This is a genomic window from Mycobacterium sp. NPDC051804, assembly GCF_044452905.1.
In the GTDB taxonomy this organism is placed as follows: domain Bacteria; phylum Actinomycetota; class Actinomycetes; order Mycobacteriales; family Mycobacteriaceae; genus Mycobacterium.
Window position 1 is genome coordinate 280203 of sequence record NZ_JBITCD010000002.1, and the last position, 55110, is coordinate 335312.

A 55110-nucleotide genomic window follows, 5' to 3' on the forward strand; every position below is an offset into this window, starting at 1 on the left:
TGGAGAGCGGCCAGCTGTTCGGCCATGCTGTGGCACATCCGCCGGACTGAATCCTCGGGCTCGGAGGGCGCCTCCAACTCGTACACCGTCCCCGGCACTCGCTCCATGACGAAGAACGGCCGGCCCAGGACGTCGCCCGTATCTTCCAGCCACAGTGCGCGAGGCACCCGGACGGCGGAACCTTCCAGCGCACGCAACACGGTGAATTGCTTTGCCAGGTCATAGGGTTCGAGCAGTGCCGGAGACGGTGGCCGCAGCCGGATCACGACATCGCGCCTGTCTGCGCCCGACACGATCGTCAGCACCATCATCTCAGCGGAGTGTCCGAACTCCACGCGATCGAGCCCCTCGAGCCGCAGGTCGTCGATATCCGGAAGCTGCGTGCGCAGCCATTCGGTGAGCCGATCGACAACGTCGCTGCCGTAGGTCATTTCTTCCCCGCGGGCTCACGATTCACCGTGCGCCGGTCCTGCTTGAACTTCGCCATATCCATCGGACGCCAGTTCGGGTAGCGGGGGTACGCGTCTCCGCCCATGAGAATCTCGAAGATGCCCCACCCGGTGCGGCCGTCGAAGTCGAAGCGCATCAGCTGGTCGACCGCCATCGCCTTGTCCTCGTTCTCGACGAGTTCACCGTCTTCGTTGCTGTCCCAGAGGAAATGGATGAAGTACTCGCCGCCGCCGAGATCTTCGAAGTTGCACTTCGACATCGGCAGTCCGTAGTAGGCGTTCACGTGCTGGTGCGGCGTGTCGGCGGTGACGCGATACTGCTCGCCGTCCTCGTCGGTGAAGACCAACACGGCGCTCGCCGGCCGCTTGCGGTCGCGGTCGAACTCGACGTCGTGCTGGATCTTGACGAACCGCTTCGACAGGGTGCCGTCGTTGTGGGTGATGCCGCCGTCGACGTAGGTCACTGTGCCGTCGGCGGTTTCGAAGATCCAGGCCTCGATGGCACGATCATCGAACCCCGCGTCGAGCCAGAGCCAGAAGTCGATCTCGTCCGCCACCCGGACCCCGAAGGTCCGGTCGCGACCACCGTGAAAGCCGTCGACGGAAATGCGTTCACCCTCGACCTCCACCCAACCGGTCCACTTGCCCGGCTCCTTCATGTGGTACATGTCCGCGATGACCCGGCCGTCCTTGCCGGTTACCTTGAGCGGCAGCAGCTCCCACATCGGGGCGGTCGGTTCGTAGTACAGCTCCCATGCGATGCCGGAGTTGTTGGGTTCGACCTCCAGCTTCCACTTCTTCAGAGGCTCGACGCACGTCCACCGCATCGGTCCGGCACCCACGTCGGCGCGACCGCCACCGTCGACCGGGCGGCCGGCCAGTAGGTCGTAGTGGCGTCCATCGGCGAACGTCACCTTCACGTAGCCGAGCCCCGACTTGGTGTTGGGGTTGTTTCCATAACCGGACGCCAGCAGCAGATCGCCGTCGGGCGAGGCGGCGAAGAAGTAGCACCGGTCAGACCACGTGGAATCCGGGTGGTGCACCTCGTCGAACGGCCGAGGCAACTGGTGGGTGAAGGACTCGTCTGCGGCGGAATAACCCATTCCGAGAGCGTGACACTCTTGACGCAATCTGTAAAGCACCGGGCTCGCGCGGCTGATTTGACACCTATACGCTGGCTGTATGTTGTGCCGCGCAGCCCGGAGCCCACATGGGGCGTAAAGGCTGGGCGGGTGCGCCGCCCGCCGATGACCGAGAGGCCCGTAAACGGATCCTCGACGCGGCGCTCGCGAGCATCGAACGCCGCGGCCCGCAGCGCACCACGGTGTCCGACATCGCGACCGACCTCGGAGTCACCCGGCCCACCGTCTATCGCCACTTCGCCTCGACCGAGGAGTTGCTCGCGGCCGCGGCCGAGGTGGCCTTGGATGGCTGGACGGCAAGGATCGGTGAGCTCACCGCAGGCTTCGACGACGCGACGGATCTGCTCGTCGAAGCGGTCGCCTATCTGATCGAGCGCCTCCCCGAGGAGCCACTGTTGGCTCTGCTGTTGGAGACGGACCGGATGCGGCTGATCAGTCGTCAGATGGTGATGCCCGCGGCCATCAAGCGCTCGAGGGCCATGCTCGAGCACACCCACATCGATTGGGCAGCAATGGGTTTCAAGGGCGCACGGATGAACGATCTCGTGGAGTTCCTGCTGCGGATGATTCAGTCGATGGTCGTCGCGCCGACACCGCGCAGCGGTGCGAAGCTGCGCAGGTACCTACGACAGTGGATCGGCCCGATCGTCGGCTGATCGGACGACCGCGCGCGGCGCCTCGTCCACAGGCACGACCGCGGTCGTCGGATGCTCGGGCAGGTCGTCGGAGTGGAACCAGCGGAACGACAGCAGCCCTTCGGCGTGATCCTTCGTCGAGATCGCATTCGGATGGTCGAGAAGTTCACGGCTGATGACGATCGTCGTGGTTCCGTCCGCATTGGGAACGGCCGTACCGGAATTGATCCCCGCACGGCCGTATTCGACGTCCAGTGCCGCCATGTACTGATTCCACAGCGTGAGGTTCCAGAACCTGCATTTCGGCTGCCGGGTGGTGATGACAAGCGCCTCACCGGGCTGCAGAGAGAAGCCGCCGAGGCAATAGCAGGCGTCCTGCATCGAGTACCCGAACGTCGCTCCCCCTGCCCGATACGGCGGCGCCAGCGTGTTGGTCGTCAACGACTGACCGTCGGGCAAGGCCTCGGGCTGACGCTCGACGAGGATGAGCGGAATCAGCGCGTACATGTCCTGCGCGGAACGCAGCGTGGCCCGCAATGACTTCGCCACGGCCGCATCGGTCTTCGCCGGAACCACCGGTAGTCCGGCATGGTCGATGACCTCGACGGTCCAGTCGACGCGCCTGCCCGTTTCCGGATGTTCGTGGTAGTCGCGGGTGAGTATGCCGCGGGCGTCGTCGGACAACTCGATGAACGGTCCACTGTATCCGCTCGGACGCTGCGGACCGAGCACGCAGGAGAAGCGACCGTCGCCGTCGAGGCCCATGTCGGTGTCGTAGAGAAGTCCGACAGTCCGATTGGGCCAGGCGCCCGGATCGGGTTCGTTGTACACCGTGATCGAGTACATCGCACTGTCATTGGGTGAGCCGCTGACCCGGTATGTCCGGCGCGGATCGACGACGGCGTAGCTGTAGTAGCAGTCGGTGTTGTCCCCGCCCCAGCGCCGGTCGGGGCGGAACGGTGTGAGGAGATCGACGAAGCGAGGGGCGACGGTATCGGCGAAGAAGTTCATGTCGAGCGACAGCGCCAGCATGGTCGCCAGGTTCTGATAGCCCTCCGCCGTGGCCACCGCCCCGCGAACCGCCTTGGGGCCCTCCGAGAAGAGTTTGTCGAACTCCGAGAATGCCGAAAGCAATTCACGCCACGCGGCCGCACTCTCCGGAAAAGACATAGCCGGCATCATAGGTTGCGCTGAACTTACAGCACAACACTCCTTGTAAAATCTGTAACGCAGCGGTACCGTCCGGGCTGTGCCCGCCGCCGACGCCGTTCACATCACCGACCTCGCTCGCCCCACCTTCACGCCCGACGCCCAGGCGATCATCGACGGCATGGCCGCCATGGCCCAATACTGCCCGCTCACCGCGGACGCGCTGCACGAGCAGGCGTCCGCGCAAACGGGCCTGACCGACTTCGGCGAGCAGGACTACCGCGAGCGAATGTCGGTGCTGCTGCAGGCATTCGACGAGCTACCCGAGTTGACCGACTTCGGGCGGACCTATGCCTTCTCGCTGATGTTGACGTTCCTCAAAGGGCGGCTTCGAGTCATCGACCACCTGAACAGGAATCCCGGGATCTTCGACATCGACGTCGCGGCTCCGATGGTCATCGCGGGCCTGCCCCGCACCGGCACCACCCACCTGCACAGCCTGCTCGCCGCTGACCCCGCACTGCGGTCACTACCGTACTGGGAGGCTCAGGAACCGCTGCCCGCCCCCGGCGAGGAGGGCACGATCGAACCGCGCAGGCAGCGCACCGGCGACGCGCTCAACATCTCGAACACGCTCATGCCGTACTTCCAGTTGATGCACGAGATGACCATCGACCACATCCACGAGGACATCGGCCTGATGGTGCAGGACTTCGCGAGCGGCTTCTTCACGACGCTCACCCACCTGCCGCGATGGTCGGATTACCTTCGCGACAACGATCAGACGCCGGGGTACCAGTTCCTCCGCATGATGCTGCAGGTGCTCACCCACGAGGACGGCTACAGCAGGCGCTGGATCCTCAAGAGCCCGCAACACCTCGAGCAGTTCGTCCCGCTGCTCAACGTCTTTCCCGACGCCACGTTCATCATCACCCACCGTGACCCCGTCGACGTCTCCGTCTCGATGGCCACGATGATGACCTACACGATGCGGATGAGCGTCGACCAGGTCGACGTGCACACTGTCGCCGAATACTGGATCACCCGCATCGAAGAGATGCTGTCGGCGTGCATGCGCGACCACCATCTGCTGCCGCCCGACCGCACCATCGACGTCCGGTTCGACGAGTTCATGGCCGACGATCTGGCCATGGCGCAACGGGTTTGGGACACGGCCGGGTATAGGCCGAGCGACGAGTCGCGCAAGGCCGTTTCCGAATACATGGCCGGCCACGCCCGGGGCCGTCTTGGCAACGTCGAGTACCACCCCGAGGATCTCGGCCTCGACAAGGACGACCTCCGCCGGCGCTTCGCGCCCTACGTCGAACGTTTCGTGAGCTGATGCTCCGCTAGCTCGGTGAGAATCTCGTCGGTGTGTTGCCCGAGTTCAGGTGCCGGCGAGCGCGGTTCCCACGGGGTGCCGTGAAAGTCCGCGGGTGAGGCGACCATCGATATGCCACCCTCGCCGTCGGGCACGTTCACGATGCCGCCCGACGCGTAGAACTGCTCGTCACCCATCACGTCCTCGAGCGAGTTGATCGGCGACCAGAAGAAATCCGGTTCGCCGGCAAAGATCTCCGCCCACTCGTCGAGCGGTTTGGTCGCAAAGATCTCGTCGAGCTCGGCGATCAGCTCCCGTGAGTTGACGGCGCGGTTCAGTGGTGTGTCGTAGCGGGGATCGGTGAGCCAGTCGGTCCGACCGACGGCACGGCAGAGCGGCGGCCAGTGCCGGCCCGCTTGCAGACCCACGATCCAGAAGCGTCGTCCGTCACCGGCCGCATAGTTGTTCATGCACGGGTTGCCCATCGATTCACGCTGGCCGATCGCGATGGGATTGCCCGTCATCAGGAACGTGTTGAGGTCGAAGCTGACGGTGTAGGCGCCCTGCCGATACAGCGACGTGCTGACCATCTGCCCCTTGCCGGTGCGTCCGCGCGACACGAGCGCCGCGCACACCGCCGCGGCCAGGGTCATACCGGCACCATGGTCGCCCATTCCGCCGCGCTGAAACGGCGGGGTTTCACCGGGCCGCGTCAGCAGGTGCGCCAGGCCCGATCTGGCCCAGAAGGCGGCGACGTCGAACGCGGCACGGTCGGCATCGGGACCGCTCTCGCCGTAGCCCGTGATCAGTCCGTACACCAGCGCCGGGTTCGCCGCGGCCACGGCCTCGAAGTCCAGTCCGACCCGTGCCAGCGCGGCCGGCCTCACGTTGGTCAGGAAAACGTCGGCGCCGCTTAACAACTCACGCGCGTTCTTGCGTCCCTCGTCGGTTGTCACGTCGAGCACGATGCTGCGCTTTCCGCGGTTGTCCATCTCGAAGGGCGGACTCGAGCCGTCCTCGACGCCCAGCATCCGGCCGAACAGCCGTGCCGGATCGCCGTCCGGCGGCTCGATCTTGACGACATCGGCGCCCCAGTCCGCCAGAATTCCGCCGGCTGCGGGCCCCGCAACCCACACACCGAGTTCGACGACTCTGACGCCCGCCAACGGTCCGGCCATCGCATTCCTCTCCATTACAACTTTTCCTCGCACCTTTACAAATCACGTCAACTTTGTAAACTAACGAGGTGAATTCAGTCGCGCCGGTCGTCGGCCTCGCATCGCATCTCGGGCGCGGTGTACAACGTATCGTCACCGACGCCGCCATCGGTCGTGTTCGATCGCTCCCCCGCACGGTAGACGAGCTCAATGCGGCGTACCTGTCCCAATTGATGGGATGCACAGTGACGTCGGTGTCGGTGATCGGCGGCGACGCGGGCACGTCGTCCCGGGCCCGGCTTGAGCTAACCGGTGCAGATGTCCCCGAGTCGGTGTTCGTGAAGATGCCCGCCGAAACGGTCGCGACCCGCATGATGGGTGAGATAGGCGGCCTCGCCGCGACCGAGACGCGGTTCTATCGGGAGCTCTCATCCCAATTGAGCGGCGTGCCCAAGTCCTTCGGATCAGCCTTCGACCCCTTGACCGGCCGCTTCGTGCTGGTGCTCGAGGACCTCGCAGCCGACGATTGCGAGTTTCCTGACACGCTCAATCCGCTCAGCGTCGACCACGCCGCTCAGATCGTCGAACTCCTGGCCCGGCTGCACGGAACGTTCTGGGGCCGGATCCCCGATTGGCTGCACTCCGGCTCCACCGACCGCTCCACGCCGATGGTCGGAACGCTGCTCAAGACCTCGGCAAGGCGGATCGCCGAGCGTACCGACATCGCCGTCGAGCGGGGGCGCTTCATCGACGAGAACTACCGCGCAGTGGCGCGCCTCATCGACACGCCCCCGCACACGGTCATGCACGGTGATGCCCACCCGGGGAACGTCTACTTCCGTCAGGGCGCAGCAGGCCTACTGGACTGGCAGGCGGTCCGACGCGGGCATCCGAGCCGGGAACTGTCTTACACCCTGATCACCAGCTTGACCGCTGACGACCGGCGGGCCAACCAGCGCGACATCCTCGACGAATACCGCAAGGCGCTGGCCGCGGCCGGCGGACCGGACCTCGATCGCGAAGATCTGTGGGAGCGCTACCGGCAGGGTGCGCTGTACGCATATGTGGCCGCACTTGTCACCGCGGGGATGGGTGGCATGCAGGACGAAGGGATCGCGCTGAAGGGATTGAGGCGTGCGGTCGCGGCGCTCGAGGATCTCGACACGGTCGCCGTCCTCGAGAAGTCGCTTTGAGTGACGAACTAAAATCATCGAACCCCCGAACGATTGAGGCATAGAAAGTGAACGATCCACTGCTCGATGCACCCGGAACCGCCGAGGACACCTCGACCCGACATCGAATCCTCGTCGCGACCGCCGAAGTACTCGCCCGCAGTGGACAGACCAAGCTCAGCCTCTCCGAGGTCGCTCTCCAGGCTGGTGTCTCCCGGCCGACGTTGTATCGCTGGTTCGCCTCTAAACAAGAACTCCTCGATGCGTTCGGCGTCCACGAACGCGAGATGTTCGACAACGGGATAAGCAAGGCGACGGCTGGTCTGCGCGGTACCGAGAAACTCGACGCGGCGCTGCGGTTCATCGTCGAATATCAGCACTCCTACTCGGGTGTGCGGCTGGTCGACATCGAACCCGAGGTCGTGATCGGACAGCTGGGACGGATCCTTCCGATCATGCGGGCGCGGCTGGAGAAGCTGTTGACCGGGCCCAACGGAGCGGTCAAGGCGGCCACCGCAATTCGCGTCGCGATCTCGCACTACATCGTTCGCAGCGACGACGACGACCAGTTCCTGGCCCAGCTTCGGCACGCGGCGGGGATCAAACAGCCCGGCTGATTCGTCGCCGTCAACCGGGGGGTGACACTTCCCCTAAAGTTTGTAACGCTGAGCGCATGACCAGCGTGCAGGACGAAACAGGAGTACTGGCCGGCGACGAGCGGATGCTCATCGACGGCGAACTGCAACACACCAGCAGCGGCGCGACGTTCGACGTCATCCACCCTGCCAGCGAAGAGGTGGCCGGACAGGCGACCGACGGGACCGTGGCCGACATGGAACGTGCGGTCGGGGCGGCGCGACGGGCATTCGATGAGACCGACTGGTCGCGCGATCTGGACTTCCGCTATCACTGCCTGAACCAGCTGCACGAGGCGTTCGAACGCAACAAGGAACATCTGCGGCGGGTGTTGATCACCGAGGTCGGCTGTCCGGTGAAGGTGACCGGTTCTCAGATCGAGAGCCCGATCGAAGAGGTCAAGCACTGGGCCGAGCACGGCAAGAACTTCGAGTATCTCGCCGACAACGGCGTCCACGAGACCCCGATGGGGCCGGCGCGGCGCAAGATCCACTACGAACCCGTCGGGGTGGTCGGGGCGATCACTCCGTGGAACGTGCCGTTCTACCTCAACGTCGCCGAGACGGTGCCGGCGCTGATGGCCGGCAACACGGTCGTCCTCAAACCCGCGCAGCTGACACCGTGGTCGGGTAGCGAGTACGGCCGCATCGTGGCCGAGGAGACCGACATTCCCGCGGGGGTGTTCAACGTTGTGGTCTCCAATGCCAATGAGGTGGGCGCGGCGTTGTCCGCTGATCCGAGGGTGGACATGATCACGTTCACCGGGTCCACCGCGACCGGCCGGGCGATCCTGGCCGCGGGTGCGTCGACGGTCAAGAAGACGCTGCTCGAGCTCGGCGGTAAATCCGCCCATATCGTGCTCGACGACGCCGACTTCAACATGGCGCTGCCGATGGCTGCATTGATGGCGTGCGTGATGTCGGGTCAGAGTTGCATTCTTCCCAGCCGGGTCCTGTTGCCGCGCAGTCGTTATGACGAAGGCATCGAGATCATGAAGAACATGATGGAGAACTTCCCGGTCGGTGATCCGTGGGATCCGAACAACATGCAGGGCCCGCAGATCAGCGAGGGGCAGCGGCGGAAGGTGCTCGGGTTGATCAAGTCCGGTATCGACTCGGGCGCCCGGTTGGTTACCGGCGGCGGCATTCCCGAAAAGCTACCCAAGGGCTACTACGTGCAGCCGACGCTGCTGGCCGACGTCGACCCGGATTCGCAAGTGGCGCAGGAGGAGATCTTCGGGCCGGTGCTGTCGGTCATTCCGTACGAGGGCGACGCCGAGGCGATCGCGATCGCCAACAACTCGATCTACGGCCTCTCCGGTGAGGTCAGCGGCGGCGATCTCGACCGCGCGCTCGAGGTGGCCAAGCGGATGCGTACCGGCAATGTCACCATCAACGGCAAGAGCCACTTCGGTATTGGGAGTCCGTTCGGCGGCACCAAACAGAGTGGGTTGGGATACCGCAACGGTGAAGAGGGCTACAAGGAGTACCTGGAGGCGAAGACGATCGGCATGCCCGAATGAGCGATGGGGGCGAAATCGCCCGGTTGCTCTACCGATACGCGCGCGCCGTCGACACCAAGGACTGGGAGCTGTATCGCTCGGTGTTCACCGACGACGCCCACATCGACTACTCGTCGGCGGGCGCGATCGTGGGCAGTCGCGATGAGGTCGTCGACTGGTTCGCAGCGAATTTCGGCGTGATCCCATGGAGCATGCACTACATCACGAACATTGAAAGCGATATCACCGGCGATACCGCGACGGTGCGGGCGATGTTTTACAACCCCATGCAATTGCCGGGCGTGGCTGAGATGAGTTCATGCGGCGGGTACTACCACCACGAGCTCGTGCGGACGTCCGACGGCTGGCGCAGTAGGCAATTGCGCGAGGAGAACGTCTGGTTCGTCGGCGCGCCGGGCGATCCGCGACACTGACACTATCGCTGCGACACGCCGTCAACCACCGCAGACGTTTCAGTCTCGGCGCAGCTGCTCAGCCTTCGGCGGCCAATTGACCGCAGGCGGCAGCGATCTCACGTCCGCGGGTATCACGCACCGTGCAGGAGACGCCCCGCTCCCGCACCCGCCGGACAAATTCGCGCTCAGCGGCTTTGGGACTGGCGTCCCACTCACTGCCCGGCGTCGGGTTCAGGGGAATGAGGTTGACGTGCGCCAGCGGCCCCAGCGCACCCTGTAGCCGCTTACCCAAAAGGTCTGCCCGCCAAGGCTGGTCGTTCACGTCACGGATGAGCGCGTATTCGATCGACACCCGTCGGCCCGTCACATCCGCGTAATACCGTGCCGCGTCGAGCACTTCGGCGACTTTCCAGCGACTGTTCACCGGAACCAGGGTGTCGCGCAGCTCGTCGTCGGGCGCATGCAGCGACAGCGCCAGCGTCACGCCGAGGCGTTCGTCGGCCAGCTTGCGGATCGCCGGCGCCAGCCCGACCGTCGACACGGTGACCGAACGCGCCGAGATACCGAAACCGTCGGGCGGCGGCGCGGTGATGCGGCGCACCGCGGCGAGCACGCGGTTGTAGTTGGCCAACGGCTCGCCCATCCCCATGAACACGATGTTGGACAGTCGGCCGCCACGGGCGGCAGGCGCGATTCCCTCGCCGTCGCGGTCACGTAGTTCGACCGCCGCCGCACGCACCTGCTCCAGGATCTCCGCGGTCGACAGATTGCGCTGCAGCCCGCCCTGGCCCGTCGCGCAGAACGGGCATGCCATCCCGCAGCCGGCCTGCGACGAGATGCACACCGTATTGCGTTGCGGATAGCGCATCAGCACCGATTCGAAGGTCGAGCCGTCGACCGCGCGCCACAGCATCTTGCGCGTCTCGCCCTTGTCGCATTCGATCTCGCGCACAGCGTCGAGCAGCTTCGGGAACAGCGCGTCCCCGATCTGATCTCGCATTGCCGCGGGTAGGTCGGTCATCTGCTGCGGGTCGGCGGTCAGCCGCCCGTAGTAGTGATTGGCCAGCTGTTTGCCCCGGAATGCGGGCAGGCCCAGATCAGCGACCGCGGCGGTGCGCGCGTCGTCGTCGAGGTCAGCGAGGTGACGCGGCGGCATTGCGCGTCGCGGGGCGTCGAAAACGAGAGGTAGGGAGATGGCCATGAGCTGCCACCAGTATCTCATTGGTGACGGCCCGAAATTAATTCGCGAACTCAGACGTTGGCCGCAACTATGGGTCATATGCCCACCAGGACCATGCCGCTCGGCTCGGCGTCGGCTCTGACGTTCTTCTATGCGTTGGGCTATCCCGTTGGTGCGCTTGCTGTTTCGGTGATGTCGCCGATGGCTGTGCTGGTGTTCCGGTTTGGTTTGGCCGCGGCGATTCTCGCCACGTGGGCCAAGTTCGCGCGCGTGAATTGGCCCACAGGTCGGATGCTGGTCCATGTGCTGATCAGCGGCCTGCTTGCCCAAGGCTTGCTGTTCACCTGCCTTTATGTGGCGCTGATGCACGGTGCACCCGCCGTGCTCGGCGCCGTGATCATCTCAATGAACCCGGTGGTGACGGCGGTGCTAGCCACGATGTTCCTCGGCGAAGGCCTCACCAAGACGCGGGTCGTGGCGCTCGTGCTCGGGGTGGTCGCGGTGCTCGCGTCCTGCGCGGGACGGCTGATCGCGGTCGGCGGGGTCGATCCCGCTGTCCTGCTGATCGTCGTCTCGCTGTTCAGCGTCGCCGCTGGAGGCGTCTACCAGCAGAAATTCTGCTCCGACGTGGATTTCCGGGCGACAGCCGCGCTGCAGAACGCCGCCTGCATCCTGCCCGTCGTCGCCTTGGCCGCGGTGATGCCGTGGACGGTGACCGACCCGTGGAAGGCCGCGGGCGCCGTCGCGGCGGTGGTGCTGCTGAATGCGGTGCTGTCCATGACGCTGTACGTCCGCGGCATCAACGAGTACGGCGCGGCCGCGGTGGCGATGCTGTTCGCCGTCATCCCCGCGGTGGCGGGTCTGCTGTCGTGGGTGATGCTCGGCCAGCGCCCCGATGCCGGGATTGCCGTCGGACTTGTGGTCGGCGCGGTGGCCTGTTGGCTCAACGCCAGGAGTTCACGCCAGCAGCGTGAGGACGATCCAGCCCGCGACCGCCGAGGGCAACATCGCGTCGATCCTGTCCATGACTCCCCCGTGGCCGGGCAGTAGTTTGCCCATGTCCTTGATGCCGAGGTCGCGCTTGACCTGAGACTCGACCAGATCGCCGAGCACGCCGGTGATGACGAGCAGCAGACCAAGCGGAATCCCGACCCACCACGCTTTGTCGAGCAGGAAGACGACCGCCAGGACGGATCCGGCGATCCCGAATACCAGCGAGCCGCCCAGGCCCTCCCACGATTTCTTCGGGCTGATCGCGGGCGCCATCAGATGCTTGCCGAACAGCACGCCCGCCACGTAGCCGCCGATGTCGGCGAACACGACGGTCAGGATCACCACGAATGTCCTGATGCCGCCGTCTTCCTGGAATATCAGCAGCGCACTGAAACTCGCGAACAACGGCACCCACGTCGCCAGCAGGATCGTCGCCGACATGTCGCGCAGATAGTTTTCCGGCTGCTCATTGAGCCCGCGCCCGACGAGACGCCACACCATGCAGACCACGATCGTTCCGGCGTATGCACCCAGCAGCCCGGCCGGACCAAGCCATGTCAGCCAGATCATCGCCTGGCCACCCACCAACAGCGGGATCACCGGCAGCGAATAACCGGCCTCCCCCAGTCTGCGAATGACCTCGTGCATGCCGATCGGGATCGCCACCGCCAGCACCGGCAGCCACCCGATGGGCGCGAACAACAGGACGCCGATCGCGATCGCGCCGAGGCAAACTCCGACCCCGATGGCAGCGGGTAGGTTACGACCGGCCCGGGACTTCTTGGGCTCTTCGACCGGCGTATCTGTCACGGGAGTTGTGTGCTGATCGGTCACTAGACCTCCAGCAACTCGCCTTCTTTGTGCTTGACCAGCTCGTCGATCTGGTTCGTGTAGGTGTGGGTGACCTTGTCGAGGTCTTTCTCGGCGCGGCTCACCTCGTCCTCGCCTGCCTCACCGTCCTTCTTGATGCGGTGCAGCTCCTCCATGGCCTTACGACGGATGTTGCGCACCGAGACCCGGGCGTCCTCACCTTTGGCCTTTGCCTGCTTGACGAGGTCGCGACGACGCTCCTCGGTGAGCTGCGGGATGGAGACCCGGATGACGTTGCCGTCGTTCGACGGATTCACGCCGAGGTCCGAGTTGCGAATCGCATCCTCGATGTTGCGCAGCTGGTTGGCCTCGTACGGCTTGATCACGACGAGGCGCGGCTCGGGGACGTTGATGCTCGACAACTGCGTGATGGGCGTCGGTGAGCCGTAGTAGTCCATGTTGACGCGGGAAAACATGCCGGGATTGGCGCGTCCGGTCCGGATCGACGACAGGTCGTCGCGCGCCACCGCCACCGCCTTCTCCATCTTCTCTTCGGCGTCGAAGAGGGTTTCGTCGATCACGTTGCTCTCCTCATGACGTGCTCCTCGCGGAGCCCGTCCACTGTTTAGGTGGTGACCAGTGTTCCGATCTTCTCACCTGCGACGGCACGCGCGATATTGCCGTCGGTGAGCAGGTTGAACACCAGGATCGGCATGCCATTGTCCATGCACAGGCTAAATGCGGTCGCGTCGGCGACCGCCAGGCCACGATCGATGACCTCGCGGTGGCTGATCGCGGTAAGCAACTCGGCCTCGGGGTGCACCCGCGGGTCGGCGGTGTAGACCCCATCGACGGCTTTGGCCATCAACACCACCTCGGCCCCGATCTCCAGGGCGCGCTGCGCGGCTGTCGTATCCGTCGAGAAGTAGGGCAGCCCGATACCGGCGCCGAAGATGACCACGCGGCCCTTTTCCAGATGCCGTTGAGCGCGAAGCGGGATGTACGGCTCGGCGACCTGCCCCATGGTGATCGCGGTCTGCACGCGGGTCTGAATGCCCTGCTTTTCCAGGAAATCCTGCAGCGCAAGGCTGTTCATCACAGTGCCGAGCATGCCCATGTAGTCGCTGCGGGTTCGCTCCATGCCGCGCTGCTGCAACTGCGCACCGCGGAAGAAGTTGCCGCCGCCGATGACGACGGCAACCTGCACACCGCTGCGAACGACTTCGGCGATCTGCAGTGCCACCTGCTGGACCACGTCGGGGTCCAGACCCACTTGGCCTCCACCGAACATTTCGCCGCCGAGCTTGAGCAGGACGCGCCGGTACACCGGCCGCAGCGGCGTAGCGCCGGAGGAAACAGGATCGGCACCGTTGGGGCTGGCTGGCTCTGCCATCCGACTCCTTCGGGTCCTCGCTGAGATTCCCCTAATCCTGCCTCATGGCGGCTCCCAGACCCAGAAGCGGGGTCGCGCGTCGCGGTTAGCCCGGCAAATGTGCGGTCAGCAGGAAGGCGGGTACCGAACGGCGTCCCTTCGGCTCTTCTCGCACGTCGGTGACCGGAAAGAACTCCTCGAAGCCCTCCGGGAAGACGCCGTGAATACGCGCCGGCCGAATCTCGTCGATGGTCCAGTACTTCGACACGACGTCGCGCAGTTCACCCTCGGTGACAGGGTTGGCCGGACCGTCGGGCATGCCGGCCTTGTCGAACACGAGCACGAAGTACGACGCGCCGGGCGCCGCGGCCCGGACGATGGACCGCTGGTAGCCCTCGCGCAGCTCAACCGGCATCGAGTGGAACAACGTCGAGTCGACGATCGTGGAGAACCGGCCGTCGTAACCGCCGAAATCGCTGATGTCGGCGACCGCAAAGCTGGCGCTGGTCAGCCCCCGCGCGGCGGCCTCCGCAGTGGCCAGGTCGATGGCGGTGGGCGATTGATCCAGCCCGACGGTGGTGAACCCGCGTTCGGCGAGATACAGCGAGATGGCGGCCTCGCCACAGCCCGCGTCAAGCACCTCACCACGGAATTTGCCCTGCTCGATCAGCGCCGCGAGCTCAGGCTGCGGTTCTCCGATGCTCCACGGCGGCTTCACTCCGGCCATCTCGGGCGCCTCGCCCCGGTATGCGGATTCGAACATTTCATTCGTGGGTTGAGTCATGAATCCGGTATATCAATCTGGTTGATATGTGTCAAGATGCTTGATATGGAGGACATCCTTGAGGATCAGCCGCTGGGATATCTGCTGTCCCGGGTGGCGAACGCGCTGCGCGCGGAGGTCACCGCGGCCGTGCTGGATCCGATGGGACTCGCCTTCCCGCAATACATCTGCCTGCGGATCCTGTCGAAGTACCCAGACCGCACCAATGCGGATCTCGCCCGCTACACCGGCGTCACCCCGCAGGCCATGAACATGGTGCTGCGTCGTCTCGAGGACCGCGGTCTGGTCACCCGGCCGGCGAGTGTGTCATCGGGTCGGTCGCTGCCCGCCCGGCTGACACGCGAGGGCGAAGAGCTGCTCAAGCGAACCGATTCGGGAGTACGTTCCGCCGAGCGCAAGTTGATGGCGGGATTGACCGCCGAACAGCGCCACGAATTCAAACGCGTTCTCATAGCGCTCGGCACGGACGAGGTTCTGCGAGACTAGGCCGGATGAGGATCGTTCTCGCGCCGGATTCGTTCAAGGAGTCGATGAGCGCGACCGAAGCGGTCGCCGCGATGCGTGCGGGCATCCTCGAGGTGATACCCGATGCCGAGTGCGTCGGCGTTCCCATGGCCGACGGTGGCGAAGGAACGGTCGACGCCGTCGTCGACGCGTTGCACGGCGTGCACATCGAGGCGCAGGTGTACGGTCCGCTGGGCGCGACGATCAGCGCGCGTTACGGCTACATCCCGCTCCGCCAGCTGGCGGTCATCGAGATGGCAGCCGCCTCAGGCCTGGAGCTCATTCCGCCAGACCAGCGAGACGTGCTGCACGCCAGCACCTTCGGCGTCGGTCAGCTCATCACGTCCGCACTGGACCGGGGTGCCGAGGAGATCCTGATCGGACTGGGCGGATCGGCCACCAACGACGGCGGCACCGGCATGCTCACCGCGCTCGGCGCGTCATTCGTCGACGCCGAGGGCGCCGCGCTCGAACCTGGCGGCGCCGCGCTCAGTCGGCTCGATCGCATCGACCTGTCCGGTCTGGACCCGCGGCTGCGCGACGTCCGCATCCACGTTGCCACCGACGTCACCGCGCCACTGCTGGGCCCCACCGGCGCGTCCGCGGTGTTCGGACCTCAGAAGGGCGCCACACCCGCCGATGTCCAGGCTCTGGAATCGGCTCTGACACAACTGGCGACCGTCACGTCCGCAACGCTCGGTAAGGCCAGCCCGCAACGGCCCGGAAACGGCGCGGCCGGCGGTCTGGGTTTCGCGCTCGTCGAGTTCCTCGGCGCGGAAAGCAAACCCGGCGTCGACGAGGTCGCCGTGACCGTCGGCCTCGAAAAGGCCGTGCGTGGCGCCGATTGGGTGTTCACCGGGGAAGGCAGCGTGGACGCCCAAACCGTCATGGGTAAAACACCTTTCGGTGTGACGATGGTCGCGAAGCGGGCCGGTGCGCGGGTGGTCATCTTCGCGGGCCGAGTGGCGCCGGATGCCTCGGTACTACTGGAGCACGGGGTCGAACGACTCGTCGCGATCACCGCGGAGGGAACGCCCATCGAGCAGGCCCTGCGTGAGGGTGCCGAATCACTCACGCGCGCAACAGCAGAGGTCTGCCGTCAGATCAAGGGCTGAAGTCAGAGAGCGCGGCGGCCGATCCCGGCCATCATCAGCGGTGTGCTCAGCCGCAGATCCTCATTGAAGCGAGCGGATGCCGCCTCGGCCTGCTCGGCGGTGATCAAACCGGCGTCAACCACGCTTCCGCGCAGACTCTCGAAGGTCAGCCGGAAGAAATCGAAACCCGTTGAGCTGGAGTCGATGACGCGAACACGGCCCTCGCCGCACACCTCGGTGAGCCCGGCATCGGCGAGGTCGCTGACGACCTGGCCGCCGTAGTCGCGCTCGAAACCGGCCTGGGTCATGAAGTCCAGGAGCGATTCGGTGACCTGGGCGAATCCGCCGTCGCCGTCGTCGAACCGGAAGGCGCTCCAGTCGTAGTCCTCGATCACCATCCAGCCGCCGGGACGCAGTGTGCGCGCCAACCGGCCGAGGATCTCCACGCGATCGGTGAGATGTTCGAGGACCAGCCGCGAATGGACCAGATCGAATTCACCCTGGGGCAGTTCACCCTCGCGAATATCAATGCAGCGCACCGCAATCGAGTCACACGCCAGATGGTCGACGAACCGGGTGTCGATGTCGACGGCGGTGACGTGGGCGCCACGTCCGGCCATCCACTCGACAAGCGATCCCCCGCCGGCGCCGATCTCAAGGCACTTCCAGCCCGGGCCGATGCCGAGGCCGTCGATGAGCGCCTGGCTGCCTGGATCCCACAAAGCCTCCATGCCGGACAGCCGTTCACGCTCCTGAGCAAAGCCCTGGTCGAGGACGTAGTCGCGAGTCATGACTGGATTCTCGCCCATGGATGAGCCTCTTCGAGTTCATATGCCAACTCCAACAACAGTCGATCGGCCCCGGGTGCCGCGGAGAACATCATGCCGATCGGTACCCCTGAAGCGGTTTCGGTCAGCGGCAGCGAGATCGCCGGATCACCCGTCGCGTTCTGCAGCGGCGTGAAAGCGAGCCAGTCCGTGAGCCTTTCGATGATCTGCTCGTATCCCCCTCGGGCGTCGAAGTGCCCGATCGGTGGAGGCGGATCCGGCAGTGTGGGCGTCAGCACGACGTCGTAGCGGCTGAACATCTTGGCGGTCCGGCGGCGGACGGAGGACAGCCGGGCGATGGCAAGCGGAATCCGATGCAGATTGCGGCGGGCATAGCGTTCGAAGCCCAGGGTCTGGTTGTCGAGCTTGGTGCGGTCGAAGCTCTCGCCGAACATCCGGCGGCCGTCGTGCACCAGCGCGAACCCTAGCAGCGCGTAGTACAGCACGAAGTCGTCGGCGAAACTCTCCGAAACCGGCGGCACATCGACATGCTCGACGCGGTGGCCCAATTCCTCCAGCATCGCGGCTGTCTTCAGCGTCAGCTCGCGGACTTCGGGACTGGAGTCGCGGTACAGCGACCGGGTGATGACGGCAACGGTCAATCGCTTGGCGCCGGGTCCCGTGACGTCACCGATCGCGGGCAGCTTGGTGTTGCGCCAAACCCGTTCGGCCTCACGGTAGAAGGCTGCGGTGTCACGCACCGAGCGGGTCAGCACACCGTTGTGCACGACCTTCAACGGCATCTTGCTGACGTCTTTGTCCAACGGCAGTCGGCCGCGGGTGGGCTTGTGACCGACGAGGCCGGTGCACGACGCGGGAATGCGAATGGAACCGCCGCCGTCCATCGCGTGCGCGATGGGCACTGCGCCTGCCGCGACGAAAACCGCTGAGCCGGCCGATGATCCGCCTGAGGTCAGATCGAGATTCCACGGGTTCGGCACCGGTCCGATTCGCTCGTGCTCGGCGGCGGCGCAGAAGCCGAACTCCGACATCTGCGATTTGCCAAGCGGTATCAAACCGGTGGCCAGGTAGAGCTTCGCGAACTCGCCGTCCGCTGGCAGTGGCACCGGGTCCCACGCGTCGGTGCCCTGCATCGTCGGCATGCCGGCAACGGCGACGTTGTCCTTCAGGAACGACGGCACCCCGTCGAAGTAACCGCCATACGGACGCGTCGCCGTGGCACGAGACCGCGCCCGGCCGTACGCCTCATATGCCAGTCCGTTCAACGCTGGGTTGACCGCCTCGGTACGTGCGATCGCCGCGTCGACGAGTTCGGCCGCCGATACTGTGCCGGCTCGCAGCGCGTCAACGAGGCCGACAGCGTCAAGGTCGCCGAGGGCGTCGTCACCGAAGGCATGGATACGTTGCATGCAGCGACGGTACCAAGTCGTACCGCGCGCCGGTCCGGCCATGCAAAAGGCCCCCAGAAACCTGGGGGCCTTTGCGAGTGGTTCGGCGTTACGCCTGGCCGACCTCGAAGCGCACGAATCGCGTGACGGTCACGCCCGCCTCGTCGAGCAGAGCCTTCACGGTCTTCTTGTTGTCGGACACCGACGGCTGATCCAGCAGCACGACGTCCTTGTAGAAGCCAGTCACGCGACCCTCGACGATCTTGGGCAGCGCCTGCTCGGGCTTGCCCTCCTCCTTGGCCGTCTCCTCGGCGATGCGCCGCTCGTTGGCGACGATGTCCTCGGGCACGTCCTCGCGGGTGAGGTACTTCGCCTTCAGCGCGGCGATCTGCAGCGCCACGGCGTGCGCAGCACTCTTGTCGTCACCGGTGTACTCGACCAGCACACCCACACCGGGCGGCAGGTCGGCGGCCCGCTTGTGCAAGTACGTCTCGACGGTGCCGTCGAAGTAGGCGACGCGACGCAGTTCGAGCTTCTCGCCGATCTTCGCGGACAGATCCGCGACGAGCTGCTCGACCGTGGTGTCGCCCACCTTGGCAGCCTTCAGAGCGTCGACATCAGCGGCCTTGGCCGCCGCGGCGGCCGCGACGATCTGGTCGGCCGCGGCCTGGAACTCGGCGTTCTTGGCCACGAAGTCGGTCTCGGAGTTCAGCTCGATCAGCGCGCCGTCCTTCGCGGCCACCAGGCCCTCGGCGGTCGCGCGCTCAGCACGCTTGCCGACGTCCTTGGCGCCCTTGATGCGAAGCAGTTCAACGGCCTTGTCGAAGTCGCCCTCGGATTCGACGAGCGCATTCTTCGAGTCGAGCATGCCGGCACCGGTGAGGTCGCGAAGACGCTTCACATCGGCAGCGGTGTAGTTCGCCATATCAGCCTTTCCCTATGACTCTTGAGGGGTTTCAGTGGTGGGGGCGGCGTCGGCCCCACCGGCATCGGTGGACGCCGTAGCACCGGCGAGCAGCTCCTGCTCCCACTCGGCGAGCGGCTCGGCACCCTCGGCCTGGGCCTCTCCATCACCCTTGCCTGCGCCGGCACGGGCCTGCAGACCCTCGGCGACCGCGGAGGCGACCACCTTGGTCAACAGCGCGGCCGAGCGGATCGCGTCGTCGTTGCCTGGAATCGGGTAGTCGACGAGGTCGGGATCGCAGTTGGTGTCGAGGATCGCGATGATCGGGATGTTCAGCTTGCGAGCCTCCGCGACCGCGAGGTGCTCCTTGTTGGTGTCGACGACCCAGATCGCCGACGGCACCTTCTGCATGTCGCGGATACCGCCGAGGCTGCGCTCGAGCTTGTTCTTCTCGCGGGTCAGCATCAAGATTTCCTTCTTGGTGCGACCTTCGAAGCCACCGGTCTGCTCCATGGCCTCGAGTTCCTTGAGACGCTGCAGACGCTTGTGCACGGTGGAGAAGTTGGTGAGCATGCCGCCCAGCCAGCGCTGGTTCACGTAAGGCATGCCGACGCGGGTCGCCTCTTCGGCGATCGACTCCTGCGCCTGCTTCTTGGTGCCGACGAACATGATGCTGCCGCCATGGGCGACAGTCTCTTTGACGAACTCGTACGCCTTGTCGATGTACGTCAGCGTCTGCTGCAGATCGATGATGTAGATGCCGTTGCGGTCGGTGAAGATGAACCGCTTCATCTTGGGATTCCAGCGACGGGTCTGGTGCCCGAAGTGGGTGCCGCTGTCCAGCAGCTGTTTCATGGTCACTACGGCCATGGTTGTGCCTCACTCATATGTCGGTTGTCGCGCAGCGTCGGGTGACGCCGTGCCCTGGTGCCCGCTGGAGTGCCGAACCCGTTCGAGAACGGGACCGACGGCATCCGGATTGACCTTGGTGGAACCGGGTCATGTGCAGACACGCGAAGTCAGCCCGCGCAAGCGAGCTGCGGAGAAGAGTTTACACGCTGCCCAGGAGTGCTTTTTCCACACAGACGCGCTGGTCCACAGATTACGTTTCACGGCTGGATTGACGGCGGTCCGGTGCGCTGAGCTGGGCATATGCGATGGATCGCGCTGTTCGCGACGGCGATTGCCCTGGCCGCGCCGGCTTCGGCCGATGGTGAGCGGCTGGATTGGCCGCTGCGGCCGCGACCCGCTGTTGTGCGGATATTCGACGCCCCGTCACCGAACTGGCGACCGGGCCATCGCGGTGTCGATCTCACCGGAACCCCTGGTCAGCCCGTGTTCGCGGCGGCCAGCGGGACCGTGGTGTTCGCCGGTGAGCTCGCGGGCAGGCCAGTGGTGTCGATCGCCCACCCCGGCGGATTGCGGACCAGCTATGAGCCGGTCGTCGCATCGGTGCGGGCGGGCCGGCGCGTCGATGCGGGCACGTTGCTCGGCGAACTTCAGGCGGGCCATGCCGGGTGCGCAGCGGCCGCGTGCCTGCACTGGGGCGCGATGTGGGGTCCGGCCTCGCGAGCCGACTATGTGGATCCACTGGGCCTGTTGGTGAGCACGCCGATCCGCCTCAAGCCCGTCCGCTAGCGATTTCACGCGCGGGGGTGAGCCTGGTCGTGCACTGCACGCAGGCGCGCGACCGTGACGTGGGTGTACAGCTGCGTGGTGGCCAGCGTGGAATGGCCAAGCAGCTCCTGCACGACGCGCAGATCCGCACCGCCCTCGAGCAGGTGCGTCGCGGCGCTGTGCCTCAGCCCGTGCGGGCCGATATCAGGTGCGCCGTCGACCGCGGCCATCGTCTGGTGCACGACGGTGCGGGCCTGCCGCGGGTCGAGTCGTCGCCCCCGTGCCCCCAGAAGCAGTGCCGGACCGGAGTCAGCGGTGGCCAGTGCTGGGCGGCCGTCGGACAGCCACGCGGTCAGCGCCGCGACCGCGGGCGCACCGAACGGCACCGTGCGCTGCTTGTTGCCCTTGCCCAGCACGCGCAGCAGTCGCCGCGAGGTGTCGACGTCGTCGATGTCGAGTCCGCACAGCTCGCTGACCCGAATGCCGCTGGCGTACAACAGCTCGACGATCAGCCGGTCGCGCAGCGCAAGCGGATCTCCTTGTTGTGCACCGGATTTCGCCGCCGCCATCGCGTCCAGTGCCTGGTCCTGGCGGAGCACGGCCGGGAGCGTGCGGCGCGCCTTGGGCATCTGTAGACGCGCGGCGGGGTCGCTCGCGATCAATCCGCGGCGCACCGCCCACGCGGTGAACGTCTTGACCGCGGAGGTGCGCCGGGCCAGCGTCGTCCTGGCCGCACCCCCCGCCGCCAGCGACGCGAGCCACGACCGCAGAATTGGCAGCGTCAGGCCGGCGATTCCAGCATCGGGTGCACGTTCGGCGACGAAGTCGAACAGCGACCGCAGGTCACCGAGATACGCGCGGCGGGTGTGGTCGGAGCGAGCGCGCTCCAGCGCGAGGTATTCGTCGAACTCCTCGAGCACCGCATCCACGCCGTCAACCGTCGCAGACAACGACTCCGCGGCTCAGGTGACGCGCCGCAACGCGTCCGGAGTCAATTCCTTCAGCGAGCGGTAGCCGTCGACAGCCATCGTCAGGTCGGCTTCGGCCAGCAGGGATCGCAGCACGTGCACGATGCCGTCTTCCCCGCCGAGGGCGAGGCCGTATGTGTAGGGCCTGCCGATCGCGACGGCCGAGGCTCCCAGCGCGATCGCCTTGACGATGTCGACGCCACTGCGAATGCCCGAGTCGAACAACACGGGCATTCCGTCAGCGGCCTCGACCACGCCGGGCAGACAGTCGATGGCCGGGATCCCTCCGTTGGCCTGACGTCCACCGTGGTTGGAGCAGTAGATGGCGTCGACGCCACCGTCTTTCGCGCGCCGCACGTCGTCGGGATGACAGATGCCCTTGACCAGGATCGGCAACGTGGTCAGCGAGCGCAGCCACGGCAGATCGTCCCACATCAATGGATTCCCGAAGATCGAGATCCACTGCATGATCATCGCCTGCCTGTTCTCCTCTGGCGACTGCGCCAGGCTGTCGAGGAAGACCGGATCGCTGGTGTAGTTGGCCAGGCAGTGGCCACGCAGGAATGGGAAGTTCGACGTCGTGAGGTCGCGCGGCCGCCAGCCGGGAATCCAGGTGTCGAGTGTCACGACGATGCCCTTGAACCCCGCGGCCTCAGCGCGTCGCACGAAGCTGGCGGCGACGTCGCGGTCCTTCGGTGTGTAGAGCTGGAAAAATCCTGGCGTATCGCCCAATTCGGCGGCGACGGCCTCCATCGGATCGGCGGACATCGTCGACGCGATCATCGGAACCTTCGTCCGGGCAGCGGCGCGTGCGGTCGCGAGGTCACCATGTCCGTCCTGCGCGCAAAGGCCGATGACGCCGACGGGCGCGAGCATCGCCGGCGAGGGCAGGTTCAGCCCGAGGAAGTCCACCGACAGATCACGTTCGGCGGCGCCGACGAACATCCGCGGCATCAACCCCCAGTTCTCGAAGGCGGTGACGTTGACGCGCTGGGTCCGTTCGTCGCCAGCGCCGCCCGCGACATATGACCAAATCCCTGGCGGCATCGCCGCCTGCGCCTTCGCCTCTAGCTCCGCGAACGACATCGGGAGCGTCGGCAGAACGCCGGACAGGCCCTGCAGGTAGATCTCGAACTCGTAATCGCTGTACGCCATGCGGCTAGCGTGCCAGGCCCGCCGTTACGAGTTGGTCTGTTCGGCCTTGGCGAGTTCAGCCTTCCACTGCCGGAAGGTCTCTTCGGTACGCCCGCGGCGCCAGTACCCCGAGATCGACGAGGCCCATTTGGCGTCCACTCCCCGTTCCTTGCGGATGTAGGGCCGCAGATTGTGCATCACGGTCTGCGCTTCGCCGTGGATGAACACCTGCACCTGGCCGGGCAACCACGACGCACCCTTCACCGCCTCGATCAGCGGCGCGTGGTCACCGGCGGCCTCTTCGGCAACCAGGTCGGCGCGGCCACCACGGTAGATCCATGTGATGTCCACGCCGGGCGGCGCCTTCAGGTCGACTTCGTCGTCGGGTCCACTCACCTCGATGAAAACCTGGCCGATTGCGTTGTCCGGCAACGCTTCCAATGCCACGCTGATCGCCGGGACGGCAGCCTCATCGCCCGCCAGCAGGTGCCAGTCAGCCGCGGGATCGGGTGCGTACCCGCCGCTTGGCCCCATCAGGTATGCCGGCTGCCCGGGCACTGCCGATGCGGCCCACGGACCAGCCACGCCGTGATCTCCGTGCACGACGAAATCGATGGCGATCTCGCGACGCTCGGCGTCCACTCGGCGGACCGTGTACGTGCGTACCGGCGGCTGCTGCTCAGGGGGCAGAGCCTTGAAACTGTCGAGCGTCAGCGGCTGCTCGAGAGCGGCGACATCGATACCGGCGTGCACGAACACGATCTTCACGTAGGCGTCGGTGGAGTCGTTGGGCGTGAAGGTATCGAAGCCAGCGCCGCCGAGCACGACCCGCGTGAGATGCGGGGTCACCTGCTCAGTACGCACCACTTCGAACGTGTGCACCGGACGTCCTGCCACTGTTCCTCCTGTTGATAGCTCGCCATTTCGAGAATACGAGTGCGCGCAGAGTCCAGGTCGGCTACCTCATCGAGCACGAGAGGCCGAGCGAACGAGCTTCCACCTACCCTCCTTCCGCATCACCAAACCGGAGAGTTCGAGAACCGCCAGCGGACCGAGCACCTGCGTCGGCGGTAAGCCGGCGGCCACCGCGATCTCGTCGACCGTGCGGGCGCCCCGGGCAGGAAGCGCGTCATACACCCGCTTGTCGGTGTCGGTGAAACCATCGAGCTCCGACACCGGGCGCACCTCCTCGGGCGCGAGTTCCCCCATATGGCCGACCAATTCGACGATCTCCTCGACGCGTGTGACCACCCGGGCGCCGTCCCGCAGCAATGCGTGACATCCCACCGACGCCGACGACGTCACCGGTCCGGGAACTGCACAGACCTGGCGGCCCAGCGCCCGCGCCCACGCCGCCGTGTTGGCCGCGCCACTGCGGGCACCGGCCTCGACGACGACGGTCGCGCCGGCGAGAACGGCGACCAATCTGTTGCGCGTCAGAAAGCGGTGCCGCGCGGGCCGCTCGCCGGGCGGATACTCACTGACGACGAGACCGTGCTCGCGGATCTGTCGCAGCATTGCGGCATGCGCGGATGGGTACGGCACATCGATACCTCCCGCGGTTACCGCGACGGTCGTCCCCTCCGCCGCCAGCGCGGCACGGTGAGCCGCACCGTCGATTCCGAATGCCCCACCCGAGACCACCGCCACGTCGCGTACCGCCAAACCCGCCGCGAAGTCCGCGGCGACGAACTCTCCGTACGCCGTCGCGGCTCTCGTGCCCACGATCGCGGCAGCACGATCGGAGACCTCGTCGAGGTACGCCGGCCCCACAGCCCACAGCACCATTGGCTCGTGCGCCTGCGGCCGGTAGCGGACGCCTTCGAACACGTTGAACGCGTTGAACGCCAGCAGCGGCCATTCCGCATCGTCCGCGGTGATCAGCCGTCCACCCATACGGTTCAGAACCTCTAGATCTTCTGCAGCACAGTCGATGTGGCGTCTCGCTTCGACGACCCGGCCGACGGTGCCTTCGGCAGCTCCGCTGCGTACACGGTCGGCGGCCTCCACCGGGCCGACGCGTCTGGCCAAGGCTCGCAGCTCCGGGCACGGCGGCTCCGCGACCCGCGACAAATATGCCCATGCATGTGCGATCTCGTCGGTCATCGCGCGCCCCCGTTCTGCCGAAAACTCAATGCGGTGGTGACGTCCTCCAACGCGGGCGACGTTCGTCCCGCCAAGTCGGAAAGTGTCCAAGCCACCCGCAGAGTGCGATCGGCTCCGCGCATGCTGATCTGCTTCCGATCGAGGGCACCGCTCAGAGGTTTCATCACAGTCGGCGACAGCCGAAATTTCCTGCGGAGCAACGCTCCACTGACTTCGGCATTCGTCCGGATTCCATACGGGCCCCATCGCTCTGCCGCGGCCGCACGCGCTTTCGATACGCGGGAACACACCTCGGCGGTGGACTCGCCCTCCTGCTGGCCGAACGCACCTGCGCGCTCGGAGAGCATCTCGACGACCAGGTCCACCCGATCGAGCAGCGGGCCGGACAGCTTGCCCAGATAGCGCCGCTTGATCTGTCCCGGACAGATGCAGTCTCGCGGATCCGCAGGCGCGCACGGACACGGGTTGGCGGCCAGCACCAATTGGAACCGCGCCGGGTAACGCGCCACGCCGTCGCGACGTGCCAGCCGAATTTCGCCGTCCTCCAGCGGAGTTCGCAATGCTTCCATCACACTGACCCCGATCTCCGCACATTCGTCGAGGAACAGCACACCGCGGTGCGCGCGGCTGACCGCACCGGGCCGGGCCATTCCGCTGCCGCCGCCGACCATCGCCGCCACGCTCGAAGTGTGATGCGGCGCCACGAACGGTGGCTGCGTGATCAACGGCGTACTGCCCGTCAGCAGGCCGGCCACCGAGTGGATCGCCGTCACCTCGAGCGCCTCACTCTCGCTCAATGCCGGCAACAGTCCCGGAAGCCGCTGTGCCAGCATGGTTTTCCCGACGCCCGGCGGGCCCGTCATCATCAGGTGATGCGCACCGGCGGCGGCGACCTCGACCGCGTATCGGGCCTGCGTCTGACCGATGACGTCAGCTAGATCTGCCACAGGTGCCGGAGTTGGATACGGCTTGTCGACGCTGTCCTCGAGCTGCGCCCCACCCTCGACCCAGGCCTTCATTTGGCTGAGTGTCCGCACTCCCTTGACGTCTATACCCTGCACCAGCGCCGCTTCGGGGAGATTCTCAACCGGCACGACGACGAGCGGCCATCCCTCGCGCTTCGCTGCGAGCACCGCGGGCAGTACTCCCTTGACCGGCCGCACGCGGCCGTCGAGCGCCAACTCGCCGAGCAGGACCGTCTTCTCGAGGCGCTCCCACGCCTCCTTGCTCTGTGCCGAAAGCACCGCCATCGCTAGAGCGATGTCATAGACGGAGCCCATTTTCGGCAATGTGGCGGGCGAGAGCGCCAGCGTGAGCCGCGTCTGGGGCCAGTCCTGTTGGCAGTTGGTGATCGCGGCGCGCACCCGGTCCCGCGACTCGTGCAACGCGGCGTCGGGCAGCCCGACCAGGAACACACCGGGTAGCCCCGACGAGATGTCGGCCTCGATCTCCACGAGGTGCCCATCGAGCCCGCAGACTGCTACCGAGAATGCTCGCCCCAGCGCCATCAGCCCACTCCCTGCACGTGGGTGATCTCTGGAATCGGACGCCGCCCGATCCGCACGCCGATGACGTCGATGCGCACCCCGGACCAGCGGACGTCCTGCCCGGCCAGCCACAGCCCGGCCAGCCTCCGCAACCGGCGCAGCTTCTCCGGCGTGACCGCATACTCGACGCCTCCGAACCGGTCACTGGTGCGGGCCTTCACCTCGACAAACACCACGACGCGCGCAGCGTCGTCGGCCGCGATCACATCGAGTTCGCCGTAGCGACACCGCCAGTTGCGCGCGAGCACCCGTAGCCCCAACGACTGCAGATGCTCCACCGCCAGGCGTTCCCCGAATGCGCCGATCTCGGCGCGGGTCCACGAGGTCTTCGAATAGGTCATGGCCATACAGTGCGAGGCGCTCCCGACAGACTGCGACCGACAAACCCCACCTGTCCCCAACCGCCATTCCATCCACAGTCCGAAGAAGTTTCGGCACCGTCAAAAAGTGGGTATTGCGACGACATGGCCAACAAGTCCCTCCACGGCGTGGCTGATCGCGCAACCGACAGCGACGCGTTCGAATACACCGCCCGCGCGGGGTTCATCACCAGTGGCGTGCTGCATCTATTGGTTGCGTACATCATTCTTCGAATCGCATTCGGATCCGGCGGCAATGCAGATCAGTCCGGTGCCCTTGCGACGCTCGCCGGCCAGACCGGCGGCAAGTTGATCCTGTGGGTAGCGGCGATCGGCCTTGTCGCACTAGGGCTATGGCGTATCGCCGAGGCGATCGTCGGATCGAAACCCGGTGAAGGCTCCGGCCCCAACCAGGACGACACACCGGCCTGGAAGCGTGCCAAATCGGTCGGGTTGGCGATCGTCAACTTCGCCATAGCTCTTTCCGCGGCTCGCTTCGCGATGGGAAGCGGCCAGCAGAGCAGTCAGCAGAACACCGGAATGAGCGCGCAGCTGATGCAATCCGGCTGGGGCAAAGTGCTTCTCATCGCGGTCGGGCTCGGGCTCGTCGGTGTCGGCGGCTACCACGTCTACAAGGGCGTGACCAAGAAGTTCTTCAAGGACCTGCGCATCTCGGGCGGCACCTGGACCAAGGGAGTCGGAATCAGCGGGTATGTCGCCAAGGGGCTGGTGCTGGCCGGCGCCGGCCTACTCGTAGTTGTCGCGACGCTGCAAGCCGATCCGTCGAAGGCGGCCGGCCTCGACGCCGCGGTGAAGACTCTCGGCCAGGCGCCCTTCGGCAAGTTCTTGCTGATCCTCGCGGCACTGGGCATCGCCGCGTTCGGCGTCTACAGCTTCGTGCGGGGACGCTTCGGCAGGATGTGACGCTCAGCTTCCGTAAAGCCGCGCGATGTCCGGGCTGTCCAGCCATCCCGCGTAGGTCGACGTCGTCGGCCAGCCCTCGGGTGAGTCGAGCCATTCCTCCTGGCGCCCCCACGGCAGGATGTCCGCCAACGCGAACGTGGACGTGAGCTGCTCGGTGCCGCGCCCATTGGTGTGCCACGTCCGGTAGACCGTGTCACCGTCGCGCATGAACACATTGACTCCGAAGCCTTCGCCCGGCGCGGCGTCCACGTCCGCACCGAAGGAGGTGTCCGCCGATGAGTACCAGTCCATCCGGTTGCCGACCTTCTCGCGATAGGCCAGCGCCTCCTTGATGGGTCCGTTTGTGACGATCACGAACCGCGCATCGTAGTTGTCGAGGAAATCGAGTCGCGTGAATTGCGATGTGAAGCTGGTGCAGCCGCCGCACTGCCACTCGGCGCCGTTCTCCCACATGTGGTGGTAGGTGATGAGCTGCGCTCGGCCGTCGAAGATGTCGACGAGCCGGACGGGGCCGTCGGCGCCGACCAATGTGTAGTCATCCATCTCCACCATCGGCAGTCGCCGACGCGCCGCCGCGATCGCATCGAGCTCCCGCGTCGCCGCTTTCTCTCGGCGCCGCAGCTCCTCCAGTGCGGTCCGCCATGTCTGACCATCGACCACCGGGGGCTTGCCCGCTGTCGCCGTCGTCTCAGTAATCATCGACTCTCCCTAACCAATGTGCCGGACCGTGTCTAAGGATGGACTCCCGACGCCGGCGAAACTCATCGGCGGGACAGCCGCGAAGATCAGCCTGCGGACACGCTCTCGAACAGCATTGCCAGCTGCCCGGGGCTGACCGCGATGCCGCATTGGTTACGCAGATCCTGCAATGGACCGGCGATCCGTCGGAGCTCGAGGAACTCGCCCGGATTGCCCGTGAAGTAACCCCGCACGTTGGCCCGTGCTTCATCCGGCGGCTGTGTCGCGGCCGCAGTCAACACATTGTTGGCACCCGGATGGGCGGCCAGGTAACCACCAGCCTCAGCGAGCACACCGCCGGCGACGGTGCTGAGCCCACTTGCGGTGCAGTCAGCAGCAGTCGCCGCGGGCGCGGTGACGACGGCCGTGCAGACGCCTAGTGCGCACGCGGCAGCCGCTCCGATGACTCGTGAGCGTCTGGGGTTGGCTGACTTCTTCATGCGGTGTCCTCAGGGTCGGTGCCGACGGATCAAACTTCACGGCTAACCTACCCGGCATACCTGACGAGAAACTTGCTCTGAGCATGAAAAACGGCGCCTACACCGCCCCGCGCAGACTCAGGGCAGAGTATGTTCATTTAGGTAAACCTCAGCTAAAAGCGCCAGGTTGGCGCGGGAAGGACCGCCTGGATGCGTCCTCGTTGGAGCCAGATCGCCGCGCTCGTGTCGACCGTTGCTGTTGTGCTCGGAGCGACCTCTTGCACGAGTTCGGACGAGAGCGACAAGCTGCTCATCTACAACGCTCAGCACGAGTCGCTGACAAAAGAGTGGATCGACGCGTTCACCAAGGAGACAGGCATCCAGGTCGAGTACCGCCAAGGTGGCGACACCGAGCTCGGCAACCAGCTGGTGGCCGAAGGCAATTCATCACCCGCTGATGTGTTCCTGACGGAGAACTCGCCGGCGATGGCAGCGGTCGAAAAGGCGGGACTGTTCGCCGATCTCGACTCCGCCACTCTCGACCAGGTTCCGCAGCAGTACCGCCCCGCTACCGGCAAGTGGACCGGCGTGGCAGCACGCAGCACCGTGTTCGTCTACAACACGTCCAAGCTAACGCCCGAGCAACTTCCGAAATCACTAGTGGACCTGCAGAACCCTGAATGGAAAGGCCGATGGGGTGCTCCCCCGACCAAGGCCGACTTTCAGGCCATCGTCGCCGCGCTGCTGCAGCTCAAGGGTGAGGCCGAAACCGCGAAGTGGCTCGCGGCCATGAAGTCCGGTGCGACGCTGTACAGCGACAACATCGCCACGCTGAAGGCAGTCAATGCCGGCGAGGTCGACGGTGGCGTGATCTACCACTACTACTGGTTCCGCGATCAGTCGAAAACCAAAGAGATGAGCGCGAATACGGCGCTCCACTATTTCAAGAACGAGGACCCCGGCGCCTTCGTGAGCCTGTCCGGCGGCGGCGTGCTGGAGTCCAGCAAGAAGAAGGACGAGGCCCAGCAGTTCATCCGGTTCATCACCGGCAAGACGGGCCAGGAGGTGCTGGAGAAGGGCACCTCGTTCGAATACCCGGTCGCCAGCGAGGTGCCGGCCAATCCAGCGCTGCCACCGTTGGACACTCTGCAAGCGCCGGTCGTGGATCCGTCGACGCTGAACTCTGCGCAGGTGACGGACCTGATGACGAAGGCGGGCTTGCTGTAGGTGACTGCCGCTCCCCCCGTTCCGGCGCCCGCTGCGCAATCCTCGCGGTCTGAGGCGACCGCGAGGCCGGGTCCGCTGGTCTCGATAGCGGTCACGATTCTGGTTGCCGCCACCTGCATTCCGCTGGGTTATGTGGTGTGGGGCACGGTGTCGGTCGGGTGGACGCGCGCCTACGAACTGGTGGTTCGGCCGAGAGTCGGCGAATTGCTGATCAACACCGTCGCGCTCGTCTTCATCACGGTGCCACTCTGTGTGCTGATCGGCGTCGGCCTCGCCTGGTTGACGGAACGAACCGACCTTCCCGGCCGGGGTTTCTGGCGCCCGTTGTTCGTTGCGCCACTGGCTGTTCCGGCTTTCGTCAACAGCTACGCCTGGGTCGGTGTGGTCCCGTCGATTCACGGGTTGTGGGCGGGTGTCCTGATCACGACCCTGTCGTATTTCCCGTTCATGTACCTGCCCGTCGCGGCGACCCTGCGTCGGCTCGATCCTGCCGTCGAGGAATCCGCGCGTGCGCTCGGATCGGATTCGACCGGCGTGTTCTTCCGCGTCGTGGCTCCCCAGCTGCGGCTCGCCGTCCTCGGCGGTTCGCTGCTCGTCGGGCTGCATCTGCTCTCGGAATTCGGCGCGTTCGCGATGATCCGCTTCGACACCTTCACCGTCGCGATCTTCCAGCAGTTCCAGGTCACCTTCGACGGCGCGGCGGGAAGCATGCTCGCCGGCGTGCTGGTCCTGCTCTGCCTGATGCTGCTCATCGCAGAGGCGGCCGCCCGTGGCAAGATCCGGTTCGCCAGAATCGGATCGGGCGCGCCGCGGGCCGCCACTCCGAACCCACTGGGCCACAGCACAATCCCCGCGCTACTGGCATCGGCCGCCGTAGTGGCCCTGTCGCTGGGTGTGCCGATCTGGACGCTGCTGCGCTGGCTGTGGATCGGTGGAGCCGAAGTGTGGAACTTCGCCGAACTCGGCAACTCGCTCGCCCAGACCATCGGAATGGCAGGAACCGCCGCGATCATCACCACGGTGCTGGCCTTCCCCGTCGCGTGGGTCGCGGTGCGCTCCAGCGGACTGCTGGCCCGCACCGTCGAGGGCGCCAACTACATCACCAGCTCGCTGCCGGGCATTGTCACCGCTCTCGCGCTTGTCACCGTGGCCATCCACTACGTGCGGCCGCTGTACCAGAGCGTGCCGTTGATCGTGTTCGCCTACGTCCTGCTGTTCATGCCGCGCGCACTGGTCAACGTCCGGGCCGGGCTGGCACAGGTCCCGCCGAGCTTGGAAGAAGCCTCTCGGTCGCTCGGTGCGTCACCGTCGGCGACGTTCTTGCGCGTGACCCTTCGCCTGACCGCACCCGCCGCTGCCGCGGGTGCATCGCTGGTGTTCGTCGCGGTGGCAACCGAATTGACCGCCACGCTGCTGCTGGCGCCGACCGGCACCAGAACATTGTCGATGATGTTCTGGTCGTGGAGTAGCGAACTCGACTACGCGGCCGCCGCGCCGTACGCAATGGTGTTGGTGCTGTTGGCCATACCGGTGACCGTTCTGCTCTTTCGCCAGTCGATGAAGGTGGCCGCGCTGTGACCGAAGCAATGGTTGACATCCGGGGACTCGCTAAGTCGTTCAACGGTCATGTCGTGCTCGACCACATCGATCTTCAGCTGGAAAAGGGCAGCACCACCGCGGTCGTCGGCGCATCAGGGTGCGGAAAGACGACGCTGCTGCGGCTCGTCGCGGGCTTCGAGACGCCTGGCGAGGGAACGATCACGATCGACGGTCGCCAGGTCGCTAGTGCGGAACGAGCGGTGGCACCGCACCGCCGCAGTGTCGGCTATGTCGCACAGGACGGCGCATTGTTTCCGCACCTGACCGTCGGCCAGAACATCGCCTACGGGATCCGCGTTGAGGGCCGCGACAAAGTGCGCAGCCGCGTCAGCGAACTTCTCGAAACCGTCTCGCTCGAAACAACATTCGCCGATCGCCGGCCCCATCAGCTCTCAGGCGGCCAGCAGCAGCGTGTCGCCCTGGCCCGGGCACTGGCCCGGCAGCCAGTCCTGATGCTTCTCGACGAACCATTCAGTGCACTGGACACCGGCCTGCGCGCGTCCACCAGGAAGGTGGTCGCGGGCCTGCTAGCCGACGCGGGCATCACCTCGCTGCTGGTGACCCACGACCAGGAGGAGGCGCTGTCGATCGCCGACCAGGTCGCGGTCATGCGCGACGGGCGGTTCACTCAGGTTGGCTCACCACAGTCGGTGTACCGGGAACCCGGCGACCGCTTCACCGCCGAGTTTCTCGGCGACAGCATCACACTGCCGTGCGTCGTCACGTCCGGCGTCGCCGACTGCGCCATCGGACGTGTTGCCGTGCGCGCCGAGGATGGGCCCGGCACGTTGTTGCTGCGGCCTGAACAGCTTGTGGCAAAAGTTGTTTCGGACAGCGGCGAGTTGGACGGCGTCGGCAAGGTGCTGGCCGTTGAGTTCCTCGGCCATGACGTCCTGCTGACCATCGACCCCCAGGGCGACGTCGAACCGATCATCGTGCGCCAGAACAGCCTCGAGCCCCCGTCGATCGACGCGAAGGTGCGCATCGAGGTGGTGGGCGACGGAGTCGTGTTCACATGATTTCGCTCATCGAGCATCTGCGCGGCCACGGTGATCGCATCGCGGTGCTCACCGACGCCGCGCAACTGACCTACCGTGAACTCGCAGACCGCGTCGCCGAAGCCGCGCACGAACTCTACGGTCCGCGCCGCCTGGTGCTGCTGGAAACTCGCAACGACATCTCAACGCTGGTGCACTATCTCGGCGCGCTGGCGGCCAAGCACGTGGTGCTACCCGTCGACGCGCGACGCGATCACACCGTGATCGAAGAGACCTACGAGCCCGACATCGTCATCGACGACGGCGGAATCCACCACCACCGTCGCGATCAGCGCCCACTGCACGACGACCTCGCAGTGCTGATGTCGACGTCGGGCAGCACGGGTTCCCCGAAGCTCGTCCGGCTCTCGCATGCGAATCTCGTCGCCAACGCGACCGTCATCGCCGAATATCTTGGCATCGGTGAAACTGATAGGGCCGCAACAACTCTCCCGATGTCGTATTGCTACGGCCTTTCGGTGATTCACAGTCATCTGTTCGCCGGTGCCGGCCTGATCCTGACCGACCGCTCTGTGGTCGACGAGGAGTTCTGGCAGCTGTTCCGTCGGTACCGTGGTACGTCGTTCGCGGGCGTGCCGTACACGTTCGAACTGCTCGAGAGCGTCGGCTTCGACGCCACGGACCTGCCCGACCTGCGGTACGTCACCCAGGCCGGCGGCCGCATGCCACCAGAACGGGTGCACAGGTTCGCCGAACGCGCTCAGACCGCGGGTTTCGAGCTGTTCGTAATGTACGGCGCCACCGAGGCGACAGCCCGGATGTCCTATCTGCCACCGGAACTCGCACTGTCGCGGCCGAATACGATCGGCCGCCCGATCCGCGGCGGATCGTTCACAATCGAGCCGTTGGAGGGCTGGGCCGACGACGACCTCGGCGAGCTGATCTATCGCGGCCCCAACGTCATGATGGGTTATGCCCATGGCCCCGCCGATCTGGAACTCGGCAAGACCGTTGAGACCCTGCGCACCGGCGACATCGCCCGTCGCTGCCCCGATGGGCTGTACGAGGTCGTTGGTCGCAACAGCCGATTCGTCAAGATGTACGGCCTCCGTATCGATCTGGGCCAGGTCGAGGCCGCGTTACGCGGTCGCGGCATGCACGCGTTCTGCGTCAGCGACGACGACGCGCTCGTTGTTGCCGTCGCGGGTAAGCGCGACGGCAGCGACGTCCAGCGAGCGGCAGCCGAGGCCGCGGGTGTACCCGCGGGTGCAGTGCGTGCCGTCACCGTCGAGGAACTACCGTTGCTGCCGTCGGGCAAGCCCGACTATGAAACCGTGCGCCGGTTGGCTCGCACGACCGACCAACCGCAAGCCTCAGATCTTCGTGGGTTGTTCGCCGACGTGCTGCAAATGGACGCCGCGACGCTCGACCCCGATGCCAACTTCGTCGACCTCGGCGGCAACTCGCTGTCCTACGTCACGATGACCGTGCGGCTGGAGAAATCGATCGGCCAGCTGCCCCCCGATTGGCAGAACATGTCGATCCGGCAGCTTGAAAGCATCTCGAAGCCGGTGCGACGCAGTTGGCTGGCGACCCTGGAGACCAGTGTCGCGCTGCGGGCCGCTGCGATCGTGCTGATCGTCGGATCGCATGCCGAGCTATTCGAGCTATGGGGCGGTGCGCACATCCTGCTCGGCGTCGCCGGATACAACTTCGGCAGGTTCTGCCTCACGCCGGTACCGCGCAACGACAGGGTGCGGCATCTCGGAAACACGATCGCGTGGATCGCGGTGCCGTCGATGTTGTGGGTCGTGGTGGCCCTGCTGCTGACCGACCACTACACATGGACAAACTTGTTGCTGGCCAACAAGTTCCTCGGCCCGCACGACAGCATGACAGCGGGCCGGCTGTGGTTCGTCGAAGTGCTGGTGTGGATTCTCGTCGGACTGGCCCTGGTGTTCTGGCTTCCGCTGATGGACCGCCTCGAGCGCCGTCTGCCCTTCACGATCGCCGTGGTGTTTCTTGTCATGGGGCTGGCATTGCGGTACGACATCCTCGGGTTGAATCTCGGCCGCGATGCCTGGTTCACCATGCTGGCGTTCTGGTTCTTCGCGCTTGGTTGGGCAGCGTCGAAGGCGACAACCACGCTGCAGCGCGTCGCGGTGACCCTTGCACTGGTCGTCGCGCTGCACGGCTATTTCGACAGCACGCTGCGCGAGGTGATGGTGATGGCCGGTCTGGCGCTGCTCATCTGGGTGCCGACGATCCGGTGCCCGTCCGCACTGACGGTGGCAGTCGGAATACTGGCGGAGGCGTCGCTGTACACGTATCTGGTCCACTACCAGGTCTACGCGTTGTTCGACGGCCATCCCGCCCTCGGCGTCACTGCCTCGCTGGCTGTCGGCGTGCTGCTGACCTATGTGGTCACCGTGCTGCGCCGCTGGCTCCGTGGCCGGTTCGATTCGCTGCGCTCGGATGTGCCCCACAAGAGCACCGTGAGCCAGAGCTGAAAACGTCTGATTGATCTTAAGGACGGCGAAGTGCTGGCGTTCGCCGGGCACGCCCATGATTGGCGTGCGCACTCGCGCATAGAACTCAGGTCTGACCCGATCGCGGAGTCGCGCACCGTGCTGGATACAAGGATCTATAGCTCGCCGATGTCCTTCTTGACTTGCTGCGCGTGCGCCACCTGCTCCGCGGTGTAGCCGATGAATAGCGCCACCACACCGAGGATGAGGACCACCCCAGCCAGCCACAGCAAGCCGTAGGTGTAGCCCTGGTCTAGCGCATTCAGCTGTGCGTCGTTCATGAACTTCACCGGCGCGTCGGTCCCGCCCAGATGCAACGTGTGCGACGTGATGACAGCCTGGATGACGGCCAGCACCACCGGCCCGCCGAGGCTTCGCAACATCACAGCGACCGCGGAGGTAGGCCCGATTTGGTCGACGCCTACGCTAGCGATCACCGATAGGGCGAGCGGGACGCCGATCATGCCGAGACCAATAGCACCGACAAAAAGCGGTAATACAAGATTCGGGAAGTACGGCATGCCGCGGGTGAGCGTCGAGCCGCCCAGCAGCGCGCACACCAGCAGTATGCCGCCCGCGATCACGACCACCCGTGGCGAGAACCACGTCACCAGTCGCGACGATGCACCAACCCCGATCGCCGTCGCTATGGCGAACGGGATGAAGCCGACGCCCGCGCGCAGCGGACTGTAGCCCATGATGGTCTGCACATAAAGGGCGACCAGAACGGTCAGGGCGAAACCCGCCCCACCAGCCAGGAACATAGCCGCGAACGTGGCCATTCGGTTACGGTCGGCGAACAAGCTGAGGGGCACGATGGGGTTCTCCGCCGTACGCTCCACCACGATAAACACCACGAGCGCCGCCAAGGCGACTACACCTGAACCGATTGCGGTGGCCGACAGCCAACCCTTCACCGGCCCCATCGTGAACCCGAAAACCGCGGCGCTACAAGCCACCGTGGCCAGTACAGCCCCAGCCGTGTCGAGCCTCATTCGCTCCGTCTGGGTCTCCCGCAGTGTGGCGAGGGCCAGGCCGAGCACAAGCAGCCCGAGCGGCACATTCACCATGAACGCCAGCCGCCATGACACCTCAGCGAGCCCCCCTCCCACCACGAGGCCTACGACCGTACCGACACCGGCGGTCGCGCCCAATACCGCGACAGCAGCGTTGCGTACCGACCCCTTCGGGAACGTGGTCATCACCAAGGCAAGACAGGTCGGTGCAGCGATCGCACCGGCCACGCCCCTTAGCAGTCGGGCCAGAACGAGGGCACCCCCGTTCCAGGCGATCACGCACATCGCGGAGGCGATGGTGAACAGCACAACGCTGACGATGAAGGCCCGCTTGCGGCCGATGCTGTCACCCAGGCGACCTCCCAGCAGTATGAGGCCGCCGAAACTCAGCAGACCGGCGGTGATCACCCAACTCCGCCCAGCATCCGACAAGCCGAGCTCGTCCTGGATTTTTGGCAGCGCGAGGACCACGATGGAGCCATCCATCACCGCCATCAGCTCCATGCCGCCGATCGCCATAAGTGCGGCGACCAACCGGCGAGACTGCAGCAAAGTCGGCAAGGACCTGGACCTACGGCGCCGCCTAGTCGGTTCGACCGGCATCGGGGTCATCGATTCCGCGCGTTCAGGCGCCCGGTCAGGTAGTGCCGGTCCCCATCGTTGCGAGCCGTCATAGCGGGCGACCCTACAGTCGGCATGCACTGCACGACCGTCGTTCTGTAAATCCCCCGAAAAGCGTTAAGGCATACGCGCGGAGGCGGAGCATGTCGAATTGCACAGGCGAGTCTCCGTCGACATGGCACGGATTTGGCAGGCTTGAAACAGAAGGTCGGCAGCATCTAACAGGAAGATTTCGGTCGAGAACGATAGCGAGGGCGGCTCCACCAACCGCGCTGCGCCTCGCCCGGTTACGGCGCCCGCGTGCGCCCCGCGCTGCGCGACTGGGCCGATGGCAGCAACGACCGCGGCGACGGCGAATGGATCTCAGCCGACCTCGATACCGGTCAAACCCGCATCAATTACCACCACCAAGGTCCCGAACCTCTCCTCCGCCCGCCCAGCAGCGAAGCCAAAAACCCCAAACGCGGACCATAGCGGTTGGCGACCTCAATCTCGTTCGGCGATAAGGCCTTCCTGCGCCACCGTCGCCGCGACGACTCCGTCGGCACGGATCAGGCTGCCGGTCACGACGCCGCGTCCCCGCGCGGCGGCAGGCGAGCGAGTCTCCAATAGGTTCCACTCGTCGGCACGCGGGGGTCGGTGAAACCAGATCGACGAATCGGTGGTGCCGCTGCGATGCGTGCGCGCTTTCATGGAGTGTCCGTGCACCTTCAAAGCCGGATCGATCATGTACACGTCGGTGACGAACACGCCCACCAAGGTGTGCACCATCGGGTCGTCGGGCAGCGCCGCCGTTGTGCGCCACCAGAACCGGCGCACGAACTCCTGGCCGCTGCCCTCGTCAGCGATCCTGATGTCGATTTCGTCCAGCGGCATCGACGGGGCCGGACCCGCCGGACCGCTCTCTGCGAGTGAGTCGGGGTCCTGCGGCAGCGACGAACGCGTGCCGTGCTCGGGCCCGGCCAGTTCGATGGCGAACGACACCGTGGCCGTGGTCAGCAGCCGGCCGTTCTGCCGTGCATCGATACGGCGTGCGGCAGCAGTCCGGCCGTCGAAAACCCTTGTCAGGGTGTACTCGACGGGCGCGCCGGCCTCACCGCCGCGCAGGAACTGCAGATGCATGTTGGTCGGAGCCCGGTCGGTGTCGACGGTCCGCCATGCCGCAGCGAGGCTCTGCGCCATGAACTGGCCGCCGTAGGAACGCTTTCCCTCCGGGCCACTGGCCGGACCGATCCAGTTGTCTTCGGTGTCGCCCGCCTGCAGATCCAGCAGTCCAAGCAGCGCGCTCATGCGACAGTGCCCGCGTCAGTCAGGCGCGTGATGTCATCGGCGCTCATACCCAGCCACTCCCCGAGCACGGCTGTCGTGTCATCACCGAGCGCAGGAGCGACGGCCGCGGCCGGATAAACGCCGCCGATCGACATCGGCAGTCCGGGCGCCAGGTATTCGCCGATGCGCGGCTGATCGAGCGGAGTGAACATCGGATTCGCGGTCACCCGCTCGCCACGCGCTGCTTCGTCGAAGGTGCGGTATCGGTCCCACAACACCGAAGTCGCCGACAGCGCTTCGGTCACCTCCTGCGCGGTGTGCTGCGAAAACCATTCGTTGAAGAGCCCGAAAAGCGCACCACGGTGCTCATACCGCTGCCCCTCGTCGGTGAAGTCCGCTCCCAATGTCTCTGCCAGCGCGGCAACGGCTTTCGTCGTTCCGGTCAGTTCGGTCAGATCGCGGAAATGCCTGCCGGTGAGCGCGACAATCATGAACGACGCGCCGTCGGCGCTGGTGAAGTCTTGCCCGTACTGTCCGTACACCGAGTTGCCGATCCGTTGGCGCGCGGTGCCGTTGATCATGACCTCGGTGAAGAATCCGAGGTTCCCCGCCGTCGCCAGCGCCACGTTCTCCAGCGGAATGCTGATCCGCTGGCCCTCTCCGGTGGCGTCGCGGTGACGCAACGCGGTGACGACGGCCAATGCGGTGTAGATCCCGCAGGTGACATCCCACGCGGGCAGGACGTGATTGACCGGGGACCCCAGCTCAGCAGGGCCGGTCACCAACGGAAAGCCGATCGCGGCGTTGACCGTGTAGTCGACACCCGTGCCGCCGTCCGCGCGCCCTGACACCTCGACGTGAATCAGGTCGGGCCGCAACCTGGTCAGGGATTCGTAGGAATGCCACTGCCGCCCAGCCACATTGGTGATCAGCACGCCGCTGCCTGCGATCAACCGTTGCACCACGTCCTGTCCCTCGGGCGAACGCATGTCGGCGGCGACTGAACGCTTACCTTTGTTGAGGCCCGCCCAGTAGATGCTCTCTCCGTCGTCGGTAAGCGGCCAGCGGCGGTAGTCGGCAGCACCTCCGATCGGATCGACGCGGATCACTTCGGCGCCCAGCTGGGCAAGCGTCATCCCAGCCAACGGCACCGCGACGAAGCTGGAGATCTCGACGATGCGTACTCCGGCCAGCGGCTGGATCGGGTCCGAACTCACCCGGTCAAGCTACCAAGCTCCCGATTCACGCCTCAGGAGCGCGCGAGTTTGATCGCCGCCGCCTCGATGGTTTCCTCCGACAGCAGGACGTGCAGCGCGGCGTCTCCGAGGGGTATGAAGCTGTCGCTGCTGGCAACACGATCGAGTCGGCCCGCGAATCCATGTTTGACCAAAGTGGCCAGCACACCCTCGCCGACCCCGCCCGTCTCGCGGGTTTCGTCGACCACCAGCACCCGCCCGGTCGCGCCGGCCTCCCGCAGCATGTCCTCCACCGGGAGCGGCGCGAGCCATCTGAGGTCGACCACGCGGGCGTCGATACCGACCGATGCGAGCCTGCGCGCGACGCGCAGGCTCGCTCGCAGACCGTTGCCGAACGTGAGCATCGTCAGATCGGTGCCCTCGCCGTACGTTCGCGCCCGACCGACCGCCGCGCTCTCCTCCGGGTACGACGCGAGCCACCCGTCGTCGTTGTCGTCGTGCAGATCTCGCATGTGGTACAGCGCGATGGGCTCGAGGAACAGGCACACGGCGCCCGCGTCCCTCGCCGCAGCGGTGCAAGTATGTAACATCGCCGCGGCGTCATCCGGGCGCGCGGGCGAAGCGATGACGACGCCCGGGATGTCGCGCATCGCGGCGATCGAATTGTCGTTGTGAAAATGCCCGCCGAAACCCTTCTGGTAGCCGTAGGCGGCAACTCGTACGACCATCGGGTTGCGGTACTGGCGGTCGGAGAAGAACTGCAGCGTCGCCGCCTCACCGCGGATTTGGTCGGCGGCATTGTGGAAGTAAGCGAGGTACTGGATTTCGGGAATCGGCAGCAGCCCCGAGACACCGGCCCCGAGCGCGAGACCGAGGATCGACTGCTCGTCCAACGGCGTGTCGAACACCCGAGCCGAACTCGTCGCGGCGAGCAGTCCGCGTGTGACGCCGTAGACCCCGCCTTTGCGGGCGACGTCCTCGCCGAAGATCATCGCCTCCGGATAGCGGTCGAGAATGTCGTGCAGCGCGCGGTTGATCGCCGTGGCCACTGTCATCGGCGCATCCGTCTCGCCGGACTTGACCGATGCGACCAAGGACGCGGGAACGGCGCCGTGGATGTCCTCGGCCGCGGTGCGCAGCGGCTCCATCACCGCCTGGGCGCTGTCGAGCTGAGCAAGTTCGCTGACCTCATCGGCGAGTGCGATCACATTGGCGCGCTTGGTCTCGTAGCGCTCGAGCACCTCCTCTGGTGTTAGCACGCCGGTGTTGATCAACAGTTTCGCGGTGCACAGCACCGGATCCCGATCGTAATCAGCGGTGATCTCCTCAGGTCGGCGATAGCCCGGCTCGTAGTCCGATCCCGCGTGGCCCATCAGCCGCACCGTCCGCAGGTGCAGGAATGCGGGACGACGTTTGGTTCGCACCCAGTCAGCGGCGGCGGTCGCCGCGTCGAAGGTCGCGGCGAGGTCTGATCCGTCCGCGGCATAGTACGCCAAACCGTCACGGCTGCTGTACATCCGCTCGATCCAGCCTCGCGGGGTCGGGACGCTGATCCCGATTCCGTTGTCCTCGCAGACGAACAGCAGCGGCATCGGCACGCCTTGATACGCGGCGTGCAGCGCAGTGTTGATCGCCCCCACCGCGGTGGAGTGGTTCACGGATGCGTCCCCGAAGCTGCACACCGTGACCGCGTCATCGGGCCACGCGCACGCCACGCCCAGCTTCTTGGCCCGGGCAATCGAGAACGCCACGCCCACCGCGCGCGGTAGGTGCGATGCGATTGTCGACGTCTGCGGAATGATGTGCAGGTCGTGACGGCCGAACACTTTGTGGCGTCCGCCCGCGATCGGCTCATCGGTAGCCGCGACACAACCGAGCAGCACATCGCGCAGCGCCTCACGGCCCTCGACCAGGGCGGCGCGGGCCAGGTAGAAGGCGCCGGACCGATAGTGCAGTAGTGCGGGATCTGTCGGCCGCAATGCGGCTGCGACAGCGGAATTGCCCTCGTGGCCAGATGATCCGATGGTGTAGTAGCCCTTGCCCTGCGACCTCAGATAGCGCGCGGCCAGGTCGAGATGACGGCTGCCCAACGCGACGTCGAACAGCGCCAGGCCGACGCGCGTTGTCAGCGCAAACCCATCCCGAATCGGTTCGTCATCTGCGGGTCGGCGCCCCGATGCGGCCATCGCCGAGACGGTCCCGGTGAAGTAGTCATCGATGGGTTCGGCCACGTGTCTCCTGGACTAGGGGTTTATTGTCGTGCGGGCCAACGCGTTTCGAACGAAGCTGACGATCTTGTCGGCGTCGGCACGATCGTGGTCCTGATCCGGGTCGTAGATCGCCATACTGGCGCCCACACAGTGCGCCGCAGAGCCGAACAGCGACACCACCACATCGGTGAGTTGGTCCCAGGTGAGGCCGCCCGGTTCGTCCTCGACATCGGGCAGCCCCTGCGCACCGAACTCCACGGGGTCGAGCACGTCGAGATCGATGTGCAGCCACCAGCGGTCGACGTGATCGGCAAGCTCTGTGATGGCGGCGCGTCCTACACCCGCCGGGTCGTCGGCGACCTCCGCCAGCGGCGCAACCCACACTCCGCTGTCGGCGAGCGTTCCGACGTTGAAACGTTGCCTCCACGCGTCGTCCCGGGGTCCGAGGACGGTCAATAGTTCGGGCCGCAGCGCGGGCAACCGGTCGCCCAGGTCACCGGTCAGCAACCGTCCGGTCAATCCGAGCAGCAGGCCGATCTCGGTGTTGGCCGCCTCGCCGTCCTCGGATACATCGAGCGGCATGGTGTCCTCGTGCCCGTCGATGAAGACCAGCCCGACGTCGCCGACATGGTCGCGGAGACCGGTCACGATGCCGAAGAGCGACGAGCAATCGCCGCCGTAGACGACAGGGAAACGACCCGCGGTGACCGCCTGTCCGACACGGGTGTTCAGCGCATCGGTCATAGCGAGCAGCGCCGTCTCGTTGATCAAACTGGTCGATGCACCGCGCGTCGGATCCGGCTCAGGCAGTTCGAGAGCGCGGTCGATGACATGGTGGTGGTCGAAGGCATCGGCCAGTCCAGCCTCGCGCAGCACCCGGGCAGCACTGGCCTGGTTACCGCGACGCCCGTAGCCGTCGAAGGGCACCCCGATCAACTCGATGTCGGCCATCGCAGTCACCCCTCGATGATCAGCGCACTGTCGTCGCGGCCGGACAGTAGAACCCCGCGGTCTCCGTCAATGATCACACCCCGAAGATACGTGGAATATGGTGTGGCGCCGTCGAAGATCTCATTCTTGACCTCCTCGGCGACGAATGTCCGGCCGGCATCGTCGGTCCACTGGTAACCGTGCCGATACTCGGTCTCCCCCTGCCCCATGTACTCGTCCGAATACTGCAGCTCGACGCCGTCGGGCTTGACAACTCCCAGCGCTGCCAGCACCGCATCCGGACCCGAACCCTGCAATGCGACGCGACGCGACGTCTCCGGCCGCACGCTGACATCGTCGCCATCGACTAACCGCACCAGCCGCCACGACTCGTCGATTCCCCGCAGCACGATCCGCTCACCGCCGGGAATCAACTCGGCCACCAACGTCTCGGGACTGACCGAGACGGCGCTCGCTTCAGACACCTCGCCAAGGGCCGTCGCCGCGCGCTGGAGTGCCGGCAGGTCCCACGGCCGCACACCGCCGCTGAGGTCACCGTCGACGAGCCTGCGCACCGCACCGGCGATCGCGCTGCGGATGGCGCCGTCGTGGCAGCGCGGTGGTTGCTCACCGCGATCTCGCATCTCACGCAACGTCGCGACGACCTCTGAAGTGAGGTTTACGGCGATCACACCAGTTCGATCGCCTCGGCGATGGACGGCAGCACTCGACTCGGCCGGAACGGATACCGCTCGATGTCCTCGACGGAGGTCGAACCCGTCAGCACCAGAATGGTCTCCAACCCCGCCTCGATACCGGCGACGACGTCGGTGTCCATCCGGTCGCCCACCATGACGGTGTTCTCCGAGTGGGCCTCGATCCGGTTGAGTGCGCTGCGGAACATCATCGGGTTCGGTTTGCCCACGAAATAGGGTTCACGTCCGGTTGCTTTGGTGATCATCGCCGCCACCGAACCCGTGGCGGGTAGCGGCCCCTCCGCCGACGGCCCGGTTACGTCGGGATTGGTGGCGATGAACCGTGCGCCGCCCATGATGAGCCTGATCGCTCTGGTGATGGCCGTGAAGGAATAGGTGCGTGTCTCGCCGAGCACGACGAAGTCGGGCTCGATGTCGGTGAGTGTGTAGCCGACGGCGTGCAAGGCCGTGGTCAGGCCGGCCTCACCGATGACGTAAGCCGACCCGCCCGGCAGCTGATCAGCCAGAAATGTCGCGGTGGCCAGCGCCGACGTCCAGATGGACGCTTCGGGCACGGTCAGTCCGGAGCGCAGGAGCCTGGCGGACAGATCCCGCGGCGTGAAGATCGAGTTGTTCGTCAGGACGAGGAACGGGCGTTCCTTGTCGACCAGCCGCTGGAGGAACTCGGCCGCGCCAGGCAGCGCGTGTTCCTCACGGACGAGCACACCGTCCATGTCGGTGAGCCAGCACTGCGGAGTGGAGCGCACGGCTCCAGTGTGTCAGGCCGGACTCTGCCGGAGGCGATTCCGGGCTAGCCCATCGGAAGGTCGGGCATCGGCGCGTTGCAGCGATCCCGGAAATCTGCGGCCGCCTGCCTGACCGCACGGAGCTCGTTGCTCACCTGTGGGTTCGCGTCGAAGTACGCCTGGATATCCGCCGTCATCTGGTCGCGCGGCTTGCCCTTGAGGCTGGTGAAGAACGCGTTCACCTCCGGATGCGTGAACAGATAGGACGACGTGCCCGCGGAGACGCCGGCCATGACGCCTGCGAGGTCAGCGGCCGTGCAGTTGGGCGGATCGGCGGCCGCCGTTGCCGCGCTGCCGAAGAGCAACGCGCCTGCGATCAATCCTCCGCTGATGGCACTGCGAGAAAACATGTGAAACTCCTTGTTCGGATGGACTATTGGACTTTTCAGCGATGTTCAGCCGCGCGGGCCTATCCCGCCCCCACCGCCAGGGCGGTTCGGGCGGTTGGGGCGGCCGGGATCCCAGATGACGTCAACGCCCCAGTCATCGCTGCAATACCAGGGGTCGGCGCAGTAGCCGGGATATGCCGGACCCCTCGGAGGAGTGGGACCGCCGCCCCGCACTTCGCCCTGCGCACAAACAGTGGCGTATCCGGCGCCCGTGCAGTCCGCGAACGCGGGTGCCGACGTCGATACCGCAACGGGAACCAGCGCCGAGGCAGCAAGTCCCAGGATCAGAAACCGCACAGATATGTTCACGGCTCCCCCTTTCTGGGGATGAAAGGACCCGTATGCCGGGACAATACGATCCTGGCCAGACCTTATTAGCCGATTCGACAGAATGTCTCAACAGCTGGCGCCGCGCGTGGGATGTCAGCGTAGGGTGGTTTTCGCCGCCGCAGCGGCAAATCCGGTGGGGACAGCTAACTTTCAGCACGTCCGTACCAATCCATAGGGCGCGGCCTCAATGAATCGGGATATTTCTCCGTCCGCGAAAAGTTCTGCGGGCCAACCGCTCAGTGCTAATGTCCGCCTCATCCGGTTCTAGAAAAGGGGGCGGAATGAATTCTGCAGATCCAGCTTGGTCGAAACCAGCCGCAATGGCGATTCCCAAGGAGGGATATTTCGAACTGGAGCGGGGGCGCTACGGTCCGACCTACCCGCGGACTCCGGCCTGCCACGGCTTCACGATCATCGCGAAGGTGAAAGAAGGCCGCGAAGAGGCAGTGCGGGCCTACGGCAAGACCATCGAAGAGACGATCGCGGCGAGTCCTGAGGCGCTGGCGCCGCTGCGGTTGCACTACCTCCGCTGGCAACTATTCGACGTGGGGTCCGGCCTCCACTTCCAATATCAGGGCATCTTCGACACCGATTTCGACAAGTACACCGAGGACGCTGTCGCATTGTTCAGCGCAACCGGTGTCACCACCGTGTTCACCAACCTCGAGGGCTTCCCCGAGGATTGGAAGGAGAATCCTGACGCATTCATCAAGTTCGTTCGCGAACATCAGGTTCCGAGTTTCCTCGAGTACGGTGAGTACCCCTATGTAACTGCCGACGAGATCAAGAAGGCTCTGCGGCTGAAGGCCGCGTTCTCGACCATGCTCGACCAGATGCAATAGACATGAGCACCGCAGATCCACTGGCGGTCGTGCAGCAGTACATCGACAGTTTCAATCAGGGCGACGTCGAGCAGATGGCCGCCGTCTTCGCCGATTCGGCTGCGATCCTCGACGGTATGGCGCCACACCTGTGGCAAGGTCCGGCGGCTACCCGCGATTGGTACCGCGACGTACTCACTGAAGGTGAACTACACGACGCATCAGGCTATTTCGTCACGATTGGCGATCCGCTGCACAACAACGTCACCGGCGACAGCGCGTACGTCGTGGTGCCCGCAACGATGACGTTCACCGTCAAAGGCAATCAGGTTACGCAGACCGGCGCGTCGTTCACGGTCGCCCTCTCCAGGCAGACCGACGGCTGGCGGATCGCGGCGTGGGCGTGGACGAAGGGCAGGCAATAGTCGATGCTCGAATTCGACGACATCCAGCACATCCTCCTGACCCGAACTCCCGCGCTGACAGGGCGATACGAGTTTCTGTCGTTCGACACGCCTGCGGGCGGACGCGCGTGGCTTTCGGAGGTGCTGCCCAAGACGCAGTCGGCCACCGACGCCGTGGCCACCATGGACGAGTCGGATCGTTGGGTCACCTTGGCGTTTACGTGGACCGGTCTCCGCGCGCTCGGTGTGCCCGAGGAATCACTCGCGACGTTCCCCGAGGAGTTCCGGACGGGCATGGCGTCGCGGGCTGACATCCTCGGCGACACCGGCACGGCCGCACCCGAACACTGGGTCGGCGGCCTCGCCGGCGACGACTTGCATGCGATCGCAATTCTGTTCTCCCGCAACGACGAACAGAACAAGCGCTCCATCACGGAGCATGACAAGCTGCTCGCCCGCACCGAGGGCGTACGCAGCCTGTCGTTCCTGGATCTCAATGCGACACCGCCGTTCAACTACGCCCACGACCATTTCGGTTTCCGGGACCGGTTGTCGCAACCGGTGATGAAGGGATCCGGCGAAGAGCCGACTCCGGGATCCGGCGCAGCGCTGGAACCGGGCGAATTCATCCTCGGTTACCCCGACGAGAACGGACCCGTAACCAACCTCCCTGAGCCGCAGGTGCTGTCACGCAACGGAAGCTATATGGCTTACCGCCGACTGCAGGAACACGTCGCCTTGTTTCGCGACTATCTGCGCGAGAACGCCGAGACACCCGACGACCAGGAATTGCTGGCGGCGAAGTTCATGGGCCGCTGGCGCAGTGGTGCACCGCTGGTCCTGGCGCCGCACCAAGACGACCCCGAGCTTGGCGCAGACCCGATGCGCAACAACGATTTCAACTACAAGGAGATGGATCCGTTCGGGTACGCGTGTCCGCTCGGCTCTCATGCCAGGCGGCTGAATCCACGCGACACCGCGCACTACATGAACCGCAGACGCATGATCCGCCGCGGCGCCACTTACGGGCCGGCGCTGCCCGAGGGCGCACCCGACGACGGTGTCGACCGCGGTATCGCCGCGTTCATCATCTGCGCCGACCTGATCCGGCAGTTCGAGTTCGCGCAGAACGTATGGATCAACGACAAGGCGTTCCACGAACTCGGCAACGAGCACGACCCGATCTGCGGCACCCAGGACGGCTCACTGGACTTCACGGTTCCCAAGCGTCCGATCCGCAAAGTGCACAAGGGTATTCCGGCCTTCACCACGCTTCGTGGCGGCGCATACTTCTTCCTGCCCGGGATGAACGCGATGCGCTACCTGGCTTCGCTCGGCGATTAGGAGGAACATCATGCGTGCGCGCACTTACAACCAGTCCCATATCGCCCGGCCGCACTCCGGTGGGCGCCGCGTCAGCATCTACTGGACGTGGAGCTATCCCTGGGAATCGCAACGGGATCCGGCGATCATCGAGAACCGCTTCTCCACCATCACGGAAGTGCGCAATGTCGCGTGGCCCGCCTACGAGACGCCGGAGTACGACGCGGCGAACTTCCTGCAGGGCATCGCGGGAACACTCGAGCTGTTCCACCGCTCGACACTGGATTTCCAAGCGCTTGCCGAGGAGGCCACCGGCCATCCCGTCGCGGTCTTCCAGCGCATCGATCAAGCGGGATACAAACTGCCGATCGACGAACGGATCCTGGCGGACACCGACACGTTGATGGTGTTCGGTCTCGACCATCTGCTCTCCGAACAGGAAGCCGCACCCGACGAGATCGCAGCCATCACCGAGTGGCTGAAGCGCGAGGGCACCTGCCTGCTGCTGGCCCCACACCACGACGTGGGATTCACCGACGACTACACCCAGCGGCAGGTCGAGTACGAACATCACGGCGACCGCCTGGTGCCGCGACAGCAACGGTTCGGTCAGTACACACGCTCACTGATGAAGGCGCTCGACGTCCCCGTCCACAACAAGTGGGGGCTGCGGCCCGCCGTGGTCGACGGCACGAAGGAGATCGCGCCGCTGACCGGGAATCTCGACCTCGACGCGGCAAGACTGCTCACCAACGTCACCACCTTCAACTTCCACCCGCACCTGCCGCACTACGAACTGACCGCACCCGAGGGCGACAACCTCCGAGTACTCGGGCGCCAGCGCGTCGATCCCAACCGGCCGCACCCATTCACCGCCGAGGGCAACACCGAGTTCAATGCTCTGATCTGGATGCCGCCGGCAGGTCAGCGGGCCGGCGACATCGTGCTGATCGATTCCACGCATTTCACCACCCTGTTCGGCGGCACCGATAGCCTGCGCAACCTTTGGCACAACCTCGCCACCATGAAGTAGGACGTCGACCTAACTGTTTTCTGGCACCGCTCGGCGCAGCACGTTCTCCGCGTGCCGCATCAGCGCCGCGTCGACGAGTTTCCCGTCGCGGCCTATCGCCCCGGTGCCGCCGGCTTCGGCGCGCCGATAGTCGGCCACGATGGCGCGGGCTTCCGCGAGCTCTTCGGTTGTCGGCGTGAAGATCTCGTTCGCAACCGCTACCTGGGACGGGTGAATCGCCCACTTCCCGTCGTACCCGAGTAGGCTCGCCCGCTGCGCTTCGCGACGGTAGCCCCCCTCGTCCCGATAGCCCGGGTAGGGCGCGTCGATCGCATACACACCGGCCGCGCGCGCAGCCGCCAAGACCTGAACGCGCACGGCATGCCAGTAGTCGCCCGGATAGTCACCGGATGGTCCGAAGTTCCCGTCGACGCGTGCCCGTAGCGACGCCGACAGATCCCCCGCCCCGAAGATGACCGCCTCTACCCGCGGACTGGCTCGCGCGATCTCCGCGGCGTTGAGTAACCCTTCGGCCTCCTCGATGAGCACCTCCACCGCGATCGGACGCGACAGCCCGAGCTTCGTCTCGAGTTGGGTGAGCAGCACGTCGACCCACCAAACATCGCGTGCCCTCAGGGCCTTCGGGAGGATGATGACGTCGAGCGCGTCCCGTGCTCCCGTGACGATCTCGATGATGTCGCCATAACACCACTGCGTGTCCAGGCCGTTGATCCGGACCGCGCGGACGGTGGTCCCCCAATCCAACCCGGTGAGCGCCGCAACGGCCGTCGCACGGGCCGACTCCTTCACGGCCGGCGCACAGGCGTCCTCGAGATCGAGGAACACCAGATCGGCACCACTGCGCGCGGCCACCTCGCACATGTGGGCATCGCTTGCCGGAGTGGCCAACTCGCTTCTGCGCGGCATCAGATCGTCCCCGCGGCACGTAAGTCGGCAAGCCGGGCGTCATCGAGTCCGAGCAGGTCTCGGTAGACCACCTCGTTGTCCGCGCCGAGCGCGCGGCCGAGATGGTCAAGACGGCCGGGCGTTTCGCTCAGCCTCGCGACGGGCGCCTGCACGGTCATCTCCCCCAGATCCGGATCGTCGACTCCCACAAAGACCCCCCTTGCCCGCAGATGTTCGTCAGCCAGCAGCTGCTGCGCATCGTAGACCGGCGCCGCCGCAACATCCTCGGCGAGAAACACTTTCATGGCTTCGGCAAGCGTGTGCTCGCATATCCAATCCGCGACGAGCCCGTTGATCTCGTCGGCCCTGGCCTGGCGCGGGATCGGGTCGACGTACTCGGAGCGGACCGCGAGGTCCGCCCGATCGATAGCACGGTAGAGGCGGGCCGCGATGCTGGATGACGCACTCGAAATCGCGATCCACTTGTCATCGGACGTCCGGTAGGCATTACGCGGGGCGCTCGCGTCGGCACGGTTGCCGGTGCGGCCCTGAATTTCTCCAAGTTGGTCGTACGCCAGCGTGGCCTGTTCGACGAGCCGGGCCAACGGTTCGACAAGGCTGACATCGACCAGTTGACCGCCACCGCCGTGGACGTCGCGGTGATACAGCGCAGCCAGCACCGCGTAGGTGGCCGACTGCGCGGCGACACCGTCGGCGAGCATGAAGGGCGGCAGGGTCGGCGGACCGTCGGCCTGCCCGCAGACGTGCGCGAATCCGCTCATTGCCTCGGCCAGGGTCCCGAAACCAGGCCGGTCGCTGGCCGGGCCGCCGAGGCCGTACCCAGTCACGTGGAGGACCACCAGCTTCGGATACCGCTCGTGCAGCGATTCGTAATCCAGCCCCCAGCGGGCCAGTGTGCTGGGCCGGGTGTTTACGACGAACACGTCGCTGTGCGCCAGCAGGCCGTGCAACAGGTCGCGGCCGTCGACGGTGCGCAGGTCGAGCGTGACGCATTTCTTGTTGCGGCTCACGCTCTTCCAGACCAGCCCGATGTCGTCGCGCCGCACGCCCCAGGTACGCAACGGGTCGCCGACGCCGGGTTGTTCGACCTTGATGACGTCGGCGCCGAATTCGCCGAGCGCGGTCGCCACCAACGGGCCCGCCGCTAGCGTCGCGGCGTCGACCACCCGCAGACCCGACAGCGGCAGACTACTCATAACGCGGGTTCGGCAACCATCTCGAAGAAGGCGGCACCCGAGTCGGGGATGCGGTTCTGCTTGAAGATGTTCACCGCGTACGACACCAGGATCATCGAGAACAACATGTTCATCAGCCGCTTGGCAGACGCATCGAAGTTGTCGATGTCGAGCCCGTCGAGGTAGGCGATGGCCCGCTCGGCGTGTGGCGCGATTGCGTCGTAGAACGCCACCAGGTCGTCGTACGGTCGGTTCAGTCGCGCGGCGTAGCGCTCCGCGCGGGTGGCCAGCGCCCAGTCGTCGACCCACGGTTCCAGCTCGGAGAAGCCCTCGGGCAGTTGCTGTTCCGTCATGATCTCTGCTCCTCACCGGCCTGGTAGGCCGCGACGGTGTCGCGGATCACCGTGTGGAACTGCCGGATGAGCAGCTCTTGGTCGGACAGGTGGAAGGTCGTCTGCGCCCGAGTTTTCAGCGCCGAGTGGGTGGCCTCGATCGTATTGACATCCTGCATCGCGAACTCGATCGTGCTGTCGACCACCACCTCCTGCGCGAGCCGTTCGTGCGCATTGGCCGGCGGCACAAAATACATGTCGATGTCGTAGATGTGGGTGTCGACGGTCTCGGGCCAGTACGTGTAGGTGATGTAGTAGTTGCGCGCCCAGATCTGGATCGAGATGTTCGGGAACAGCCAGAACTGATCGTTGCCCCACGATGCGATCTCGCCACGGTTCAAGAAGCCTGGCAGCGGACCAATGTCGGGCACGTCGTCGGGCCCGAAAAGCCCTGCGCGAAAAAGCTTGTACACCCACCGCTGATCCTGACGCGCCTCGCCGGCCTTACCCGGCTCGCGGGGCGGCAGGATGGGCGGGCCGGGTACCGAGGTCAGCATGTGCGGCCGGAACAGGTCGTAGTGATAGGAGTCGACCGGCGGCACCATCTTTTCGGCTTTGGACACGTCAGGATCGATGAATCGGCCGTGCACATAGGGCGGGTGGTACCACTCGCAGACAGAGTCGACGGCGAGCTTCCAGTTGCCCTTGATCTGCGTGGAGAACCCGTAGTGCTGCGTCATGAGATGGAACGGATACGTCTCCATTCCGAGCAGCCCTTCGCCGAGGAACGTGCGCAGCGGCTCTGCGTCTTCGGCGAGGTTGACGAAGATGAAGCCCGCCCACACTTCGCAGTGCACCGGCGGCATACGCAGCTTGCTCTTGTCGAGATCGAAGAACTCTTCCTCGTTCGTGATGTGGTTGACGACACCGTTGAGCCCGTATCGCCAGCCGTGGTACTTGCAGGCGAAGGCGCGGCAGCTACCGGACGACTCCTCCGCCGGATGTTCTTGCCAGACAACCTTGTTGCCGCGGTGCGCGCAGATGTTGTGGAACGCATACACGTTGTCGTCGAGGTCACGCGTGATCACGATCGACGCCAACCGACCGGGTAGCTCACGGGTGAAGTAGGACCCTTTGCGCGGCAACCGTTCCATCCGGCCGACGCACAACCAACTGCGCTCGAAGACGGCTTTGCGTTCGGCGGCGAAGAACTCCTCGGAGACGGAGTCCTCGTAGTTCACCGGGCCGGTGCCGAGGTCTGGGTAGTCGGTGGTGAACTTGCCGCGTCCGGTGGCGAGCTTCTGCTGGATGCCGGTCATGAGGTGACTCCTTGGCTGGGCTGCTTTCCGTTGGACCAGGGCTGCTGATCCCAGGGCCGGTCGAGCGGTTCCATCTCTCCGCCGAATGGGAAGAACACCCGCTGGGCGTAGGTTTCACGGCCCAGGCCGTGCCCGAGCTCGTTGACGAATGCCCGCTTGAGAGGATTCGTGAAGAGCTGACGGGTGTACCGCAGCGTCAGCGGCGGCCGCTTGATGAGTTCGCGGGCGTGCTCCCAGGCGCGGTCGAGCAGCTTGTCCTTGGGGAGCACCTCGTTGACCACACCCCACTCCTTGGCCTCCTGCGCGCTGAGCTTCTGGCCGGTTAGCAGGAAGTAACGCGCGCGGTTGTGCCCGGCGAGCATGCTCCAGATCACGTGCTGACCGTCGCCGGGTACCTGGCCGCGCGGGAAGTGCGACGCATCCTGGAAGTAGGCGTCCTCAGAGGCCAGCACGATGTCGCCCATGATCGGCACCTCGGAGTGCATGTTGCAGGGGCCGTTGACGGCGCTGATCATCGGGACGTCGACGTCGAGCACGTTGAAGATCAGATGTCTGGCATACCAGGCCTTCTCATCGAGTTTGTGCGTCCCACGGTCGTCGGGCATCGCCTGGTAGATGGGCGTCTCGGGCGGTTCGCCGTTGGGAAGCCGTCCCCAGTTGGCGTTGTAGTTCTCACCGGTACCGGTGTGGATCAGCACCTTGATCTCGCGGTCACCCGCGATGTCGGCGAAGGCATCGGACATTTCGTCGTGGGCCTTCCAACTCCACACCAGGCTGGCACCGTCGGTGTGGCATTGCATGAACAGGATGCCGTCGTCGGTCAGCTCGAATTTGTAGTTGGCGTAACTGTTCTGGTACTCGCTGAATCTCGTTCTCTTGGCCATCGTGCTCCCTTCACGACCCCGTCAGGCGTGCGACAACGGGGGCGAATGTCTCGGCTTCGGACTGTCGGACGGTTACGTAGTTGACGCCGTGCACTTCCCGGCGTCGCAGCAGTGTTTCGACGACGGCCTCGGCAGCGCCCACCAGCACATTGGGATGGCCGTGCAGGACATCGGGCGACATCCCCGACTTCTCCGCGATGCGCCGGTAAGCCTCATCGGCGCCGTCACCGATCGAGACGAAGAATGGTGAACTCTCGATATCGACGTCACCGATGCGGGCACCCGCCGCGGCTCTGACATATTCGAAGCGGCGCACGGCTTCTTCGTCGGGACTCAGCCCGTCGTCGTTGCGCCGGGTGAACGCCACGGTGTTGATGCTGACGATGTCGGCCTCCCGGCCGGCGTACGACAGCACCCGCTTGCCGCCACCGCCGATCATGATCGGCGGGTGGGGCCGCTGAACCGGGCGCGGTGTGCCCGCGTAGCCGGTGACGTTGACGTAATCGCCGGTGTAGTCGAGTTCGTCCCCCGCGCAATGCGCCTTGATCAGTGCGACGACCTCCTTGAGCTTGGCGACGCGACTCCCCGGCGTGCCGAATGTCAGGCCCATCGCCTCGTATTCGGTTGCGCTCCAACCTGCCCCGATACCGAGTTCCAGACGACCGTCCGAGAGCAGATCCAGCGTCGCGATCTCCTTCGCGAGCACGGCGGGCACGTGGTAGTCGATGCAGAACACGCGGCAGCCGACGCGCAGTGTCTTGGTGTGGGCCGCCGCGGTAGCGATCGCGGCGATCGGCGCCAGGTCCTGGCGTGGTGTCCGCGCGACCCGCTGCGCCGGGCCGGGGCCAAGGTAGTGGTCGGCGAGCGTCAGGGTTGAGTAGCCCAATTGCTCTACCTTGCGCACGAATTCGCGCCATTCGCGCGCGTCGGCGACGTTCGTCGCCTGGACGGCGAAGCGGAATGGGCGCCTGTCCACCGGGCCGAGAGTACTCGCGATTGCGCAATAAGTATACGGTTTTGTATATTTTAGTTCGTGAAGACAGCACTGGTTACGGGCGGGGCATCTGGGATCGGCCGGGCCATCGCCGACCGGCTGCGGACGGACGGCAATCACGTCGCCACCATCGACCTGGCATCGGGAGACACCGACTTCAGCTACGTCGCCGACGTCACCGACCGCAATCAGATCGACACGGCACTCGATGCCATCCGCAGCGCGCTCGGACCGATCACGATCCTGGTGAACTCCGCTGGTATGACGTCGTTCCGGCGGTTCACCAACCTGACCTCCGAGGAATGGAACAAGGTCGTCGACGTCAACCTCAACGGGGTGTTCCACGTGACCCAGGCGGTACTGCCGGACATGCTGGAGGCCGGCTGGGGCCGCATCGTCAACATCTCCTCGTCCAGCACCCACTCCGGGTCGCCCTATCAGACGGCATACGTCGCCGCGAAGTCCGCCGTCAACGGGCTGACGAAAACCCTTGCGCTGGAATACGGCCCGAAAGGGATCACCGCCAACGTGGTGCCACCCGGATCGATCGACACCCCCATGCTGCGCGACGCCGAGAAGAAGGGTCTGCTCGGCGGGACAGTCGAGGACATCGCCGCGCGGATCCCCGTGCGGCGGATCGGCACACCCGAAGACATCGCGGCCACCTGCGCGTTCCTCGTGTCCGAGGAGGCCGGCTACATCACCGGCCAGATCGTCGGCGTGAACGGTGGACGCTGCACCTAGCGGGGCGTGACGCCGCGCAGGAATACCCGTACCGCGTATTGGAGGTGACGCTCCTGCTGCTGTGACGACCGGAAGACGCCGAAGTCGGCCATGCGCGCGGGGACCGCCTCGACCATCGCCAGGAACGTCTCGGCCGCCAGTTCCAGGTCCTCGA

The 55110-nt window shown here is 65.6% G+C and carries 56 protein-coding genes and 1 pseudogene (2 of these 57 running past the window's edge); 20 read left to right on the forward strand and 37 right to left on the reverse strand.

Features of this window, described 5'->3' with window-relative positions; all coding sequences use genetic code 11:
- Together ACIA48_RS07060 and ACIA48_RS07065 are read right to left on the reverse strand one after the other, a co-directional pair.
- Window positions 1-431, reverse strand: partial view of a phosphotransferase family protein gene (locus ACIA48_RS07060; protein ID WP_396729097.1) — the 5' end (the start) only. It extends 637 nt beyond the left edge of the window; 431 of the gene's 1068 nt are visible here — the first part of the coding sequence; it begins with the start codon at window positions 429-431; the stop codon falls past the left edge of the window.
- Complete coding sequence (locus ACIA48_RS07065) at window positions 428-1552, reverse strand: hypothetical protein (protein WP_396729100.1); 1125 nt, start codon at window positions 1550-1552, stop codon at window positions 428-430. Before ACIA48_RS07065 ends, ACIA48_RS07060 begins: the two co-directional genes overlap by 4 nt.
- A gap of 107 nt (window positions 1553-1659) precedes the next feature.
- Between ACIA48_RS07065 and ACIA48_RS07070 the strand changes: the two genes are divergently transcribed.
- A complete protein-coding gene (locus ACIA48_RS07070) occupies window positions 1660-2247 on the forward strand; it encodes a helix-turn-helix domain-containing protein (protein ID WP_396729103.1) in 588 nt (195 codons plus the stop codon).
- On the opposite strand, the gene ACIA48_RS07075 is transcribed toward ACIA48_RS07070, so the two are convergent.
- On the reverse strand, window positions 2215-3396 hold the full coding sequence (locus ACIA48_RS07075) for a DUF1214 domain-containing protein (RefSeq protein WP_396729105.1): 1182 nt from the start codon (window positions 3394-3396) through the stop codon (window positions 2215-2217). The genes ACIA48_RS07070 and ACIA48_RS07075 overlap by 33 nt on opposite strands.
- Before the next feature lie 79 nt (window positions 3397-3475).
- On the opposite strand from ACIA48_RS07075, the gene ACIA48_RS07080 reads away from it, so the two are divergent.
- Window positions 3476-4717, forward strand: a complete 1242-nt coding sequence (locus tag ACIA48_RS07080; RefSeq protein WP_396729106.1) for a sulfotransferase family protein — start codon at window positions 3476-3478, stop codon at window positions 4715-4717.
- On the opposite strand, the gene ACIA48_RS07085 is transcribed toward ACIA48_RS07080, so the two are convergent.
- Complete coding sequence (locus tag ACIA48_RS07085) at window positions 4693-5874, reverse strand: CaiB/BaiF CoA transferase family protein (RefSeq protein ID WP_396730667.1); 1182 nt, start codon at window positions 5872-5874, stop codon at window positions 4693-4695. The genes ACIA48_RS07080 and ACIA48_RS07085 overlap by 25 nt on opposite strands.
- A 68-nt stretch (window positions 5875-5942) precedes the next feature.
- Between ACIA48_RS07085 and ACIA48_RS07090 the strand changes: the two genes are divergently transcribed.
- Genes ACIA48_RS07090 through ACIA48_RS07105 form a run of 4 tightly spaced genes read left to right on the forward strand, consistent with a single transcriptional unit; the run spans window position 5943 to window position 9596 of the window.
- A complete protein-coding gene (locus ACIA48_RS07090) occupies window positions 5943-7046 on the forward strand; it encodes a phosphotransferase (RefSeq protein ID WP_396729109.1) in 1104 nt (367 codons plus the stop codon).
- 47 nt (window positions 7047-7093) lie between these two features.
- On the forward strand, window positions 7094-7642 hold the full coding sequence (locus ACIA48_RS07095; RefSeq protein ID WP_396729111.1) for a TetR/AcrR family transcriptional regulator: 549 nt from the start codon (window positions 7094-7096) through the stop codon (window positions 7640-7642).
- A gap of 56 nt (window positions 7643-7698) precedes the next feature.
- A complete protein-coding gene (locus tag ACIA48_RS07100; protein WP_396729113.1) occupies window positions 7699-9183 on the forward strand; it encodes an aldehyde dehydrogenase family protein in 1485 nt (494 codons plus the stop codon).
- Window positions 9180-9596, forward strand: coding sequence for a nuclear transport factor 2 family protein (locus tag ACIA48_RS07105; RefSeq protein WP_396729115.1), 417 nt, complete (start codon window positions 9180-9182; stop codon window positions 9594-9596). Before ACIA48_RS07100 ends, ACIA48_RS07105 begins: the two co-directional genes overlap by 4 nt.
- 58 nt (window positions 9597-9654) lie before the next feature.
- Here ACIA48_RS07105 and rlmN read toward each other — a convergent pair whose 3' ends face one another.
- On the reverse strand, window positions 9655-10779 hold the full coding sequence (gene rlmN / locus ACIA48_RS07110) for a 23S rRNA (adenine(2503)-C(2))-methyltransferase RlmN (RefSeq protein WP_396729117.1): 1125 nt from the start codon (window positions 10777-10779) through the stop codon (window positions 9655-9657).
- Between the two features lie 69 nt (window positions 10780-10848).
- On the opposite strand from rlmN, the gene ACIA48_RS07115 reads away from it, so the two are divergent.
- Window positions 10849-11808 carry a DMT family transporter gene (locus tag ACIA48_RS07115; protein ID WP_396730669.1) on the forward strand — a complete coding sequence of 320 codons (960 nt, stop codon included), beginning with the start codon at window positions 10849-10851 and terminating at the stop codon, window positions 11806-11808.
- On the opposite strand, the gene ACIA48_RS07120 is transcribed toward ACIA48_RS07115, so the two are convergent.
- The 4 genes from ACIA48_RS07120 to ACIA48_RS07135 all read right to left on the reverse strand — a co-directional run bounded on the left by ACIA48_RS07120 (window position 11716) and on the right by ACIA48_RS07135 (window position 14717).
- A complete protein-coding gene (locus tag ACIA48_RS07120) occupies window positions 11716-12585 on the reverse strand; it encodes a phosphatidate cytidylyltransferase (protein WP_396729120.1) in 870 nt (289 codons plus the stop codon). The two genes, ACIA48_RS07115 and ACIA48_RS07120, sit on opposite strands and share 93 nt — an antisense overlap.
- Window positions 12585-13142: a ribosome recycling factor gene (frr, locus tag ACIA48_RS07125; RefSeq protein WP_396729123.1), complete on the reverse strand. Its 558-nt coding sequence runs from the start codon at window positions 13140-13142 to the stop codon at window positions 12585-12587. Before frr ends, ACIA48_RS07120 begins: the two co-directional genes overlap by 1 nt.
- Before the next feature lie 44 nt (window positions 13143-13186).
- The gene (pyrH, locus tag ACIA48_RS07130; RefSeq protein ID WP_396729126.1) at window positions 13187-13954 is read right to left on the reverse strand and encodes a UMP kinase; all 768 of its coding nucleotides are present in this window, start codon (window positions 13952-13954) and stop codon (window positions 13187-13189) included.
- Between the two features lie 85 nt (window positions 13955-14039).
- Window positions 14040-14717, reverse strand: a complete 678-nt coding sequence (locus ACIA48_RS07135; protein WP_396729129.1) for a class I SAM-dependent methyltransferase — start codon at window positions 14715-14717, stop codon at window positions 14040-14042.
- A gap of 36 nt (window positions 14718-14753) precedes the next feature.
- Here ACIA48_RS07135 and ACIA48_RS07140 point away from each other — a divergent pair, with 36 nt between their 5' ends.
- Window positions 14754-15203 carry a MarR family winged helix-turn-helix transcriptional regulator gene (locus ACIA48_RS07140; protein WP_396729132.1) on the forward strand — a complete coding sequence of 150 codons (450 nt, stop codon included), beginning with the start codon at window positions 14754-14756 and terminating at the stop codon, window positions 15201-15203.
- 5 nt (window positions 15204-15208) lie between these two features.
- A complete protein-coding gene (locus tag ACIA48_RS07145) occupies window positions 15209-16336 on the forward strand; it encodes a glycerate kinase (protein ID WP_396729134.1) in 1128 nt (375 codons plus the stop codon).
- Between the two features lie 2 nt (window positions 16337-16338).
- Here the strand turns inward: ACIA48_RS07145 and ACIA48_RS07150 are convergent, their stop codons facing one another.
- The 4 genes from ACIA48_RS07150 to rpsB form a co-directional block, all read right to left on the reverse strand.
- Entirely contained in the window at window positions 16339-17106 is a 768-nt protein-coding gene (locus ACIA48_RS07150; RefSeq protein WP_396729136.1) for a class I SAM-dependent methyltransferase, read from the reverse strand.
- Window positions 17103-18512, reverse strand: coding sequence for an amidase (locus tag ACIA48_RS07155; protein ID WP_396729139.1), 1410 nt, complete (start codon window positions 18510-18512; stop codon window positions 17103-17105). The genes ACIA48_RS07150 and ACIA48_RS07155 overlap by 4 nt, the downstream gene beginning before the upstream one ends.
- 88 nt (window positions 18513-18600) lie before the next feature.
- A complete protein-coding gene (gene tsf / locus ACIA48_RS07160) occupies window positions 18601-19416 on the reverse strand; it encodes a translation elongation factor Ts (RefSeq protein WP_396729141.1) in 816 nt (271 codons plus the stop codon).
- 12 nt (window positions 19417-19428) lie between these two features.
- Window positions 19429-20265, reverse strand: coding sequence for a 30S ribosomal protein S2 (gene rpsB, locus ACIA48_RS07165; protein WP_163726086.1), 837 nt, complete (start codon window positions 20263-20265; stop codon window positions 19429-19431).
- Window positions 20266-20583: 318 nt separating this feature from the next.
- Here rpsB and ACIA48_RS07170 point away from each other — a divergent pair.
- Window positions 20584-21027 (forward strand): annotated as a pseudogene (locus tag ACIA48_RS07170) (peptidoglycan DD-metalloendopeptidase family protein); the annotation flags it as partial.
- 11 nt (window positions 21028-21038) lie between these two features.
- Here ACIA48_RS07170 and ACIA48_RS07175 read toward each other — a convergent pair.
- The 6 genes from ACIA48_RS07175 to ACIA48_RS07200 all read right to left on the reverse strand — a co-directional run bounded on the left by ACIA48_RS07175 (window position 21039) and on the right by ACIA48_RS07200 (window position 27108).
- A complete protein-coding gene (locus ACIA48_RS07175) occupies window positions 21039-21941 on the reverse strand; it encodes a tyrosine recombinase XerC (RefSeq protein WP_396729144.1) in 903 nt (300 codons plus the stop codon).
- Between the two features lie 33 nt (window positions 21942-21974).
- Window positions 21975-23135 carry an alpha-hydroxy-acid oxidizing protein gene (locus tag ACIA48_RS07180; protein WP_396729146.1) on the reverse strand — a complete coding sequence of 387 codons (1161 nt, stop codon included), beginning with the start codon at window positions 23133-23135 and terminating at the stop codon, window positions 21975-21977.
- Window positions 23136-23159: 24 nt separating this feature from the next.
- Window positions 23160-24011 carry a siderophore-interacting protein gene (locus ACIA48_RS07185; protein ID WP_396729148.1) on the reverse strand — a complete coding sequence of 284 codons (852 nt, stop codon included), beginning with the start codon at window positions 24009-24011 and terminating at the stop codon, window positions 23160-23162.
- A 66-nt stretch (window positions 24012-24077) separates the two neighbouring features.
- Window positions 24078-25220 (reverse strand): DNA-processing protein DprA, encoded by a 1143-nt coding sequence (gene dprA / locus ACIA48_RS07190; RefSeq protein ID WP_396729150.1) that lies wholly within the window; start codon window positions 25218-25220, stop codon window positions 24078-24080.
- A complete protein-coding gene (locus ACIA48_RS07195) occupies window positions 25217-26728 on the reverse strand; it encodes a YifB family Mg chelatase-like AAA ATPase (protein ID WP_396729152.1) in 1512 nt (503 codons plus the stop codon). The genes dprA and ACIA48_RS07195 overlap by 4 nt, the downstream gene beginning before the upstream one ends.
- Window positions 26728-27108, reverse strand: coding sequence for a YraN family protein (locus tag ACIA48_RS07200; RefSeq protein ID WP_396729155.1), 381 nt, complete (start codon window positions 27106-27108; stop codon window positions 26728-26730). The genes ACIA48_RS07195 and ACIA48_RS07200 overlap by 1 nt, the downstream gene beginning before the upstream one ends.
- Window positions 27109-27231: 123 nt before the next feature.
- Between ACIA48_RS07200 and ACIA48_RS07205 the strand changes: the two genes are divergently transcribed.
- Window positions 27232-28050, forward strand: a complete 819-nt coding sequence (locus ACIA48_RS07205) for a DUF1206 domain-containing protein (protein WP_396729158.1) — start codon at window positions 27232-27234, stop codon at window positions 28048-28050.
- A gap of 3 nt (window positions 28051-28053) precedes the next feature.
- Here ACIA48_RS07205 and ACIA48_RS07210 read toward each other — a convergent pair whose 3' ends face one another.
- Both ACIA48_RS07210 and ACIA48_RS07215 read right to left on the reverse strand, forming a co-directional pair.
- A complete protein-coding gene (locus tag ACIA48_RS07210; RefSeq protein ID WP_396729159.1) occupies window positions 28054-28749 on the reverse strand; it encodes a DUF899 domain-containing protein in 696 nt (231 codons plus the stop codon).
- Between the two features lie 86 nt (window positions 28750-28835).
- Window positions 28836-29228, reverse strand: coding sequence for a heme-binding protein (locus ACIA48_RS07215; RefSeq protein ID WP_396729161.1), 393 nt, complete (start codon window positions 29226-29228; stop codon window positions 28836-28838).
- A gap of 189 nt (window positions 29229-29417) precedes the next feature.
- Between ACIA48_RS07215 and ACIA48_RS07220 the strand changes: the two genes are divergently transcribed.
- The 4 genes from ACIA48_RS07220 to ACIA48_RS07235 are packed head-to-tail and all read left to right on the forward strand — an operon-like array spanning window position 29418 to window position 35541.
- Entirely contained in the window at window positions 29418-30434 is a 1017-nt protein-coding gene (locus ACIA48_RS07220) for an iron ABC transporter substrate-binding protein (RefSeq protein WP_396729163.1), read from the forward strand.
- The gene (locus tag ACIA48_RS07225; RefSeq protein WP_396729165.1) at window positions 30435-32012 is read left to right on the forward strand and encodes an ABC transporter permease; all 1578 of its coding nucleotides are present in this window, start codon (window positions 30435-30437) and stop codon (window positions 32010-32012) included.
- A gap of 8 nt (window positions 32013-32020) precedes the next feature.
- A complete protein-coding gene (locus ACIA48_RS07230) occupies window positions 32021-33052 on the forward strand; it encodes an ABC transporter ATP-binding protein (protein ID WP_396730671.1) in 1032 nt (343 codons plus the stop codon).
- The gene (locus ACIA48_RS07235) at window positions 33049-35541 is read left to right on the forward strand and encodes an AMP-binding protein (protein WP_396729167.1); all 2493 of its coding nucleotides are present in this window, start codon (window positions 33049-33051) and stop codon (window positions 35539-35541) included. Before ACIA48_RS07230 ends, ACIA48_RS07235 begins: the two co-directional genes overlap by 4 nt.
- 134 nt (window positions 35542-35675) lie before the next feature.
- On the opposite strand, the gene ACIA48_RS07240 is transcribed toward ACIA48_RS07235, so the two are convergent.
- From ACIA48_RS07240 to ACIA48_RS07280, 9 genes are all read right to left on the reverse strand, one after another.
- Window positions 35676-37178 (reverse strand): MFS transporter, encoded by a 1503-nt coding sequence (locus ACIA48_RS07240; protein ID WP_396729169.1) that lies wholly within the window; start codon window positions 37176-37178, stop codon window positions 35676-35678.
- A gap of 504 nt (window positions 37179-37682) precedes the next feature.
- A complete protein-coding gene (locus tag ACIA48_RS07245; protein ID WP_396729172.1) occupies window positions 37683-38486 on the reverse strand; it encodes an acyl-CoA thioesterase in 804 nt (267 codons plus the stop codon).
- Window positions 38483-39682 carry a CoA transferase gene (locus ACIA48_RS07250; RefSeq protein ID WP_396729175.1) on the reverse strand — a complete coding sequence of 400 codons (1200 nt, stop codon included), beginning with the start codon at window positions 39680-39682 and terminating at the stop codon, window positions 38483-38485. Before ACIA48_RS07250 ends, ACIA48_RS07245 begins: the two co-directional genes overlap by 4 nt.
- A gap of 32 nt (window positions 39683-39714) precedes the next feature.
- A complete protein-coding gene (locus ACIA48_RS07255; RefSeq protein WP_396730673.1) occupies window positions 39715-41847 on the reverse strand; it encodes a thiamine pyrophosphate-dependent enzyme in 2133 nt (710 codons plus the stop codon).
- A gap of 57 nt (window positions 41848-41904) precedes the next feature.
- The gene (locus ACIA48_RS07260; protein WP_396730675.1) at window positions 41905-42822 is read right to left on the reverse strand and encodes an arginase family protein; all 918 of its coding nucleotides are present in this window, start codon (window positions 42820-42822) and stop codon (window positions 41905-41907) included.
- Between the two features lie 5 nt (window positions 42823-42827).
- Window positions 42828-43493: a hypothetical protein gene (locus ACIA48_RS07265; RefSeq protein WP_396729177.1), complete on the reverse strand. Its 666-nt coding sequence runs from the start codon at window positions 43491-43493 to the stop codon at window positions 42828-42830.
- Window positions 43490-44263: an HAD-IIA family hydrolase gene (locus tag ACIA48_RS07270; protein WP_396729179.1), complete on the reverse strand. Its 774-nt coding sequence runs from the start codon at window positions 44261-44263 to the stop codon at window positions 43490-43492. The genes ACIA48_RS07265 and ACIA48_RS07270 overlap by 4 nt, the downstream gene beginning before the upstream one ends.
- Before the next feature lie 44 nt (window positions 44264-44307).
- Window positions 44308-44652: a heme-binding protein gene (locus ACIA48_RS07275; protein ID WP_396729181.1), complete on the reverse strand. Its 345-nt coding sequence runs from the start codon at window positions 44650-44652 to the stop codon at window positions 44308-44310.
- 45 nt (window positions 44653-44697) lie between these two features.
- On the reverse strand, window positions 44698-45000 hold the full coding sequence (locus ACIA48_RS07280) for a hypothetical protein (RefSeq protein WP_396729184.1): 303 nt from the start codon (window positions 44998-45000) through the stop codon (window positions 44698-44700).
- 302 nt (window positions 45001-45302) lie between these two features.
- Here ACIA48_RS07280 and ACIA48_RS07285 point away from each other — a divergent pair, with 302 nt between their 5' ends.
- Genes ACIA48_RS07285 through ACIA48_RS07300 form a run of 4 tightly spaced genes read left to right on the forward strand, consistent with a single transcriptional unit; the run spans window position 45303 to window position 48602 of the window.
- On the forward strand, window positions 45303-45863 hold the full coding sequence (locus tag ACIA48_RS07285) for a hypothetical protein (protein WP_396729186.1): 561 nt from the start codon (window positions 45303-45305) through the stop codon (window positions 45861-45863).
- A 2-nt stretch (window positions 45864-45865) separates the two neighbouring features.
- The gene (locus ACIA48_RS07290; RefSeq protein WP_396729187.1) at window positions 45866-46267 is read left to right on the forward strand and encodes a YybH family protein; all 402 of its coding nucleotides are present in this window, start codon (window positions 45866-45868) and stop codon (window positions 46265-46267) included.
- 3 nt (window positions 46268-46270) lie between these two features.
- Complete coding sequence (locus ACIA48_RS07295) at window positions 46271-47590, forward strand: Dyp-type peroxidase (protein ID WP_396729189.1); 1320 nt, start codon at window positions 46271-46273, stop codon at window positions 47588-47590.
- A 10-nt stretch (window positions 47591-47600) separates the two neighbouring features.
- The gene (locus tag ACIA48_RS07300; protein ID WP_396729191.1) at window positions 47601-48602 is read left to right on the forward strand and encodes a hypothetical protein; all 1002 of its coding nucleotides are present in this window, start codon (window positions 47601-47603) and stop codon (window positions 48600-48602) included.
- A 9-nt stretch (window positions 48603-48611) separates the two neighbouring features.
- Here ACIA48_RS07300 and ACIA48_RS07305 read toward each other — a convergent pair whose 3' ends face one another.
- Genes ACIA48_RS07305 through ACIA48_RS07330 form a run of 6 tightly spaced genes read right to left on the reverse strand, consistent with a single transcriptional unit; the run spans window position 48612 to window position 54194 of the window.
- Window positions 48612-49508, reverse strand: a complete 897-nt coding sequence (locus ACIA48_RS07305; protein ID WP_396729194.1) for an HpcH/HpaI aldolase/citrate lyase family protein — start codon at window positions 49506-49508, stop codon at window positions 48612-48614.
- The gene (locus ACIA48_RS07310) at window positions 49508-50704 is read right to left on the reverse strand and encodes a CaiB/BaiF CoA transferase family protein (protein WP_396729196.1); all 1197 of its coding nucleotides are present in this window, start codon (window positions 50702-50704) and stop codon (window positions 49508-49510) included. The genes ACIA48_RS07305 and ACIA48_RS07310 overlap by 1 nt, the downstream gene beginning before the upstream one ends.
- Window positions 50701-51036, reverse strand: a complete 336-nt coding sequence (locus tag ACIA48_RS07315) for a hypothetical protein (RefSeq protein WP_396729199.1) — start codon at window positions 51034-51036, stop codon at window positions 50701-50703. The genes ACIA48_RS07310 and ACIA48_RS07315 overlap by 4 nt, the downstream gene beginning before the upstream one ends.
- A complete protein-coding gene (locus ACIA48_RS07320) occupies window positions 51033-52334 on the reverse strand; it encodes an SRPBCC family protein (protein ID WP_396729201.1) in 1302 nt (433 codons plus the stop codon). Before ACIA48_RS07320 ends, ACIA48_RS07315 begins: the two co-directional genes overlap by 4 nt.
- On the reverse strand, window positions 52331-53218 hold the full coding sequence (locus ACIA48_RS07325; protein WP_396729203.1) for an enoyl-CoA hydratase/isomerase family protein: 888 nt from the start codon (window positions 53216-53218) through the stop codon (window positions 52331-52333). The genes ACIA48_RS07320 and ACIA48_RS07325 overlap by 4 nt, the downstream gene beginning before the upstream one ends.
- Window positions 53219-53228: 10 nt before the next feature.
- Window positions 53229-54194: a TIGR03621 family F420-dependent LLM class oxidoreductase gene (locus tag ACIA48_RS07330; protein ID WP_396729205.1), complete on the reverse strand. Its 966-nt coding sequence runs from the start codon at window positions 54192-54194 to the stop codon at window positions 53229-53231.
- Window positions 54195-54251: 57 nt separating this feature from the next.
- Between ACIA48_RS07330 and ACIA48_RS07335 the strand changes: the two genes are divergently transcribed.
- A complete protein-coding gene (locus tag ACIA48_RS07335; protein WP_396729207.1) occupies window positions 54252-54956 on the forward strand; it encodes an SDR family NAD(P)-dependent oxidoreductase in 705 nt (234 codons plus the stop codon).
- On the opposite strand, the gene ACIA48_RS07340 is transcribed toward ACIA48_RS07335, so the two are convergent.
- Window positions 54953-55110, reverse strand: partial view of a TetR/AcrR family transcriptional regulator gene (locus ACIA48_RS07340; RefSeq protein ID WP_396729209.1) — the final stretch only. It continues 466 nt past the right edge of the window; the window shows 158 of its 624 coding nt (coding positions 467-624); its start codon lies off the right edge, out of view; the stop codon is at window positions 54953-54955. The two genes, ACIA48_RS07335 and ACIA48_RS07340, sit on opposite strands and share 4 nt — an antisense overlap.

What these genes read in the sequence shown, in the direction of transcription:
- ACIA48_RS07285 (WP_396729186.1), top strand. Translation starts at nt 45,303, where the DNA reads ATGAATTCTGCAGATCCAGCTTGGTCGAAACCAGCCGCAATGGCGATT.
- ACIA48_RS07230 (WP_396730671.1), top strand. Translation starts at nt 32,021, where the DNA reads ATGGTTGACATCCGGGGACTCGCTAAGTCGTTCAACGGTCATGTCGTG.
- ACIA48_RS07320 (WP_396729201.1), bottom strand. Translation starts at nt 52,334, where the DNA reads ATGACCGGCATCCAGCAGAAGCTCGCCACCGGACGCGGCAAGTTCACC.
- ACIA48_RS07115 (WP_396730669.1), top strand. Translation starts at nt 10,849, where the DNA reads ATGGGTCATATGCCCACCAGGACCATGCCGCTCGGCTCGGCGTCGGCT.
- rpsB (WP_163726086.1), bottom strand. Translation starts at nt 20,265, where the DNA reads ATGGCCGTAGTGACCATGAAACAGCTGCTGGACAGCGGCACCCACTTC.
- ACIA48_RS07245 (WP_396729172.1), bottom strand. Translation starts at nt 38,486, where the DNA reads ATGAGCGCGCTGCTTGGACTGCTGGATCTGCAGGCGGGCGACACCGAA.
- ACIA48_RS07105 (WP_396729115.1), top strand. Translation starts at nt 9,180, where the DNA reads ATGAGCGATGGGGGCGAAATCGCCCGGTTGCTCTACCGATACGCGCGC.
- dprA (WP_396729150.1), bottom strand. Translation starts at nt 25,220, where the DNA reads ATGACCGACGAGATCGCACATGCATGGGCATATTTGTCGCGGGTCGCG.
- ACIA48_RS07260 (WP_396730675.1), bottom strand. Translation starts at nt 42,822, where the DNA reads ATGGCCGACATCGAGTTGATCGGGGTGCCCTTCGACGGCTACGGGCGT.
- ACIA48_RS07240 (WP_396729169.1), bottom strand. Translation starts at nt 37,178, where the DNA reads ATGCCGGTCGAACCGACTAGGCGGCGCCGTAGGTCCAGGTCCTTGCCG.
- ACIA48_RS07290 (WP_396729187.1), top strand. Translation starts at nt 45,866, where the DNA reads ATGAGCACCGCAGATCCACTGGCGGTCGTGCAGCAGTACATCGACAGT.
- ACIA48_RS07180 (WP_396729146.1), bottom strand. Translation starts at nt 23,135, where the DNA reads ATGGCGTACAGCGATTACGAGTTCGAGATCTACCTGCAGGGCCTGTCC.
- ACIA48_RS07140 (WP_396729132.1), top strand. Translation starts at nt 14,754, where the DNA reads ATGCTTGATATGGAGGACATCCTTGAGGATCAGCCGCTGGGATATCTG.
- ACIA48_RS07205 (WP_396729158.1), top strand. Translation starts at nt 27,232, where the DNA reads ATGGCCAACAAGTCCCTCCACGGCGTGGCTGATCGCGCAACCGACAGC.
- ACIA48_RS07210 (WP_396729159.1), bottom strand. Translation starts at nt 28,749, where the DNA reads ATGATTACTGAGACGACGGCGACAGCGGGCAAGCCCCCGGTGGTCGAT.
- pyrH (WP_396729126.1), bottom strand. Translation starts at nt 13,954, where the DNA reads ATGGCAGAGCCAGCCAGCCCCAACGGTGCCGATCCTGTTTCCTCCGGC.
- ACIA48_RS07155 (WP_396729139.1), bottom strand. Translation starts at nt 18,512, where the DNA reads ATGCAACGTATCCATGCCTTCGGTGACGACGCCCTCGGCGACCTTGAC.
- ACIA48_RS07305 (WP_396729194.1), bottom strand. Translation starts at nt 49,508, where the DNA reads ATGCCGCGCAGAAGCGAGTTGGCCACTCCGGCAAGCGATGCCCACATG.
- ACIA48_RS07275 (WP_396729181.1), bottom strand. Translation starts at nt 44,652, where the DNA reads ATGTTTTCTCGCAGTGCCATCAGCGGAGGATTGATCGCAGGCGCGTTG.
- ACIA48_RS07235 (WP_396729167.1), top strand. Translation starts at nt 33,049, where the DNA reads ATGATTTCGCTCATCGAGCATCTGCGCGGCCACGGTGATCGCATCGCG.
- ACIA48_RS07145 (WP_396729134.1), top strand. Translation starts at nt 15,209, where the DNA reads ATGAGGATCGTTCTCGCGCCGGATTCGTTCAAGGAGTCGATGAGCGCG.
- ACIA48_RS07150 (WP_396729136.1), bottom strand. Translation starts at nt 17,106, where the DNA reads ATGACTCGCGACTACGTCCTCGACCAGGGCTTTGCTCAGGAGCGTGAA.
- ACIA48_RS07085 (WP_396730667.1), bottom strand. Translation starts at nt 5,874, where the DNA reads ATGGCCGGACCGTTGGCGGGCGTCAGAGTCGTCGAACTCGGTGTGTGG.
- ACIA48_RS07075 (WP_396729105.1), bottom strand. Translation starts at nt 3,396, where the DNA reads ATGTCTTTTCCGGAGAGTGCGGCCGCGTGGCGTGAATTGCTTTCGGCA.
- ACIA48_RS07325 (WP_396729203.1), bottom strand. Translation starts at nt 53,218, where the DNA reads ATGGCCAAGAGAACGAGATTCAGCGAGTACCAGAACAGTTACGCCAAC.
- ACIA48_RS07310 (WP_396729196.1), bottom strand. Translation starts at nt 50,704, where the DNA reads ATGAGTAGTCTGCCGCTGTCGGGTCTGCGGGTGGTCGACGCCGCGACG.
- ACIA48_RS07070 (WP_396729103.1), top strand. Translation starts at nt 1,660, where the DNA reads ATGGGGCGTAAAGGCTGGGCGGGTGCGCCGCCCGCCGATGACCGAGAG.
- ACIA48_RS07300 (WP_396729191.1), top strand. Translation starts at nt 47,601, where the DNA reads ATGCGTGCGCGCACTTACAACCAGTCCCATATCGCCCGGCCGCACTCC.
- ACIA48_RS07255 (WP_396730673.1), bottom strand. Translation starts at nt 41,847, where the DNA reads ATGGCCGCATCGGGGCGCCGACCCGCAGATGACGAACCGATTCGGGAT.
- tsf (WP_396729141.1), bottom strand. Translation starts at nt 19,416, where the DNA reads ATGGCGAACTACACCGCTGCCGATGTGAAGCGTCTTCGCGACCTCACC.
- ACIA48_RS07215 (WP_396729161.1), bottom strand. Translation starts at nt 29,228, where the DNA reads ATGAAGAAGTCAGCCAACCCCAGACGCTCACGAGTCATCGGAGCGGCT.
- ACIA48_RS07200 (WP_396729155.1), bottom strand. Translation starts at nt 27,108, where the DNA reads ATGACCTATTCGAAGACCTCGTGGACCCGCGCCGAGATCGGCGCATTC.
- ACIA48_RS07220 (WP_396729163.1), top strand. Translation starts at nt 29,418, where the DNA reads ATGCGTCCTCGTTGGAGCCAGATCGCCGCGCTCGTGTCGACCGTTGCT.
- rlmN (WP_396729117.1), bottom strand. Translation starts at nt 10,779, where the DNA reads ATGGCCATCTCCCTACCTCTCGTTTTCGACGCCCCGCGACGCGCAATG.
- ACIA48_RS07315 (WP_396729199.1), bottom strand. Translation starts at nt 51,036, where the DNA reads ATGACGGAACAGCAACTGCCCGAGGGCTTCTCCGAGCTGGAACCGTGG.
- ACIA48_RS07065 (WP_396729100.1), bottom strand. Translation starts at nt 1,552, where the DNA reads ATGGGTTATTCCGCCGCAGACGAGTCCTTCACCCACCAGTTGCCTCGG.
- ACIA48_RS07100 (WP_396729113.1), top strand. Translation starts at nt 7,699, where the DNA reads ATGACCAGCGTGCAGGACGAAACAGGAGTACTGGCCGGCGACGAGCGG.
- ACIA48_RS07135 (WP_396729129.1), bottom strand. Translation starts at nt 14,717, where the DNA reads ATGACTCAACCCACGAATGAAATGTTCGAATCCGCATACCGGGGCGAG.
- ACIA48_RS07295 (WP_396729189.1), top strand. Translation starts at nt 46,271, where the DNA reads ATGCTCGAATTCGACGACATCCAGCACATCCTCCTGACCCGAACTCCC.
- ACIA48_RS07195 (WP_396729152.1), bottom strand. Translation starts at nt 26,728, where the DNA reads ATGGCGCTGGGGCGAGCATTCTCGGTAGCAGTCTGCGGGCTCGATGGG.